The sequence below is a fragment of the Methylophaga lonarensis MPL genome (assembly GCF_000349205.1).
GTDB classification, from domain to species: domain Bacteria; phylum Pseudomonadota; class Gammaproteobacteria; order Nitrosococcales; family Methylophagaceae; genus Methylophaga; species Methylophaga lonarensis.
This window is the reverse complement of the sequence record NZ_APHR01000040.1, coordinates 1-57,671: the sequence shown is the minus strand read 5'-3', so window position 1 is coordinate 57,671 and position 57,671 is coordinate 1. Positions and strand designations below refer to the sequence as shown.

The 57,671-nt window shown below is 49.4% G+C and carries 59 protein-coding genes and 1 pseudogene (1 of these 60 running past the window's edge); 34 read left to right on the top strand and 26 right to left on the bottom strand.

Annotated features, from left to right (window positions below; all coding sequences use genetic code 11):
- From oadA to MPL1_RS08110, 7 genes are all read left to right on the top strand, one after another.
- Positions 1-728, top strand: partial view of a sodium-extruding oxaloacetate decarboxylase subunit alpha gene (oadA, locus tag MPL1_RS08140; RefSeq protein WP_009726650.1) — the 3' end only. 1,063 nt of this gene lie to the left of the window's left edge; the window shows 728 of its 1,791 coding nt (coding positions 1,064-1,791); the start codon falls outside the window, past its left edge; its stop codon occupies positions 726-728.
- Positions 729-738: 10 nt separating this feature from the next.
- Positions 739-1,869, top strand: a complete 1,131-nt coding sequence (locus tag MPL1_RS08135) for a sodium ion-translocating decarboxylase subunit beta (RefSeq protein ID WP_009726649.1) — start codon at positions 739-741, stop codon at positions 1,867-1,869.
- A 57-nt stretch (positions 1,870-1,926) separates the two neighbouring features.
- Entirely contained in the window at positions 1,927-2,142 is a 216-nt protein-coding gene (locus tag MPL1_RS08130; protein WP_009726648.1) for an RNA-binding S4 domain-containing protein, read from the top strand.
- 71 nt (positions 2,143-2,213) lie between these two features.
- A complete protein-coding gene (locus MPL1_RS08125; protein WP_009726647.1) occupies positions 2,214-2,579 on the top strand; it encodes a metalloregulator ArsR/SmtB family transcription factor in 366 nt (121 codons plus the stop codon).
- Positions 2,576-3,058: an arsenate reductase ArsC gene (locus tag MPL1_RS08120; RefSeq protein ID WP_009726646.1), complete on the top strand. Its 483-nt coding sequence runs from the start codon at positions 2,576-2,578 to the stop codon at positions 3,056-3,058. Before MPL1_RS08125 ends, MPL1_RS08120 begins: the two co-directional genes overlap by 4 nt.
- Before the next feature lie 2 nt (positions 3,059-3,060).
- Entirely contained in the window at positions 3,061-4,092 is a 1,032-nt protein-coding gene (gene arsB, locus MPL1_RS08115; protein ID WP_009726645.1) for an ACR3 family arsenite efflux transporter, read from the top strand.
- Positions 4,093-4,100: 8 nt separating this feature from the next.
- Positions 4,101-5,105, top strand: coding sequence for an ArsJ-associated glyceraldehyde-3-phosphate dehydrogenase (locus tag MPL1_RS08110; RefSeq protein WP_009726644.1), 1,005 nt, complete (start codon positions 4,101-4,103; stop codon positions 5,103-5,105).
- 1 nt (position 5,106) lies between these two features.
- Here the strand turns inward: MPL1_RS08110 and alkB are convergent, their stop codons facing one another.
- Positions 5,107-5,745, bottom strand: coding sequence for a DNA oxidative demethylase AlkB (alkB, locus tag MPL1_RS08105; RefSeq protein WP_040577012.1), 639 nt, complete (start codon positions 5,743-5,745; stop codon positions 5,107-5,109).
- Between the two features lie 152 nt (positions 5,746-5,897).
- Here alkB and MPL1_RS08100 point away from each other — a divergent pair, with 152 nt between their 5' ends.
- Together MPL1_RS08100 and MPL1_RS08095 are read left to right on the top strand one after the other, a co-directional pair.
- Complete coding sequence (locus MPL1_RS08100; protein ID WP_009726642.1) at positions 5,898-6,311, top strand: hypothetical protein; 414 nt, start codon at positions 5,898-5,900, stop codon at positions 6,309-6,311.
- Positions 6,312-6,520: 209 nt separating this feature from the next.
- Positions 6,521-7,624, top strand: a complete 1,104-nt coding sequence (locus MPL1_RS08095; RefSeq protein ID WP_009726641.1) for an alkene reductase — start codon at positions 6,521-6,523, stop codon at positions 7,622-7,624.
- A gap of 44 nt (positions 7,625-7,668) precedes the next feature.
- Here MPL1_RS08095 and MPL1_RS08090 read toward each other — a convergent pair whose 3' ends face one another.
- Entirely contained in the window at positions 7,669-8,070 is a 402-nt protein-coding gene (locus MPL1_RS08090; RefSeq protein WP_009726640.1) for a DUF6694 family lipoprotein, read from the bottom strand.
- Positions 8,071-8,260: 190 nt separating this feature from the next.
- Here MPL1_RS08090 and MPL1_RS14315 point away from each other — a divergent pair, with 190 nt between their 5' ends.
- Together MPL1_RS14315 and MPL1_RS14310 are read left to right on the top strand one after the other, a co-directional pair.
- Entirely contained in the window at positions 8,261-8,656 is a 396-nt protein-coding gene (locus MPL1_RS14315) for a porin (RefSeq protein ID WP_161604016.1), read from the top strand.
- Positions 8,657-8,679: 23 nt separating this feature from the next.
- Entirely contained in the window at positions 8,680-9,459 is a 780-nt protein-coding gene (locus MPL1_RS14310) for an OprO/OprP family phosphate-selective porin (protein ID WP_040577010.1), read from the top strand.
- Positions 9,460-9,462: 3 nt separating this feature from the next.
- On the opposite strand, the gene MPL1_RS08075 is transcribed toward MPL1_RS14310, so the two are convergent.
- Complete coding sequence (locus tag MPL1_RS08075) at positions 9,463-9,990, bottom strand: glutathione peroxidase (protein WP_235045556.1); 528 nt, start codon at positions 9,988-9,990, stop codon at positions 9,463-9,465.
- Between the two features lie 156 nt (positions 9,991-10,146).
- Between MPL1_RS08075 and MPL1_RS13860 the strand changes: the two genes are divergently transcribed.
- From MPL1_RS13860 to MPL1_RS08065, 3 genes are read left to right on the top strand one after another with little or no spacing between them, the layout of a single operon-like run.
- A complete protein-coding gene (locus MPL1_RS13860; protein ID WP_200858796.1) occupies positions 10,147-10,725 on the top strand; it encodes a hypothetical protein in 579 nt (192 codons plus the stop codon).
- 8 nt (positions 10,726-10,733) lie between these two features.
- Complete coding sequence (locus tag MPL1_RS08070; RefSeq protein ID WP_235045557.1) at positions 10,734-11,732, top strand: sensor histidine kinase; 999 nt, start codon at positions 10,734-10,736, stop codon at positions 11,730-11,732.
- Complete coding sequence (locus MPL1_RS08065; protein ID WP_009726638.1) at positions 11,729-12,403, top strand: response regulator transcription factor; 675 nt, start codon at positions 11,729-11,731, stop codon at positions 12,401-12,403. Before MPL1_RS08070 ends, MPL1_RS08065 begins: the two co-directional genes overlap by 4 nt.
- Positions 12,404-12,455: 52 nt before the next feature.
- On the opposite strand, the gene MPL1_RS08060 is transcribed toward MPL1_RS08065, so the two are convergent.
- Positions 12,456-12,914, bottom strand: coding sequence for an SgcJ/EcaC family oxidoreductase (locus tag MPL1_RS08060; protein WP_009726637.1), 459 nt, complete (start codon positions 12,912-12,914; stop codon positions 12,456-12,458).
- Between the two features lie 149 nt (positions 12,915-13,063).
- Here MPL1_RS08060 and MPL1_RS08055 point away from each other — a divergent pair, with 149 nt between their 5' ends.
- Entirely contained in the window at positions 13,064-14,380 is a 1,317-nt protein-coding gene (locus MPL1_RS08055; RefSeq protein WP_009726636.1) for an OprO/OprP family phosphate-selective porin, read from the top strand.
- Between the two features lie 101 nt (positions 14,381-14,481).
- Here the strand turns inward: MPL1_RS08055 and MPL1_RS08050 are convergent, their stop codons facing one another.
- From MPL1_RS08050 to MPL1_RS08040, 3 genes are read right to left on the bottom strand one after another with little or no spacing between them, the layout of a single operon-like run.
- Positions 14,482-15,330 carry a pirin family protein gene (locus MPL1_RS08050; RefSeq protein ID WP_009726635.1) on the bottom strand — a complete coding sequence of 283 codons (849 nt, stop codon included), beginning with the start codon at positions 15,328-15,330 and terminating at the stop codon, positions 14,482-14,484.
- A gap of 4 nt (positions 15,331-15,334) precedes the next feature.
- Positions 15,335-15,922 carry an FMN-dependent NADH-azoreductase gene (locus MPL1_RS08045; RefSeq protein WP_009726634.1) on the bottom strand — a complete coding sequence of 196 codons (588 nt, stop codon included), beginning with the start codon at positions 15,920-15,922 and terminating at the stop codon, positions 15,335-15,337.
- 10 nt (positions 15,923-15,932) lie between these two features.
- Positions 15,933-16,322, bottom strand: a complete 390-nt coding sequence (locus tag MPL1_RS08040; RefSeq protein WP_009726633.1) for a DoxX family protein — start codon at positions 16,320-16,322, stop codon at positions 15,933-15,935.
- Between the two features lie 109 nt (positions 16,323-16,431).
- On the opposite strand from MPL1_RS08040, the gene MPL1_RS08035 reads away from it, so the two are divergent.
- The 3 genes from MPL1_RS08035 (at position 16,432) to MPL1_RS08030 (ending at position 18,082) form a co-directional block, all read left to right on the top strand.
- Complete coding sequence (locus tag MPL1_RS08035; protein ID WP_009726632.1) at positions 16,432-17,340, top strand: LysR family transcriptional regulator; 909 nt, start codon at positions 16,432-16,434, stop codon at positions 17,338-17,340.
- 84 nt (positions 17,341-17,424) lie between these two features.
- Positions 17,425-17,679, top strand: coding sequence for a pyridoxamine 5'-phosphate oxidase family protein (locus tag MPL1_RS14305; RefSeq protein ID WP_268743762.1), 255 nt, complete (start codon positions 17,425-17,427; stop codon positions 17,677-17,679).
- Positions 17,648-18,082 carry a pyridoxamine 5'-phosphate oxidase family protein gene (locus tag MPL1_RS08030; protein ID WP_268743761.1) on the top strand — a complete coding sequence of 145 codons (435 nt, stop codon included), beginning with the start codon at positions 17,648-17,650 and terminating at the stop codon, positions 18,080-18,082. Before MPL1_RS14305 ends, MPL1_RS08030 begins: the two co-directional genes overlap by 32 nt.
- Before the next feature lie 40 nt (positions 18,083-18,122).
- Here MPL1_RS08030 and recJ read toward each other — a convergent pair whose 3' ends face one another.
- Genes recJ through MPL1_RS08000 form a run of 6 tightly spaced genes read right to left on the bottom strand, consistent with a single transcriptional unit; the run spans position 18,123 to position 24,169 of the window.
- A complete protein-coding gene (gene recJ / locus MPL1_RS08025; protein ID WP_040577018.1) occupies positions 18,123-19,892 on the bottom strand; it encodes a single-stranded-DNA-specific exonuclease RecJ in 1,770 nt (589 codons plus the stop codon).
- Positions 19,883-20,824 carry a Regulatory protein, RpfE type gene (locus MPL1_RS08020; protein ID WP_009726630.1) on the bottom strand — a complete coding sequence of 314 codons (942 nt, stop codon included), beginning with the start codon at positions 20,822-20,824 and terminating at the stop codon, positions 19,883-19,885. Before MPL1_RS08020 ends, recJ begins: the two co-directional genes overlap by 10 nt.
- Positions 20,817-21,521: a DnaA regulatory inactivator Hda gene (gene hda / locus MPL1_RS08015; RefSeq protein ID WP_009726629.1), complete on the bottom strand. Its 705-nt coding sequence runs from the start codon at positions 21,519-21,521 to the stop codon at positions 20,817-20,819. The genes MPL1_RS08020 and hda overlap by 8 nt, the downstream gene beginning before the upstream one ends.
- A gap of 7 nt (positions 21,522-21,528) precedes the next feature.
- Positions 21,529-22,599 carry an AI-2E family transporter gene (locus MPL1_RS08010; protein ID WP_009726628.1) on the bottom strand — a complete coding sequence of 357 codons (1,071 nt, stop codon included), beginning with the start codon at positions 22,597-22,599 and terminating at the stop codon, positions 21,529-21,531.
- Complete coding sequence (locus MPL1_RS08005) at positions 22,575-23,129, bottom strand: CDP-alcohol phosphatidyltransferase family protein (RefSeq protein ID WP_009726627.1); 555 nt, start codon at positions 23,127-23,129, stop codon at positions 22,575-22,577. The genes MPL1_RS08010 and MPL1_RS08005 overlap by 25 nt, the downstream gene beginning before the upstream one ends.
- On the bottom strand, positions 23,126-24,169 hold the full coding sequence (locus MPL1_RS08000; protein WP_009726626.1) for a DUF2066 domain-containing protein: 1,044 nt from the start codon (positions 24,167-24,169) through the stop codon (positions 23,126-23,128). The genes MPL1_RS08005 and MPL1_RS08000 overlap by 4 nt, the downstream gene beginning before the upstream one ends.
- Positions 24,170-24,231: 62 nt before the next feature.
- On the opposite strand from MPL1_RS08000, the gene purM reads away from it, so the two are divergent.
- From purM to MPL1_RS07970, 6 genes are all read left to right on the top strand, one after another.
- A complete protein-coding gene (gene purM / locus MPL1_RS07995) occupies positions 24,232-25,287 on the top strand; it encodes a phosphoribosylformylglycinamidine cyclo-ligase (RefSeq protein ID WP_009726625.1) in 1,056 nt (351 codons plus the stop codon).
- A complete protein-coding gene (gene purN, locus MPL1_RS07990; protein ID WP_009726624.1) occupies positions 25,287-25,892 on the top strand; it encodes a phosphoribosylglycinamide formyltransferase in 606 nt (201 codons plus the stop codon). The genes purM and purN overlap by 1 nt, the downstream gene beginning before the upstream one ends.
- Positions 25,893-25,980: 88 nt before the next feature.
- Positions 25,981-26,658: a DUF3108 domain-containing protein gene (locus tag MPL1_RS07985; RefSeq protein WP_009726623.1), complete on the top strand. Its 678-nt coding sequence runs from the start codon at positions 25,981-25,983 to the stop codon at positions 26,656-26,658.
- A complete protein-coding gene (locus tag MPL1_RS07980) occupies positions 26,655-27,260 on the top strand; it encodes an NUDIX domain-containing protein (RefSeq protein WP_009726622.1) in 606 nt (201 codons plus the stop codon). The genes MPL1_RS07985 and MPL1_RS07980 overlap by 4 nt, the downstream gene beginning before the upstream one ends.
- 25 nt (positions 27,261-27,285) lie before the next feature.
- Positions 27,286-27,852, top strand: a complete 567-nt coding sequence (locus tag MPL1_RS07975; RefSeq protein WP_009726621.1) for a glycine cleavage system protein R — start codon at positions 27,286-27,288, stop codon at positions 27,850-27,852.
- 25 nt (positions 27,853-27,877) lie between these two features.
- Positions 27,878-29,251 (top strand): PFL family protein, encoded by a 1,374-nt coding sequence (locus MPL1_RS07970; RefSeq protein ID WP_009726620.1) that lies wholly within the window; start codon positions 27,878-27,880, stop codon positions 29,249-29,251.
- 667 nt (positions 29,252-29,918) lie between these two features.
- Here MPL1_RS07970 and MPL1_RS07965 read toward each other — a convergent pair.
- From MPL1_RS07965 to MPL1_RS07940, 6 genes are all read right to left on the bottom strand, one after another.
- Positions 29,919-31,022, bottom strand: coding sequence for an SLC13 family permease (locus MPL1_RS07965; RefSeq protein ID WP_009726619.1), 1,104 nt, complete (start codon positions 31,020-31,022; stop codon positions 29,919-29,921).
- A gap of 650 nt (positions 31,023-31,672) precedes the next feature.
- Positions 31,673-32,092, bottom strand: a complete 420-nt coding sequence (locus MPL1_RS07960; RefSeq protein ID WP_009726618.1) for a PGPGW domain-containing protein — start codon at positions 32,090-32,092, stop codon at positions 31,673-31,675.
- Between the two features lie 159 nt (positions 32,093-32,251).
- Positions 32,252-32,653, bottom strand: a complete 402-nt coding sequence (mscL, locus tag MPL1_RS07955; protein WP_009726617.1) for a large-conductance mechanosensitive channel protein MscL — start codon at positions 32,651-32,653, stop codon at positions 32,252-32,254.
- A 102-nt stretch (positions 32,654-32,755) separates the two neighbouring features.
- Positions 32,756-33,745 carry a GGDEF domain-containing protein gene (locus tag MPL1_RS07950; RefSeq protein WP_009726616.1) on the bottom strand — a complete coding sequence of 330 codons (990 nt, stop codon included), beginning with the start codon at positions 33,743-33,745 and terminating at the stop codon, positions 32,756-32,758.
- Between the two features lie 123 nt (positions 33,746-33,868).
- A complete protein-coding gene (locus MPL1_RS07945) occupies positions 33,869-36,382 on the bottom strand; it encodes a putative bifunctional diguanylate cyclase/phosphodiesterase (protein WP_009726615.1) in 2,514 nt (837 codons plus the stop codon).
- Positions 36,379-36,915 carry a methanogen output domain 1-containing protein gene (locus MPL1_RS07940; RefSeq protein ID WP_009726614.1) on the bottom strand — a complete coding sequence of 179 codons (537 nt, stop codon included), beginning with the start codon at positions 36,913-36,915 and terminating at the stop codon, positions 36,379-36,381. The genes MPL1_RS07945 and MPL1_RS07940 overlap by 4 nt, the downstream gene beginning before the upstream one ends.
- Positions 36,916-37,258: 343 nt before the next feature.
- Here MPL1_RS07940 and MPL1_RS07930 point away from each other — a divergent pair, with 343 nt between their 5' ends.
- A complete protein-coding gene (locus tag MPL1_RS07930; protein WP_040577016.1) occupies positions 37,259-38,620 on the top strand; it encodes an MBL fold metallo-hydrolase RNA specificity domain-containing protein in 1,362 nt (453 codons plus the stop codon).
- A 48-nt stretch (positions 38,621-38,668) separates the two neighbouring features.
- Here the strand turns inward: MPL1_RS07930 and MPL1_RS07925 are convergent, their stop codons facing one another.
- Positions 38,669-39,166, bottom strand: a complete 498-nt coding sequence (locus tag MPL1_RS07925; protein WP_009726611.1) for a P-loop NTPase family protein — start codon at positions 39,164-39,166, stop codon at positions 38,669-38,671.
- 235 nt (positions 39,167-39,401) lie between these two features.
- Complete coding sequence (locus MPL1_RS07920) at positions 39,402-42,215, bottom strand: TrlF family AAA-like ATPase (RefSeq protein WP_009726610.1); 2,814 nt, start codon at positions 42,213-42,215, stop codon at positions 39,402-39,404.
- A gap of 347 nt (positions 42,216-42,562) precedes the next feature.
- On the opposite strand from MPL1_RS07920, the gene MPL1_RS07915 reads away from it, so the two are divergent.
- On the top strand, positions 42,563-43,885 hold the full coding sequence (locus tag MPL1_RS07915) for an MFS transporter (RefSeq protein WP_009726609.1): 1,323 nt from the start codon (positions 42,563-42,565) through the stop codon (positions 43,883-43,885).
- Position 43,886: 1 nt separating this feature from the next.
- On the opposite strand, the gene MPL1_RS07910 is transcribed toward MPL1_RS07915, so the two are convergent.
- The 4 genes from MPL1_RS07910 to icd form a co-directional block, all read right to left on the bottom strand.
- Positions 43,887-45,182, bottom strand: coding sequence for an erythromycin esterase family protein (locus tag MPL1_RS07910; RefSeq protein WP_009726608.1), 1,296 nt, complete (start codon positions 45,180-45,182; stop codon positions 43,887-43,889).
- Between the two features lie 119 nt (positions 45,183-45,301).
- On the bottom strand, positions 45,302-46,204 hold the full coding sequence (locus MPL1_RS07905; protein WP_040577014.1) for a D-hexose-6-phosphate mutarotase: 903 nt from the start codon (positions 46,202-46,204) through the stop codon (positions 45,302-45,304).
- Between the two features lie 65 nt (positions 46,205-46,269).
- A complete protein-coding gene (locus MPL1_RS07900; RefSeq protein ID WP_009726606.1) occupies positions 46,270-46,752 on the bottom strand; it encodes an FKBP-type peptidyl-prolyl cis-trans isomerase in 483 nt (160 codons plus the stop codon).
- 50 nt (positions 46,753-46,802) lie between these two features.
- Complete coding sequence (gene icd, locus MPL1_RS07895) at positions 46,803-48,014, bottom strand: NADP-dependent isocitrate dehydrogenase (RefSeq protein WP_009726605.1); 1,212 nt, start codon at positions 48,012-48,014, stop codon at positions 46,803-46,805.
- 57 nt (positions 48,015-48,071) lie between these two features.
- On the opposite strand from icd, the gene MPL1_RS07890 reads away from it, so the two are divergent.
- From MPL1_RS07890 to hflD, 4 genes and pseudogenes are all read left to right on the top strand, one after another.
- Positions 48,072-48,773 (top strand): pseudouridine synthase, encoded by a 702-nt coding sequence (locus MPL1_RS07890; RefSeq protein ID WP_009726604.1) that lies wholly within the window; start codon positions 48,072-48,074, stop codon positions 48,771-48,773.
- A complete protein-coding gene (locus MPL1_RS07885) occupies positions 48,694-49,071 on the top strand; it encodes an NUDIX hydrolase (RefSeq protein WP_152417621.1) in 378 nt (125 codons plus the stop codon). The genes MPL1_RS07890 and MPL1_RS07885 overlap by 80 nt, the downstream gene beginning before the upstream one ends.
- 2 nt (positions 49,072-49,073) lie before the next feature.
- Positions 49,074-50,178, top strand: a pseudogene (gene mnmA, locus MPL1_RS07880) (tRNA 2-thiouridine(34) synthase MnmA).
- On the top strand, positions 50,175-50,798 hold the full coding sequence (hflD, locus tag MPL1_RS07875) for a high frequency lysogenization protein HflD (protein WP_009726602.1): 624 nt from the start codon (positions 50,175-50,177) through the stop codon (positions 50,796-50,798). Before mnmA ends, hflD begins: the two are co-directional and overlap by 4 nt.
- 958 nt (positions 50,799-51,756) lie before the next feature.
- Here hflD and acnB read toward each other — a convergent pair.
- Positions 51,757-54,291 carry a bifunctional aconitate hydratase 2/2-methylisocitrate dehydratase gene (gene acnB, locus MPL1_RS07870; protein WP_009726601.1) on the bottom strand — a complete coding sequence of 845 codons (2,535 nt, stop codon included), beginning with the start codon at positions 54,289-54,291 and terminating at the stop codon, positions 51,757-51,759.
- A gap of 131 nt (positions 54,292-54,422) precedes the next feature.
- Between acnB and purB the strand changes: the two genes are divergently transcribed.
- From purB to MPL1_RS07850, 4 genes are all read left to right on the top strand, one after another.
- Positions 54,423-55,790 carry an adenylosuccinate lyase gene (gene purB / locus MPL1_RS07865; RefSeq protein WP_009726600.1) on the top strand — a complete coding sequence of 456 codons (1,368 nt, stop codon included), beginning with the start codon at positions 54,423-54,425 and terminating at the stop codon, positions 55,788-55,790.
- 1 nt (position 55,791) lies between these two features.
- Positions 55,792-56,292, top strand: coding sequence for a DUF7931 domain-containing protein (locus MPL1_RS07860; RefSeq protein ID WP_009726599.1), 501 nt, complete (start codon positions 55,792-55,794; stop codon positions 56,290-56,292).
- A gap of 11 nt (positions 56,293-56,303) precedes the next feature.
- Positions 56,304-57,083: a hypothetical protein gene (locus MPL1_RS07855; protein ID WP_235045555.1), complete on the top strand. Its 780-nt coding sequence runs from the start codon at positions 56,304-56,306 to the stop codon at positions 57,081-57,083.
- A 21-nt stretch (positions 57,084-57,104) separates the two neighbouring features.
- The coding region (locus MPL1_RS07850) for a nitroreductase family protein (RefSeq protein WP_009726597.1) at positions 57,105-57,671 on the top strand (567 nt) is incomplete at its 3' end.

The following is a 57,671-nucleotide window of genomic DNA, read 5'->3' as shown; positions in this document are numbered from 1 at the left end:
ATGTCCTCACCGGCGAACGTTACAAATCAATTACTGAAGAAACAGCAGGCGTATTGCGCGGTGAATATGGCGCAGCTCCCGCACCTTACAATCAGGAGCTTCAAGCACGAGTGCTGGCCGATGGTCAGCAAGTCATTGATTGCAGACCGGCGGATCTGATCGAACCAGAAATGGAAAAACTGACCAGCGAACTGGTTCAGCTGGCTGATCAAGAAAACATCAAGCTTGAGCAAGGCGACAGACAAATCGATGATGTGCTGACTTATGCCCTGTTTAGTCAGACAGCCGTAAAATTCCTGAAAAATCGTGACAATCCCGATGCTTTTGAGCCTGTTCCCACTCAGGAAACAGCCGCGCAGAGCGGAGCATCAAGCAGCTCAGCTCAGTCATCAGGCCCTGAGACATACACCGTCAATGTCAACGGTCAGTCTTATGTCGTTGAAGTCAATGCAGGTGGCGATATCAGCCAGGTAGCGACCACAACGCAAGCACCAGCAGCAACACCTGCTGCCAGTGGAGAACCCATCAGCGCTCCACTGTCTGGAAATATCTGGAAAGTCTTAGTGAGTGAAGGACAGGAAGTTCAGGAAGGTGACGTACTGCTAATTCTTGAAGCGATGAAAATGGAAACTCAAATCGTCGCATCAAAAGGCGGCACTGTAAGTTCAATCATGGTCAAACCGGGCGACAGTGTTAAAGTCGGCCAAACCCTGTTGTCTGTCGGCTGAGGATCTCTGAATGGAAAAGTTTTTGCAGTTATGGGAAAACACCGGCCTGTATCAGATCGAACTCGGTCAGGCGGTGATGATTGCGATTGGCATGCTGTTGCTTTATCTGGCAATCAAGAAAAACTTTGAACCCCTGCTGTTAGTACCGATTGGTTTTGGTGCGGTACTGGCAAATATTCCGGCTGCCGGCATTGCCGAGCCGGGTGGTCTGCTTCACATGATGTATACCATCGGTATCGAAAGCGGTGCCTTTCCATTACTGATTTTCATGGGCGTCGGCGCAATGACCGACTTTGGTCCGCTATTGGCAAATCCAAAAACCCTGTTTCTCGGTGCGGCCGCTCAATTCGGTATCTTTGCAACACTCGGTGGCGCAGTTCTGCTCTCCTACTTCGGCATTTTTGATTTCAGCCTGGGTGATGCCGCAGCAATCGGTATTATCGGCAGTGCCGACGGCCCAACCGCGATTTACGTGGCCAGTAAATTGTCTCCAGACTTACTGGGTGCCATCGCCGTAGCGGCTTATGCCTACATGGCGCTGGTACCGCTGATTCAGCCGCCGATCATGCGTGCACTGACTACAGAAGCTGAACGCAAGATTCGCATGCATCAGCAACGTCATGTCTCGCAGCGCGAAAAGATTCTGTTCCCGCTGTTACTGTTGATACTGGTCGCGTTTCTGCTGCCAGATGCGGCTCCCCTGCTGGGAATGTTCTGTTTTGGTAATCTGATGAAAGAATGTGCGGTTGTTGATCGTTTAAGCAATACCACACAGAACTCACTTATTAATACCGTGACCATCTTCCTGGGACTCGCCGTGGGCTCAAGATTACATGCCGAGTCGTTCCTGAACCCAACCACACTGGGAATTTTGTCACTTGGTATCGTCGCTTTTGCCATTGGTACTGCTGCCGGTGTCATCATGGCGAAAATCCTCAACAAAATCATCAAGGAACCTATCAACCCGCTAATCGGCTCTGCCGGTGTTTCTGCTGTACCTATGGCGGCAAGGGTTTCCAACAAACTTGGTCTGGAAGCTGATAAACACAACTTCCTGCTGATGCATGCCATGGGCCCCAATGTCGCCGGTGTTATTGGCTCTGCGGTGGCCGCAGGTATCCTGATCAACTTTGTCAGCTGATATTCACTCCAAAAGGCAGCGTTCTCCGCTGCCTTTTGACTTCCACATGAACAGGCCATGATCAACACGACACACGTCCAGCTCAAACAGTCTCCTACCGAACTATTCAAAATACTCAAATTTGAGGGCATCGCCTCGTCGGGAGCCGAAGCCAAGCAGATGATTGCCGACGGCATGGTCAGCGTTAATGGCGAAACCGAGCTACGCAAGCGACGCCAGATCGTTGCTGGCGACATGATTCAGATAGACCAGCAGCAACTGCTTATCAGCTAACATATTCGTATTTTCATATATTCGGGAAATCGAATATAATATACCAGTCCCTTGGTTCTGAGTGATTGCGCATGTCTGAAAATATCCTTGATCCGCTCACCCTGTTCAAAGCGCTTGCTGATGATACTCGCCTGCATTGCTTGCTACTGATTGCTGCCGAAGATGAGTTATGTGTCTGTGAACTTATCGAGGCATTGCAGCAGGCTCAACCGAAAATATCACGCCATCTTGGTCAGTTGAGACGGCTTGGTTTACTGCTCGATAGACGGCAGGGCCAGTGGGTGTACTATCGACTAAACCCTGAAATGCCGGAATGGGCGCAATCAGTTATCAGCAGCACGCTGACCCATGCGCCCGCATCATACTCAGAAGCAATCCAACGCTTACAGGAGATGGGCGAACGCCCTGCTCGCTCAGTTAACTGCTGTTCTGAATGAAGCTTGAGCCAGTGAGATTACTTTTTCTCTGCACACATAATGCCTGCCGTAGCCAATTGGCTGAAGCCCTGACCCGACATCTGGCAGGCCCTGAAATTGAAGTCGCCAGTGCCGGCAGCCAGCCCAGCCGGGAACTGCATCCGCTGACCTTGAAGATCCTTTCTGAACGGCAGATCGATCACAGTAATTTGTACAGCAAAAGCTGGGATCAATTATCTGACTTTGATCCTGATATCGTCATCACTGTCTGTGATCAGGCTGCAGGCGAGAGCTGCCCTGTCTGGTTCGGCAAAGCGATCAAGGCACATTGGGGGCTGCCTGATCCCAGTCGTATTGATGATGCCGAACAGCAGAACAAGATTGTCAGCCATGTCATGAAGACACTGGACAACCGTATCAGCCGCTTGCTTGCATCAAATATCACCACGCTGGATAAACAAGCACTGTCTGAATTATTGCATCAACTGGAAAAGTGCTGACTATGGGGAGTTTTGAACGTTTTCTCAGTCTCTGGGTCGGCTTAAGCATTGTGCTCGGCGTCATACTGGGCAATATCGCACCCTCGATCTTTCAACTGATTGCTGACTGGGAACTGGCCCATGTCAATCTGCTGGTCGCTGTCCTTATCTGGCTGATGATTTATCCAATGATGGTGCAGGTGGATTTTACCGCTATCAAACAAGTCGGCCGTGCGCCGCAGGGCCTGTATCTGACATTGGTGATCAACTGGTTGGTTAAGCCTTTTACCATGGCCGCCATTGGCTGGCTGTTTTTCAAAGTACTTTTTGCGCCCTGGGTTGACCCGCAGTCCGCCGATCAATATATCGCCGGCATGATTCTGCTTGGCGTGGCGCCTTGCACGGCAATGGTGTTTGTCTGGAGCCAACTGGTCAAAGGCAATGCCAATTACACTCTGGTTCAGGTATCCGTCAATGATGTGATCATGATCTTTGCCTTTGCGCCAATTGCAGCATTGTTGCTGGGCGTCACGGATCTGACAGTGCCCTGGGAAACACTGGTTTTGTCAGTAGCACTATATGTTTTATTGCCGTTACTGGCAGGCATCTACACCCGTAAATTAATGCTGGATCGTGGCGGCGAGGCCAGATTGTCTGGCTTTCTCGCCAGAATAAAACCATGGTCAATCACCGGGCTGCTGGCGACCGTAGTACTGCTGTTTGGCTTTCAGGCTCAGACCATTCTCAATCAACCGCTGGTGATTGTGCTGATTGCCATCCCACTACTGATTCAAACCTACGGCATATTTGCACTGGGCTATTTTGCCGCCTTGAAAATGAAACTGGAGCATGAAATAGCGGCACCAGCCTGCATGATCGGCACATCAAACTTTTTTGAGATGGCCGTTGCTGTGGCTATTTCACTGTTTGGTCTGCACTCAGGCGCAGCATTGGCAACAGTAGTCGGCGTTTTGGTTGAAGTCCCGGTCATGCTGTCACTGGTTTACTTTGCCAATCGAACTCGGCACTGGTTTTCCGGGAATTATCAGAAATAGGAGTTTTTATGTCGATCAAGGTGGGGATTAACGGCTTTGGCCGAATTGGACGACTGTGTTTACGTGCCGCCTGGGCTAGGCCGGATATTGAATTTGTGCAGATCAATGATCCTGCAGGCGACACCGAGGCCCTGGCACATTTGCTTAATTTTGACTCGGTGCATGGTCGATGGCAATTTGAAGCAATCGCCAACCACAACACTCTCATCGTCGATGGTCAACAGATTGCTGTCAGCCATCATCGCTCCATTGCCGAAACAGACTGGTCTCAATGTGATGTCGTCATTGAAGCTTCGGGCAAAATGCGCGATACAGCATTACTGGAACAGTATCTGAAACAGGGCGTGAAACGGGTTGTTGTCACTGCACCCGTCAAACAATCTGGCGTGCTGAATATTGTGATGGGTGTTAATGATCATCTGTTTAATCCCGCCGTTCATCAGATAGTCACAGCAGCGTCTTGCACGACGAACTGCCTGGCACCAGTGGTCAAGGTCATACACGAAAACCTTGGCATCAAACATGGCAGTATGACCACCATCCATAATCTAACCAATACCCAATCCATTCTCGACACGCCGCACAAGGATCTGCGGCGGGCACGAATGTCGGGCAACAATCTAATCCCCACCACCACCGGCAGTGCCACCGCAATTACCGAAATCTTTCCTGAATTGAAGGGACGACTCAATGGTCATGCCGTGCGAGTACCACTGGCCAATGCCTCACTGACCGACTGCGTGTTCGAGGTTGAAAAAGCCACAGATGCTGACACAGTCAATCAACTGCTCAAACAGGCCGCTGAGCAGGAGCTGAAAGGCATTCTGGGTTATGAGAGCCGGCCATTGGTTTCCTGCGATTTTCGCGGTGATCCTCGCTCCAGCATTATTGATGGCCTATCAACCATGGTCATTAATCAGACCCAGGTGAAAATCTATGCATGGTATGACAATGAATGGGGCTACAGCATGCGAACTGTCGAGCTGGCACGAAAAGTCGGACTGGCCGCCTAAGCTACAAGGCCCGGCGAAAAGTCAGATTAACTCTATATGGACCAGTCAGCGGATCATCTCCGGGATAGATTTTGCTGATGCCATGAAAATACTTGCGTAACGGCCCACCCCAGACCAAAACATCACCATGTTCCAGGAGAATGGACTGTGTCGAAGAATTACGTCGCTCGCCACCAAACAAAAAGTTGGCTGACAAGCCCAACGACACTGAGACAATCGGCTGTGCAAAATCCCGCTCATCCCGATCCTGGTGCAACCCCATTTTACTGGCGATTCGATAACGGTTAATCAGACAAATATCCGGGGAGAACCCCTCAAACCCGGCTCTTGACGCAGCCTCACAGGCAAATTCATACAGAGTTACAGGCATCAATGGCCATGGTTGATCTGTCAGCGGATCTCGATTGACATAGCGATAGCCCTGCCGGTCACTGACCCAGCCCACCGTTCCACAATTAGTGATTTCAGCAGACATCCACTGTCCTCCGGGCGTCTGCATTTTCCTGAATGGCGATTGTCTGCTGATTGTCATCACCGACTGCCAGAACTGGGATGCCTGCGCGGTCGCCATGCCTTTTATCAAGGTCAATGACGGTTGTAACTCAATCATTTCATCATCAAACAAGTCCATGATTGACATTCTGAGTGATGAAGATGGATATTGAAAGCTGAATCAGGCTTCACTCTGTCTTCACGCCTGGTGCTTGATTCTGAACGCTAGCAAAGCGTGAACTTTGCTGGAAGATATTGATAACTGACTGCGATGATGCAGATTGTACCCAGGAATGCCCCATGAAAACCCAACTGATGGCTTTGTTGCTGATGTTTCCACTACTCGCTCAGGCGGGCGCCGTATCGCAACTGGGTACGGGCGATCCGCTTCGACTGGTTTATGTCGAAATGCAGTATCTGTATCAAACCGGCATGCAAATCAAACAGCAATACAATTTCGACGATCCCATGCAACAGATGCAATGCCAACGCCAACATGGTTATATCCTGGCACGCGCCAGCTCATTGGTAGGCACCGCAGGTCAAGTCCCTGAACCGCATCGTGATCGGGTGATTGATGCCGGTTGGTATGCCTATGCCTGTGTTCGTTGTAGTGGTGATATTTCGCATTGTGAAAAACTGCCTGAAGAGATGGCCTTCATACGGGAACTGCTCACTCAACCATCAAGCTCTGAACAAGCAGACAGCGAGTAGCTTAAGCTCAGGTTGAGTCGGCCTGCCCGACTCGGTCCGCCTTTCCTGATGTTTCTGATAACTCACAAATTATTCTCAATACAAGAACAAACTGTTCTACAAATAAGCCTTTATAAAAGTTTCTGCAACGATAAACTCATTCAGCAATCGTTTCTGCATTCGAGGGCTTGTTCATCTTATTAGCCCCCAGTTCCGCCACAGGAGTCCCAATGAATCACAGTAATGCCCAACCAACAAACCTGTTATCCCCCATTCAGATCGGCGATCTGACCTTGAAAAACAGAGTAGTCATGGCCCCTTTAACACGCAATCGTGCCGGTGAGGGTCTGGTGCCGACAGAAATGAACGTGACTTACTACCGCCAACGAGCCAGTGCAGGACTTATCATCAGTGAAGGAGCACAAATTGCGGATGATGCATTGGGTTACCCGCTGACACCCGGCATTCACAGCCAGGCTCAAATCGACGGATGGAAAAAAGTCACAGATGCTGTTCATGCCGAACAAGGATTGATTTTTGTTCAACTCTGGCACTGTGGACGCGTCTCTCACTCATCAATGCTGCCAAACGGACAATTGCCCTACGCGCCCTCGGCCATCAAGCCTGCAGGCGAAGTCTTTACCTATGAAGGCCTGAAACCTTACGAGACTCCTCACGAACTGAGTGTTGATGAAATTCAACACATTATCGAACAGTATCGTCATGCTGCTCGCTGTGCCAAAGAAGCCGGTTTTGATGGGGTTGAAATTCATGGTGCCAATGGTTATCTGCTGGATCAGTTTTTACGCGACGGCACCAATAAGCGTGAAGATCAGTATGGCGGCAGTGTCGAAAATCGCGCTCGATTGTTGATGGAAGTGACTGAGGCTGTCTGCGAGATATGGGATTCAAAACGTGTTGGTATTCGTCTGTCGCCGCTGCAACCTTTCAACGACCTCTATGATTCCAACCCGGAAGCGACTTTCAGCTATGTTGTCGACCAGTTAAACCGATTCAAGCTGGCATATTTACACATCACTGAGATGGGTGCTGAAACACTAGGAGCTGCCGGTCCCTATTTTGACATCAGTCAGTTACGTCAACTGTGGAATGGTGTCTATATGACCAATAGCAACTACGATTATTTTTCTGGCAATGAAGCGCTGAGCTCCGGCAAAGCCGATCTGATCTCCTTCGGCAAGTTGTTCATCGCAAACCCGGATCTACCGGAGCGATTTGCCAACGATGCGCCATTGAACGAACCTGACCCGAACAGTTTTTACGGCGGCGATGAGAGAGGATATATCGACTATCCCTTCCTCAAACAAGCTTGATACACATAAAAAAACCGGCTTAGCCGGTTTTTTATGTGTCAGGTTTATTGTCCGTATTGATGAATCAACTGGTAGGCGGTTTTACCATCCATCGCCAGTTTCATTTCAGCATCAACTGCCGACATCAGCCAGTTCGTGCACTCCATCTGTTCATTGACATCAGCCATTTCACCATTGGCGCATTGTTGATGGCGAACAGGATCTTCTTCTGCCAGCCGCTCCTCAACCACAGCCATGGTATTCATCATCAGCATGTTCAGTGATTGTGCCAATTGATGCAGCTCCTGTTCGGAAAGGCTGGCACGAATCTGCTTCAAACTCTCCTGAATGCTGTCTTGATCCGTCATATCGATCACAGGAATTCGATTTTCAACTTCAGCGGTCTCGCTGCTACAGCCAATCAGTGCCACCACAGCCAGCACCAGTATATGTTTTGATAGTTTCATGAATAATCTTTGAAAAAATAGCGGAAAAATTCTCAACAGCCAGTGCTACTGATCCATTGCAGTCTAATCAATATGATTTGCTCAAGATAGCGTTTCGGCAATGTCAGGATAAATTCACTAACAACCTCGGGAAGCCAGCCTTTATCCTATGGCACTGGCTGAGCTGTCAGCCATTGGAAAGGAGTCTGGATTGTCGTTTATTACCCGTACTTTTATCTGCCTTTTACTGCTGTCTGCCAATCCGCTGCTGGCCGAAGAGTCAGCCAAAACAGCAAAATGTCAGCTACCGCTGTGTTACCAATCAGCAGATTCACAATTTGCCTGGCAGCTTGGAACACGATTACAGCTGGATGCTGGCTGGTTTGATAATGATCGTCATAGCGACTTTTCCGATGGCACTAATGTGCGCCGTGCCCGGCTGAATGCCAAAGTCGACTTTGGCGAATACTGGATGATGGATCTCACCTATGATTTTGCCCGTGACGGCCGTTCTGCGATTCGGGATGCCATATTGCGATATCGAAACGACAATGGCTATCGCTTCACTCTTGGTCATTTCAAAGAACCATTTGGCCTGGAACGCTGACCAGCGTCAGGGATTTAGCCTTTATGGAACGTTCGCTGAGCAGTCTGCTATCGCCAACACGAGCTTTTGGTGTAGAACTGCATCATCACAGTCGGCACCATACCCGTGCTATCGGTATCTTTCGAACAGGCACCGAAACTGGCTTTGCAGATAGCCGCTATGGCATCACAGCCCGCACGACTTTCGCCCCGCACAGCGATGATGGTGATATTCAACATTTTGGACTCGCCGTTGCCTATCGAAACAATGCCAGTAGTGGTGAAATGCGACTTCGCCAGCGCCCGGAAACCCGTATCAGTGACACTCGCCTGATTGATACCGGTAATTTTTTTGCCCGTGATTACTGGTTATTCGGACTGGAAAAAGCCATTGCCATTGACAGCCTGGCAGTTCAGGCAGAAGTCAATTATTTGCTGGTGCCGGATGCCAGACTCGATCAGCAGCCCGGTAAACACACGCTGGGTTTTTATGGTTGGCATGTTGATCTGTCATGGATTCTGACGGGTGAACCGCAACCATATAATCACGAAAAAGGTACATTCGGTCGCCTGAAACCAGCACGTAATGTTCAACACGGCGGTCCCGGGGCCTGGCGAATAGGGTTACGACTGAGCAGTCTGGATCTGTCAAACCGGCATGTCAGCGGCGGTCATCAATACAATGCAACACTGGGATTGAGCTGGATCCTCAATCCCAATATCAGCGTGCTGACAGAATACGTCAAAGTACTGCGAATCAGAGACAATGATCAGCGCGGCGCCAATCCGGCCCTGGTTCAGGCACGCTTGCAACTGGTCTACTAGGAACTACTGCAGCAAGGCCTCAATCGCTGAAGTCAGCTTTTTATCAGACGGTTTGACCCGACTGGAGAAATGCTCTACAACCTGCCCCTGCCCATCGAGCAGGTATTTATTGAAGTTCCAACCCGGCTCCTTGCTCTGGGCATTAATGGCCTGAAACACCGGGTTGGCTCGCGAGCCTTTGACAAAGCTTGGCGAAATCATGGTGAAGGTCACGCCAAAATTTTCCTGACAGACTCTGGCCACTTCGGCTTCATCGGCTGCTTCCTGATTAAAATCATTGCTGGCAAAACCAATCACATACAAACCTGCATCCTTATATTGCTGATGCAGTGCCTCCAGGCCTTCAAACTGTTTGGTAAAACCACAATGACTGGCAGTATTCACCACCAACAGTGGCTTGCCCGCTGCCACCTCGCAGAGATTCACCGTGTCATTGCTGTGTAATCTGGGCAAATCGAAGTTCAGAAAGTCCGGACACTCGCTTGCGGCACTGGCCGATACAGAAAAACTCAATAGCGCTAAACTCATCATCGTGGGTTTCATAACATACCTCGCTGGTTGGGGGCTTGATTGCTTATTCACTAATGACAATTGAAACTGCCAAAGGTTGAGCCAAAAACAGCCCGGGATTTTTAGCTTCGTTTGCTTTTCTATAAACTGTCATCACTCGCTTAATAGGAGAAGCCTTTGTTCAGGCATAAACTCTATCTGGCATTTTTTCTGCTGCTGCTGATTACCTTGCTTCAAACCGGTCTTGCCGTTTGGGTTTCAGGAGTGGCAAGTTATCACGTTGAACGCAGTCGAATCGCCAACCAGATGCTCAGCGAATTCATCTCGCTCGGCGCCGATAAACAACGATTAAAAGTCTGGGTCGCACAGGCACTGCTGGTCAAGGAGTCGCCAATCTATCAGCGAGACAATTACCTTCGGCAAATGAATAACCAGCTGGTAAATCTCAATGCGCTGATATTGCATGACCAAAGACTGGCTGAATCTGCCGAGGATTATGCCGCCATCAGCCAACAGATGAAGACGCTGTCAATCCTCGAAACCAATGTTCAGGCTCTGCAACGCAGCCTGGAAGAAAAAGACGCTCAACCTCTCTCTGACCCTGATTTATGGCGACTGCTGATTGAAATATTCGACAATCTGGAAGGACTGGATCTCAAGCATGTCATAGCTGAGGCCATCGATTTGCAACGTCAGCGTTCTGCAAAAGCCGAGACTGCCGCTGCCGAAGCACTGAGCCGGTACGTAGCCTGGTGATTGGCGTGATGATTTTTGGCAGTATCACGGCTATTTTGCTGGCACTGCTGTTATCTCGCTCTTTGTATCGACCACTTGAGCAACTACTCAAAGGCACCTCGGCACTGGCGGATGGCGACCTCAGCTATCGACTCCCCGAACAGGGTCATTCAGAGTTCACCATGCTGTCGCGCAGCTTTAACCAGATGGCCGCCAGCTTGCAAAACTCGCTCAAGAAGGAAGAAGAACACTCAAGACAGATCGAACAAAAAGTCACTGAGCGCACACGCCAGCTGCAACACGCGATTGAACAACTACAATCTGCCGAACAGCAGCAAAAGCGTTTTCTGGCTGACGTCAGTCATGAACTGCGCACGCCGGCCACGGCCATTCGTGGTGAGGCAGAAATCAGCCTGCGAGGACAGGACAAATCGCCGGAAATCTACAAAGAGAGCTTGCTGCGCATTGCAGACACGGCCAATCAACTTTCTGACAGGATTGATGATCTGCTGATGTTGATTCGCGGTGATCAGGAAATGCAATTACGCCTGCGTTCGGTGACCGTTGAGCAACTTGCTCAATCACTTTCAAAACAGGCAGCGGCAGCACTGATGCAACATGGCATTACCCTGCACAGTTTTGAATATATCCCTGATGAAAAGCTCCATAACGCACTGCTGATCGATCTCGACAAGATTCAACAAGCCGTGATTATCGTACTGGACAATGCTGCCAGATACTCGCCAGCCAAAACGCCTGTTGCACTGACAATTCAAGTCGACAGCGTTGTGGAAATCATTATTGCAGATAGCGGTATTGGTATTTCAGACGATGATCAACAGCATATTTTTGACCGCTATTTCAGAGCAGATGGCGCTCGTAAACTTAGACCCGATGGGCTTGGGATCGGCTTGTGCCTGTGCCGTTATATCATTGAGTCACATCATGGCCAGATAGCCGTGGAAAGCACACTCGGAGAAGGCACCCGAGTGAAAATCGAATTACCTCTCATGGATGAACACGAATGAATGTATTGATTGCAGAAGATGATCAGAAAGTCGCTGACTTTCTCTATCGTGGGCTCAAGGCCGAAGGCTATTTTGTCTCGGTAGTCAGTGATGGCGACCATGTACTGTCAGAAACCATAGCCCGGCAGCCCCGCGTGTTGATTCTGGATCGCATGTTGCCAAACAAGGATGGTGTGACGATATGTCAGTTAATTCGCGCTCAAAAACTGCCCGTAAAAATCCTGATGTTGTCAGCACTGTCTGATGTTAATCAACGCATCGAAGGCCTGCGTAATGGTGCCGACGATTATCTGGGCAAGCCATTTGCGTTTGAAGAATTACTGGCGCGCATTGAAGTGCTGGCCAATCGCCACTTGAATGCCACTGAATCGAGACTGCTGCAATTTGCTCATCTGGAACTGGATCTGGACACTATGCAGGCAAAGTGCAAGGGATCACTGCTTAATCTGACAGCCACTGAACTGCGCTTATTGGAATTACTGATGTCTGCACCGCGCAAGGTATTCAGTCGTGAACGGATTCTGACCAACGTCTGGGAAGCAAATGCCGACCCACTGACCAATGTCGTAGATGTCTATATCAGAAGATTACGCCGCAAGATTGATGAGCCCTTTCAAACTCAGTACATAAGAACCATTCGCGGCATGGGTTATTGCCTGAGTGATGAATAAAAAAGGCCGGCAAAATTGCCAGCCTTTTCGATTTATTCAGTGATTGCCGAACTTATTCAGGCATTGCTGATGAATGGTGATGGCGAATCAGCCATTGGCCATCGACATAGTCGTAGATATAGCTGTAGCGAGCCTGGACCTGTTCACCATCATCGAAGGTAAAGGTATAAATACCCACGTCTGATGCTGAATTGCAGCTGCGTGTAATCACTCGTTGGTCAATCACACCTTGCGGCTTTTTCTCAAGGAAATCAACAAAATAAGCTTCGATTGTTTCCGTGCTGGTGCGCATTTCATTGGAAACGGTTGGCAACAACACTGCATTGTCCAGATAGTTGGCGGCCACCTTTGCAGGCTCACCGGTTGCCAGCGAGGCATTCCAGCGTTCAAACAACTGAGCCACTTCATCTTCCGTTGGCATCACACATGACTGCGCCACATCTGCGCTTACATGCAGTGGCAAAAATGCCATCATCACTGCCAGAGGTGCCCATACCAATTTCGTCTTCATCGTAAAACTCCATGCTTTGTTGAGGAGTTGCCTATGTTATAGCGTCAAGATGAACAGAAATTTGTCACAACATTAACATCTGATGAACAGGCAATTGCTTTCCTATACTGACCCTGCAGCATACATATCAGCAGTATCAAGGAGCGCATATGAACAGATTCATCTCGTCCAGCCTGGCTATCGGCAGCTTGTTAATAACAAGTCCCGTCATGGCTGAAACTCAGCAGCTCAGTCGTTTGATTGAATTACTTCACCATAACGGCAACCTTTCAACGCAAGACTATCAACAACTGATGGCGGCTGTCAGCCCAGCTGAACCCACAAAAGCTCCAGATACGGTCACACTAGATGCCAACGGTTTAATAGTCGAAAGTCATGATCAGGCATTTGCCGTCAAAATTGGCGGTCGATTACATACCGATTACGGCGTGATCAAGCAAGCATCAAGCAGTCGTGAAACAGATGCCCGAATCCGTAACGCCAGGCTGGGCATGCAAGGACATGTTCATAATGACTGGCAATACAAACTGGAATTTGATTTTGCCGGCAATCAGACCAATGCAACCGATCTGTTTATTGGCTATAGCGGATTTGATGCAGTCAATATCACGCTGGGCCGCCACAAGATGCCCAGCGGACTGGAAGCATTGACCGGTATTGGCAATATAGGTCTGATGGAACGCAGCTTGCCCAGTAATCTGTTCAGCGCTGGCAGGCAAAACGGACTCAGCCTGACTGGCGGCGGACAATCCTGGTCATGGGCAACCGCCGGTTGGCTGGGCGAATCCCGAGCGAATTATCAGGACAGTCGCTATGGTATCGGTTCTCGCCTGAGCTATGCTCCCTATAGTCGCGATCAGCAGCATTTGCATCTGGGTATTTCATCCTACTACCAGAATTATCGTAATACGCATTCAGATGCGGGACGGCAATACCGGGATCTGACCTTCTCCAGCCGACCTGAAATCAGCATTGCCAGTGCAGATCTTTTCCAAAGCAGACTGGAGTCAGTGCGAAGCAGCCAAACCTATGGACTGGAAGCGGCCTATATTCGCGGTCCATGGTCCATGCAATCGGAATGGTTTCAACAGCAGATCAACAGTGCAGGACAGCATCGCCAGCAACAGGGCTGGACGATTGCCGGTAATTACATGCTGACTGGAGAAAGCCGCGGTTATCAGGCATCCACAGGTCGTATTGGTGGAATTCGACCGGCACAAGCACTCAACGAAGGTGGCTATGGTGCCTTTGAGCTGGTGGTGCGTTATTCAGACGCCCATCTTCAAGGGCAACACAATGGCATACGTTCAGATAATAAAGCCGAGTTATGGACCGTGGGCTTGAACTGGTACGCCACTCAATCGGTGCGTTTTATGGCTAATTACAACCATGTTGATCTAAACCAGACGGCACAAACCAAACAACAAGCCAAAGCCTTGCAGATTCGCGGACAGCTGGTGTTTTAAACTCTGAGCCTTGCACCATTACAGGCAGAACATTGATGCAAACTTATCAGGCTCTAAAAAACTCAAGCCCCGAATATGAAGCCATAGTCGGGGCTTGAGAGTTATTGCACTAATTGACCACTGCGATAGTCGGCGAAGGCCTGCTCGACTTCTGCACGGGTATTCATCACAAATGGTCCGCCTTTAGCCACCGGCTCGTTCAGCGGCTTGCCAGAAACAAGGATAAAGCTGCTGTCCTGCTCTGCGGTCAGTCGCAACGCATCACCGTCTGACAATACCGCCAACTCGCCGGCCTGAATCGAACGCGCTGTATCAGCCACATTCAGTTTGCCTTTGCTCAGATAAATAAAGGCATTGTGGCCTTCCTTGACCTGTTCGTTAAGCTGACTGCCAGCAGGTGCATCCACCACCAGGTACAGTGGATCAACAAAAGGATTATCAATCACACCTGTATTGCCCTGACGTGTTTCACCGGCGACAACCCGAATGGTCAGACCGTCATCATGCTGTTCCACCGTAATGGCCTCAGCCGATATTTCCTGATAGCGAGGTGCTGACATTTTTTCGGATGCTGGCAGGTTGACCCACAACTGATATCCAGCCAACAAGCCCTCTTCCTGCTCCGGCATTTCCGAGTGAATAATGCCGCTTGCTGCCGTCATCCACTGAACACCACCTGCTTCAATGACACCGGCGTTGCCAGCGCTGTCCTGATGACGCATTTTGCCTGCCAGCATATAGGTGACTGTTTCAAAACCACGGTGTGGATGCGGTGGAAAGCCACCAATATAATCCTGTGGCTTATCGCTACCAAAGGCATCAAGCATCAGAAACGGATCCAACATATCCAGCTCTGCACCACCAATAATGCGTTTCAGTTGCACGCCCGCACCATCAGCGGTGGCATCGCCGCGAACAATTCTTGTCACTGTGCGAAGTTTTTCTGTCATTTGATTATCCTCCCGTGATCGCGTTCAGATGCGATCTGACGGCATCACTGTTGTGAATATCAAGGCCGTTGCCATCTACAACGGTCACATCATCAATACCAATAAATGCCAAAAACTGTTTCAAATAATGGCTGGCAAATTCCATCTCACTACCGATAGGAACGCCACCTGACGCCATTACCAGCCAGGCTTTTTTCACATTAGCAAGCCCCACCGGACCCTCTGCGGTGTATTTAAAGGTCAGGCCAACCCGACCCACCTGATCAATCCAAGACTTGAGTGTTGCCGGAATGCCAAAGTTATACACAGGCACTGCCAACACCAAGGTTTCAGCCTGATTCAATTCGTCTACCAGATGATCAGAGCCTGCCAGTATCTGTTTTTGTGCCTCAGAACGCTGCTCAGGCGCAGTAAAATTGGCACCGATCCAGGCTTCGTCAATAAACGGAATACCGGCAGCCACATCACGGTAAATCACTTGCCCACCCTGCGCATGCTGCAACGAGTTTACAAGCTGCTCAGACAGCGTACGCGTTACAGAATCAGTGTATCGACTGCTGGCTGTCACCCACAAAATATTGCTGTTATTCATCTTAAACTCCTTATCCGTGTTTGCGTGCATCAATCGACCAGGCACCGGCACCGTGACGTACCAGCAGCAATAACCCACCTGCTATCGCCAGGTTTTTCATGAACAGGATTTGCTGCATCTGATCAGCGAAGTTGGTATGGAAGAACAGTGCCGACAACAGCGTAAAACCGGCCAGCAAAAACGCTACTATTCGGGTCTGCCAGCCGATAATAATCGCTATCGCGCCCACAACCTCAGTGATGATCACCAGTGGTAATAAACCTGACCAGACACCCATGGCTTGCATATAACCCGCCGTGGCCTCATAGCCGCCAATCTTGCCAAAGCCAGCCACCAGAAACAGAATGCTCAACAAGATTCGTGCTGCCAGATCCAGGCTGTTATTCAAATATTGATTCATCTCAAAGTCCTGTTTAGTTGATTGAGTGTGCTCTATTTTATAGTTGCCAAAAATATATTAAACAGGGATATTAAGAAATTATTGTTGCAATATCAGGAACAATTAAACGGTGAATCCTATTGATCAAATGCAAACCTTTGTCCGTGTCGTTGAAGCTGGCAGTATCAGCAAGGCTGCCGAACAACTGGACACCGCAAAATCAGCGGTCAGTCGCAAACTGAGCGAACTGGAACAACGCCTGAATGTAACGCTGCTGAAACGAACCACCCGAAGACAGACGCTCACCGAAGCCGGTGAACGTTACTATCAGCAATGTCTGAGATTATTGGATGACATCGCGGAGATCGAAGCTCAAATTTCAGATGCTGAGGCAGCTTTGTCCGGCAGAATACGCATCTCAGCTCCACTGACTTTCGGCCTGCAACATCTCAGTCCGGTACTGCACGCTTTTCGGCAACAGTACCCAGGCATTCAACTGGATATTGATTTTAATGATCGCCGTGTCGATCTGATTGAAGATGGTTTTGATCTGGCGGTCCGCATCGGCCGATTACCCGACTCCAGCTTGATTGCTCGCAGGTTAAGCACCACACGGGTATTGCTGTGTGGAAGTCCCGATTATTTTGCCCAGCATGGATTACCGAGAATACCGACAGATCTCCTGAACGGTCATCAACGCCTGCAATATAGAACCGCCGCAGAGCAATGGCATTTCAAAGATCACAATGAAGAGACGCAGCATATCGATCTGCCGGTACTGATGGTGGCCAATAACGGTAATTTTCTTTGTGATGCCGCGATCTGTGGTCAAGGTTTGATCATGATGCCGGACTTTATCTGTTATCAGGCCATTCGCGATGGTCGGCTGATAAGCATTTTGGAAGACTTCATGCCCGACCGAGAGCTTGGCATCTATGCCGTTTATCCGGGTACACGGCACCTCTCGGAGAGGGTCCGAGTCATGATTGAGTTTCTCAGCGAATATTTTTCAGGAGAAAGTCCCTGGTCACTGAGTTGACAAGACCCAGCAGGCTTGTCACTTTTAGCGTTGTTTTAAGGCCCGTTAATTTGGTATCGACCAGCTCAGTTCAAAGGAGAACACATGAAAAACTTGTACGGCGAACAACATCAGGCATTGCAGAAAGAATTCGATACCGAGCAGCTGGCTGAGCGAGTCAAAGATGCCATCGTCACCGATTTTGTTACAGAAGAACATCGTGCTTTTATCGAGCAACAAGACATGTTCTTTTTATCCACGGTGGATCATCAGGGCTACCCAACCTGCTCGTACAAGGGCGGCGATAAAGGCTTTGTCAAAATTATCGATGAAAAAACGCTGGACTTTTCCCAGTCTTGATGGCAATGGCATGTATCTCTCAATGGGCAACATCCAGGCGCATGCCAAGGTTGGCATGTTGTTTATTGATTTTGAAACACCCCACAGAATCAGGGTTCACGGCACCGCAGAGTTGAGTCGTGATCCGGCTGATTTGGCACTGTTTCACGAAGCAGAACTGGTAGTCAAAGTCACCATTGATGAAATGTTTCAGAATTGTCCGAGATATATTCACCGTTACCAGCGTGTCAGCCAGTCTAACTACGTGCCCAAAGTCAGCCAGCAAACGCCACTGCCGGTCTGGAAACGTATTGATGCCATGCAGGATGTCATCAGTGAAGCCGAACGTCAGCGTGTTGTTGAGTTGGGTGGCGTGATTACCCTTGAAGAGTACATGGCGCTGTTAATGGAGGGTAAGGCTTAGGCTTATAACCGCCCATCATGGATGCAAAGCCTCAACTGACTCAGCGAATCGCTGCCGCCTCCTGCGCGGGCAACAGATGATCCACCAGTAACTGTAACTGCGACTGTTGTCGGAAAGTATTCACATCCAGTCGATAGACCAACAAGACACGGCGCTCGTCCTGTAACCAGTCTGGCGCCGTTTGTCTGAATGCCATCGCAGTGATCTGACGACCATCTTCTAGAGCAATCAATAACTTGAGATGCGACTGATCCTGGCCGACATGGTTAAAACTGATAATTTCAAACACACCGTGAAACTGAGGCGCTTGAAATGCCTGCCCCCACGGCGCCGCAACTGGTAATTGGCGCGCCAGCTGCAGATCCATTTCAGTGGCCGGCAACTCGCCATCTGACAACAGCGTTTGCTGATACACCGCTGCATCAGCAAGTTGTTGAAGAGACAGATACATTTGTTCCGTGAAAACCGGCAAGTTTTCACGAGGCAAAGACAAACCTGCCGCCATGGCATGACCACCAAAGCGTGCAATCAAACCGGGATTACGGGCATCAATATGAGCCAGCAAATCACGAATATGAATCCCCGGAATCGACCTTGCAGACCCCTTTAATTCACCTGAGTCATCATCAGCAAACACTATCACTGGCCGATGCTTGAGCTCTTTGACTCTTGAAGCCAACAGACCTATCACACCCTGATGCCACGCTGGGTCATACAGACAGTAGCCTGGCGGCTGTTCACTATCTTCCAGCCACTGTTCCATCTGCATCAGCATATCCATGGCATCAGCCTGCATGATCTGCTCGACCTGCTTGCGCTCCTGATTGATTTCATCCAACAGCCGAGCCTGCTGCAGCGCGGAATCCATATCGTCGTTCAGCAGTAGCTCAATGCCAATGCGCATATCCTCCATGCGACCGGCCGCATTCAACCGCGGTGCAATGGCAAAGCCAATATCGGCGGTGTTGAGCTCACGCTGTTCTCGTCCGGCAACCGTCATCAGGGCACGAACTCCGGCAATGGTTCTGCCCTGGCGAAGCCGATCCAGGCCACTGCTGACCAGAGTACGATTCAATGTGTCCATTGGCACCAGATCGGCCACCGTGCCCACTGCCACCAAATCAAGAAATTCAGCCATATTGGGTTCCGCTATGGCGTTTTTTTCAAACCAGTTTTTTTGTCGAAGATGTTGTCGCAAACCCAGCAGCAGATAAAAGCAAACGCCAACCCCCGCCAACGACTGTCCTGGAAAATGCTCACCCTGTTGATTGGGATTGATGATCGCATCCGCCTCGGGCAAGGTTTCTCCGGGCAAATGATGATCAGTAATCAACACTTTCATGCCACGTGCTTTGGCAGCTGCCACGCCGCTTAAACTGGCAATACCGTTATCAACGGTTAACAGACAATCAGGTTGATGCTGCGCATCGATATCTTCCAACAATGCAGGTGTCAGACCATAACCATGCTTGAAACGATTGGGCACGATGTAGTCGATTTGTTTGAGTCCAAAAGCCCGCAAGCCGCGAACGGCCAGTGCACAGCTGGTAGCCCCGTCACTATCAAAATCGGCCACCACCATCACATGCCATTGCTCATCAAGAGCCTGCTCCAGCAATGCAACGGCAGTCGCCATTCCTGAGAGTTGATCAGGCCTTGGCAAGTCATGCAATGACCAGCGCAGATCGCTGGCGCTTCTGATGCCTCTGGCCGCCAATACCCGTCGCAAACAATCAGACCAGTCAGCGGGCAGTTGTTGCCAGCCTTCACTGTCACGGATCGCGATTTGCTGCCCGCTGATTATCGCCATATCTGCCACCATTGACGTGCTGCAAAACGGTAACAGCCAAAATGCGGAATCAGCCAGATGAGCTCGCTGATTTGGCGTGCTCTGAGCTGTCGTCTCATCTCTGACAATTGCATGTTCAACTGCGCTATAGCCTTTGTCGCATCCTGATCCAGCTCATCGGCCAGCCAGAGATATTTACCTGCTGGCATGGATGGCCATTGCTGGAGTGACCCCAAGCCTGTTTGATGTTGTACCCCTGCCTGCATTGCCAACTGCTCCAGCAAAGGCTGATCGCCATAGACACAACGCCAGGGTGATGGTTGAAAATCAGTCCGACCAAGCCCCCAGAACCAGAGACTGTTGACTGGCAGTTGTCCGGCGGCTTCCCGCTGCTGGTTCACTGGATGCTCAAACAATGTCATTTGCACACTGTTCCATAGCGATAACCACTGTGCTTTGTCCTGACCATTGAGCATGGTCATCGGATCCACCGCTCGCCCTTCCATATCTGGCAAAGCCTGACATTCGAGTTGTGGCAGCTCAGGCAAGCTCAAAGTCCAGTGCATCGCTGATTCAATGCTAAGCACAGCATTGTGGTCAGCAAACAGGCTTTGCAAACTGTCTACCAGCGTCTCGGCTTCAGACAGACTCAAGTTAACCGGTTGGGCGAATAATCTGAGACGGGTTTGATCGGGATGTAGATAGCAGGGATCTGCACAGATTGCAGCCTGTTGTGGCTGACGCAGCGCAGCCATGGGCAAATCCGCACTGTTGTTATCGAGCTGCACAAACTGTCTGAACAACAGTCTTTCCAGCGAATCGTCATGATGAGTGAAAGTTGCCGATTCAAGCCACTTGAGATTGACCGGATCCAATCCGGCTTTTGCTATGGGTGAGTCGAGGATCTGCGCCGCAGAGGGTTGAATCAGCGTCATAGATGGCTTATCAGCCATCAGCAAGCACCTGTTTTACAAAAGGAACTGTCAAGCGACGCTGTTCCTGCAAAGAGGCTTTGTCGAGCTTTTTCAGTAAGTCAATCAACACTGGCATGTCACGACCATGATGCCGCAGCAGATAATTGGCAACTTCATCGGACATGGTCAGGCCACGACTCTGCGCCTGTCGCATCAAGGCGTGTTGTTTTGATTGATCACTGAGCGCAGGCAGTTGGTAAATCAAGGCTGTCGCCAGGCGTGATCGCAGATCTGGCAAGCTAAGTTCAATATGGGCAGGATTTGCCAAGCCCGCTACCAACAACTTGCCACCCGCAAGTTGCAGGCGATTAAAACAGTGAAAAATAGCTTCTTGCCAATCGGCATCGCCAGCGATTGCATCGAGATCGTCAAGACAAATCAGATCGGTTTGTTCGAGCGACTGCAAAATTTCGGGCTGACATTGACGACGCAAATCTTCAAGTGACAGATAGATGGCTTGATGGCCTGCCAACTGAAATTGTTCTGCAATCGCCAATAACAAGTGCGTTTTACCTGTGCCCTGCTCGCCCCACAGATACAGGAAATTAACGGCGTCAGTTTGACAAAAAGTCTCTACCGCACGCGCCTGTTCATCGCTGACAAAAAAATAATTGTCGAGATTGTAAATATCACGAGGCGACAGTTTCAGCGTCAACTGTGTGGCAGATAAAGTCATGCGGATCTCAATTATAGATATGGCTGCTGGTGTAACGACGATACAAGCGACGTGCCAGCACCATGACCACTGCAGCACACGGTAATGCCAGCAAAACGCCCACAAAACCGAATAACTGACCACCGGCAAGCACTGCAAAAATCACCGCAACCGGATGCAGACCAATTCGACCACCGACAAATCGAGGGGTCAGGATCATCGCTTCCAAGGCCTGAGCCACGCCAAACACGACAAACACCATCAATACCGGCAACCATTCCTGAAACTGGAAAAAGGCAGCAAGACCGGCCAACAAAATACCCACGACTAACCCCAAATAGGGCACAAAACTGACCACGCCAGCAATCACGCCGAGCAGTAAAGCCAGTTCCAATCCAATAAGCGCCAGCCCGATACAGTAGATGATAGCCAAGGCCAGCATCACCATCAGCTGACCTCTCAAAAAGCTTGACAACACCGTGTCGCACTCCTGAGACAAGCCAATCACTCGAGCCTGATAACGAGGCGGAATCACTGCCTTGATACGTTCAAGAATCAATGCCCAATCGCGAAGCAGATAGAAAGTCAGCACTGGCACCAGCAGCAAGTTGATCAACCATTGAAAAATCAACATGCCTGAGCGGCTCACATAACCAAAAATCCCAGTAGCGACGCTGCCCAATTCCGACCAGTAACTGCCGAGTGTTTCCCTGATACTCGCTGCATCCAGCAAATTATCAGAAAAACCGGCCATGGCGAGCCAAGGTTCAAGCATTTGCTGTACATGTCCCAGATACTCAGGGAAGCGAAGCAGAAACTCACTCAGTTGCGCGCCGAGTAAAGGCATCAACACAAACAAGGTCAAGCTAGCTACTAACAAAAACATTGCAAACACAATGGTCACCGCAACGGTGCGGCTTAATTTGTGTTTTTCCAGCCGCTTGACCAGTGGATCGCCGAGGTAAGCAAGTAATGCTGAAATAAAGAAAGGTGTAAGCACGGCTGAAAGCTGATAAATAAGCCAGCCACCGCCAACAATCGCCAGGGCGATCAGCAGCTTGTCCATATCTGAAATCAGCTTTGTTTCAGCTGACGCCATGCTTTTAATCCCCAGACGATGATGTATTCCGAGCCACTGTTAATGACACTGGCAAGCACCAGCCAGATACCGGCAGTCACCAGAATTTCCAGACCAGGAAACCATTGTTGTTGAATAATGACCAGCAACACCAGTGCGATTTGCAGAAAGGTGTTGATTTTGCTGCTCCACAACGGCATCAGTTCAAAACGGCCAATCAGGTAGTGATATGCCAAACCACCGGTCACAATAATCACGTCTCTGGCAATCACTGCCAGTAATAACCACCACGGAATGAAACCCAGTATGGTCAACGAGGTAAAACTGGCCATCAACAGTAGTTTGTCTGCCAGGGGATCGAGTATCGAACCCAGCCGGCTCTGCCATTGAAACTGTTTTGCCAGAAAACCATCCAGACCGTCGGAGACACCTGCCACCGCAAATAACAGCAGTGCCAGGGCAAATTGCTCATCCAGTAAAGCCATCACCACTGGTATCACCAGTAGTATGCGCATCACAGAAATGAGGTTGGGAATATCTTTACGTGTCAAGGCAGCAACCGGTAACGCTGTTGCTCATCTTGCTGACCGTCACTGCGCAGCACTTGACCAAAAGCCAGTGTTTGACGAAGCGCAGATGGCTCACCACGAATCGACAAGGCCAGACGCAGCTCGTTGTCAGCAAGGTTGATGACACTGACACTACTGACTGCAGGCAAACGATTCAGGTAACCAAGCACACGGCTGTAGTCAGAGAAGTCACGAACTTCAGTGACGGTAATTTCTATTTCCTGTTGTGGGCCTGAGCTAACCACCTGCCCCATTTTGCGTGCAAGCTGATCGGTCAGTTCGCCAAGCCCCATTTTGATAGCGGCCATCTGCCGACCTTCCGATTGCCAGCGCAAAGTTTCGTCGTTGATCAGAGCCTGCCAGCTCACCTGCGCATCTTCATCACGAATTTGCACTCTGGCAACCGCAATGACCGAGGTTCCATAGCGTTCAGAGGCATTGCGAACCGCATCATTATCACCGGTCCAGATATCATTAAAAGTGAGTTGCGTTTGATCCTGCAGATCCATTACCGGAAAGAATATCGGCATGGCGCGTTCCTGGCCGGCTTGTTTCAGATGTCGAATAACATCGTGAGCGTCGCTCATTTCGCTAACGAGTTGTCGTTGCTCTCCATCATCAATGGCAACCCAGATAAGCACTTCCGGACGTTGCAGCCCCCATTGCGGTAAGCCAGTTCGATTGATGGCATTGCTCAGACTGGTTTCATCAAACGTCAGTGTCAGCGCGAGTTGATCCGGCTGGGTCCAGTCATCATCGACATTGATTCGAGCGTAGTGATATTGCTGGACGAAGCGATCAGCATCTTCCATCAGTGCTGACAAATCAGCCTGTTGCAGTGCTTCGCTGTCACCGACGATTTTCAGCAGGACTTTCCGCAGTAGTTCAGGGGTTAGCGCCTTGCGGTCCGCTTCTGATTGCGACTCCACAGCGGCTGTTGCCTGATAAAGATTAGAAACCGCCGATGCATGGCTCAAGGCCATCCATGGGAGCAAAATAAGCGCCAAAATTAATCTATGCATTGTGGTATTCTAGCACGCTGTTTTTACCATGTGACGCCCAAATATTTTCAGGAATTCACTCCATGAGCAACTTCGAGGACAAGTCCCCCTCATCTCTTAGCTATCGCGACGCTGGTGTCGACATCGAAGCTGGTAATGCACTGGTTGATCGCATCAAACCGTTTGCCGCAAAAACCCGCCGTCCCGGAGTCATGGCCGGTCTTGGTGGTTTTGGCAGTCTGTTTGAGCTGCCGCTTGACCGCTATAAGAACCCGGTTCTGGTTTCTGGCACGGATGGTGTCGGCACCAAACTTCGTTTAGCCATTGAGTCTGGCATTCATGACACCATCGGCATTGATTTGGTTGCCATGTGCGTTAACGATATTGCTGTTCTCGGTGCTGAGCCACTGTTTTTCCTTGACTACTACGCCACTGGCAAACTTGATGTTGATGTGGCCACATCCGTTGTCAGCGGTATAGCTGAAGGTTGCCTGCAGTCAGGGGCAGCACTGGTCGGTGGTGAAACCGCAGAAATGCCAAGCATGTATCAAGAAGGTGATTTTGATCTGGCTGGTTTTTGTGTCGGTATCGTCGACAAGGAACGTGTCATTGATGGCAGCAAGGTTAAAGCCGGTGATGTTCTGATCGGTCTGGAATCTTCTGGACCCCACTCAAATGGCTACTCACTGATTCGCAAAATCCTCGAACGCTCACAAGCCAAACTGACGGACAAGTTTGCCAACAGCACACTGGGTGAACACCTCCTTGCCCCGACCAGAATTTACGTTAAGTCATTACTTCAACTCAATGAAAAAATTGAAATTAATTCAATTTCACACATTACCGGTGGCGGTCTGATTGAAAATATTCCCAGAGTCTTGCCTGACTATGTCAACGCAGTGATCGATGCCAGTAGCTGGCAGCGCCCAGCGGTATTTGATTGGCTGCAGGCCCAGGGTAATGTTGAAGATTTTGAAATGTATCGCACCTTTAATAACGGTATTGGCATGGTGGTCTGTGTTGATGCCGCACTGGCCGATGAAGCGATTCAGATCCTCACCGCAATGGGCGAAAAAGCACACCGCATTGGCGATATTCAATCTTCGGATCAACAAAAACCTGAAGTGATCATCAATTAATGAGCGAACAATCAAGCAACGCCGCGCGGCTGGTCATTCTGATCTCAGGCCGAGGCAGTAACATGCTGTCCATCATTCAGGCGATTCAGGAAAAGCATCTGGACGCACAAATTGCCGCAGTTATCAGTAATCGACCAGATGCTGCAGGCATTGTCAGCGCTCAACAGGCTGGCATTGATACACAACTGCTGGACCACAAAAGCTTCGAATCACGCGAAGCTTTTGATGCCAGTCTGATACAAGTCATTGATCGTTATCAGCCAGACTATGTAGTACTGGCCGGCTTTATGCGGATTCTCACCGCTGAGTTTGTCGCGCACTACGCAGGCAAGCTAATCAATATTCATCCTTCTCTGCTGCCCAAGTTCAAAGGTTTGCACACCCATCAGCGGGCACTTGAAGCAGGCGAAAGTGAACACGGTGCCAGCGTGCATTTTGTCACCGCAGAACTGGATGATGGGCCGGTCATTCTGCAAGCCAAAGTGCCGGTCATGGCTGATGATTCTGCCGAAACACTGGCAGCCCGAGTACTTGAGCAGGAACATATGCTCTACCCCGCTGCTCTAAAAAAGCTAATAGACGAGGCAAAAGCGAACACACCTTGAACCGTTTGATACTGACATTGCTTTTCACCTGCATGCCTTTGATTGCCAAGCAGCGGAGCCTATTGCCGATTATTCTGCCAGCTACAGCGTGCAGTACAACTCACTCACTGTTGGCGAACTCAATCAGACGCTGAGCACGCTTGAAAACGGTGATCGCCTGCTCAGATCAGAGACTAGACCACGCGGTCTGGTTTCACTATTCCGCTCTGATAATGTCGAAGAGCAAAGTCGCTGGCGTGATTATCAAGGCACGATCCAACCGCTGGAATATCGCTACGAACGCACCGGACGTCGTCCTAAATTCCTGCATATGCTTTTCGACTGGCAGGACTATCAGCTGGATATGGATGACAAAAAACATCCGTGGAGCCTGACGCTGAAACCCGGCACTCTGGATCGATTGATCTATCAACTTGCCGTGATGCGTGATTTGAGCAATGGTGAACAAGAATTGCAGTACCACATTGCTGACGGTGGCAAGCTTAAGCATCACGAAATACTGATACTGGAAACCGAAACCGTCTCAACCTCGCTTGGTACGATTGAAGCGGTCAAACTGGTACGGGATCGTGATGATGACAGTGATCGTCAAACCATTCTCTGGTGTGCACCCTCGCTGGGGTATCTGACGGTCAAATTGCAGCATATCGAAAAAGACGGTGCCACTTTCACCGCTTCGCTGCGTGAACTGACCGGACGCGATACCAGTGTATTCACCCCAGAACAGCGGCCGGTCAACAATCCGGGGTTTCGCACCACACCATGACGCAGAAAAAACAATTCAAAATCATCAAACAGACGCCGGAATATCAGGGGTTTTTCAGCCTGAAAACGGTGACGGTGTCGCACACGCTTTACCAAGGTGGCTGGAGCGAACCTCTTAGCCGGGAATTATTCGAGCGTGGTAACTGCGTGGCTGTGTTGCTTTACGATCCATTGCGCGATGAAGTTGTCATTATTGAACAGTTCCGGGTCGGCGCCCTGCAACTCAATGACGAACGTGCCTGGCTGCTGGAAATCGTTGCTGGTGCTATTGAACCCGGTGAGACCGCTGCCGATGTTGCCATGCGTGAGGCTGTAGAAGAAGCTGGCTGTGAAATTGTCGAGCTTATTAAAGTCATGGATTTCTTCACCTCACCCGGCGGTACATCCGAACTGTTGACCCTGTTCTGCGGCCGGGTCGATACCTCACAAGTGGGCGGCGTGCATGGACTGGATGAAGAAGACGAAGACATTGCTGTCACGGCCCTGCCTTACTCAGAAGTCTGTCAACTGCTCAATGATGGAAAAATCCTTTCAGCCATCCCGATTATCGCCATTCAGTGGCTGATGTTAAACCGCGACATGCTGCGCAAGCAGTGGACTTGATGCAGACCTTTACTCAGGGAAACACATGAACAAAGTACTGATTTCCGTTCTGGGCAACGACCAGCCCGGCATTCTCGCCACCGTTGCGACGGTTATCAACCAGCGCCAGGGAAATATTGAAAACCTCAGCCAAACGCTGCTTCACACCGTATTCGGTGCCTTGCTTTTGGTGGATATTCCAAAACAGGAAACCCCGGAAAGCCTGCAACAGGCACTTCAAGAGGCCAGCGCCAGTATGGGACTCAACATCACTGTTCACCCCTGGCACGAACAAATCGCTGACTGGCATCAAAATAAGCCAGAAACACAGCCCTACATCATTTCCGCTATCGGCCCGGATCGTCAGGGTCTGGTTGCCGAAGTCGCCAGTCAGTTATTCAAGCACGGCGTTAATATCAGCAATCTGCAGGCGATTTTCAAAGGTGGCAAAAACCCGATGGAAAACGTCATGGTGTTTGAAATTGATGTGCCCCGTGCCACCAATATGGATGAACTACGCGAAGCCTTGGCCGAAATAGCCAAGCGCCTTGATTTGGAAATCAGCGTACAACATCGAAAAATCTTTGAATCTGTCAGCACGATCCTGACCTGAAACCCTCACTGAGCGGAACATCGACATGCTTAACGTAAAAGACATTATTTCCACCCTGCAAATGGTTCGTGAGGAAAATCTGGATCTGCGCACCGTCACCGTCGGTATCAATCTGACCGACTGCGTCAGTGATGACATCAATACATTTAAGCGCAAAATCTACGACAAAATCACCCGCACTGCCGGACAACTGGTAACCACCTGCAACCGTATCGAACGTCGCTATGGCATTGAAGTCGCCAACAAGCGTATTTCGGTCAGCCCGATTGGCGTGGTGGCCGCACCGTTTAATGCCGAGCAAATGGTCGAAATCGCCCTGACGCTCGACAAAGCGGCCAATGAACTGGGCATCGACTTTATCGGTGGCTTCAGTGCGCTGGTTGAAAAAGGCATGAGTAATGGTGATCGGGCACTGATTGATGCCATTCCACAAGCACTAACTGAAAGTCAGCGTGTTTGTTCCTCAGTCAATGTCGCCAGTACTCGTGCCGGATTAAACATGGATGCCATCATCCGAATGGGACAAGTCATCAAACAGGCAGCCGATCTCACCGCTGATGCGGATGGACTCGCGGCAGCCAAACTGGTGGTGTTTGCCAATATTCCTCAGGATGTGCCATTTATGGCCGGTGCCTATCTCGGTATTGGTGAAGCAGACGCAGTTGTCAGTGTCGGTGTCAGTGGTCCCGGCGTTGTCAAAGCAGCTCTGGAGCGTGCAATTGCCGAAGAAGAACACATGGATCTCAGTCGTGCTGCAGATGTGATTAAACAAACCGCTGCACGCCTGACGCGTGCCGGTGAACTGGTCGGCCGTGAAGTGGCCAATATTCTGCAACTGCCTTTTGGCATTGTTGATCTGTCGCTGGCGCCAACACCGAATCGTAACGACAGTGTCGGTGAAATTTTTGAAGCTATTGGTTTGCCTGCCATTGGTTCACCCGGAAGTACGGCTTTTTTAGCCATGCTCAATGACGCCGTGAAAAAAGGCGGCGCCTTTGCCAGTTCACATGTTGGTGGCCTGAGTGGTGCCTTTATTCCGGTCTGTGAAGATTTAACGATTGCCGAATCCGCCGCCAACGGCACCTTGTCTCTGCAAAAACTCGAAGCCATGACCGCCGTCTGCTCAGTTGGACTGGATATGGTCGCCCTGCCCGGTGATACCTCGGCAGAAATGCTGTCAGCGATCATTGCTGATGAAATGGCGATTGGTGTGATTAACAAAAAAACCACTGCTGCGCGTTTGATTCCTGCTCCGGGCAAAAAAGCCGGTGATCATGTGGTATTCGGTGGCTTGCTGGGCGAAGGTCCAGTCATGGCCGTCAATATGGGCAATCAGGAAAACCGCTTTGTCCGCCTGGGTGGTCGTATTCCCGCCCCAATCCAAAGCCTGGTCAATTAATTTAATAACCACAGAGACACAGAGAGCACAGAGATTTATTGCCCAGGGTAGGTTGGGTTGAGCTTGCGAAACCCAACAATCCTCGGCCGCTATAATCCGCAGATTTCGCAGATGAGCGCAGATTATTAATCGGTAATTCACAATCTCATCCTCCGTCATTCCCGCGCAGGCGGGAATCCAGAGGCCTTCGAAGCAATAACCACAGAGACACAGAGAAACACAGAGTTTTATTGCCATAGGCAGGTTGGGTTGAGCCTGCGAAACCCAACAATCCACAGCTCAATAATCCGCAGATTTCGCAGATGAGCGCAGATTATTAATCGCTAATTCACAATCTCATCCTCCGTCATTCCCGTGCAGGCGGGAATCCAGAGGCCTTCGAAGCAATATCCACAGAGACACAGAGAACGACAGAGTTTTATTGCCAAAGGCAGGTTGGGCTGAGCCTGCGAAACCCAACAATCCACAGCTCAATAATCCACAGATTTCGCAGATGAGCGCAGATTATTAATCGCTAATTCACAATCTCATCCTCCGTCATTCCCGCGCAGGCGGGAATCCAGAGGCCTTCGAAGCAATAACCACAGAAACGCAGAGAAACACAGAGTTTTATTGCCATAGGCAGGTTGGGTTGAGCCTGCGAAACCCAACAAAACCCGCCCAAACCTCAAACCCCGCCAAAAAACAACGCAATCAACCACCCAGCCAGCAACATCGGCACTGACCAATAATGGAATTCACGCCATAAACCCGGCTGTCGGGCCAATCGCAAAGCAATCAAATTGGCCAAAGAGCCAATCGCCAAACCAAAGCCGCCGACGGTCACACCCCAAGCCAGAGCGCGCCATTCATCAGTAAAAGCCGCCAGAAATATCGCTGCGGGCACATTGGACATGGCCTGTGATGTCAGAACAGCTGCACTCAATGTTTGCCCTGGCAACTGCAACAACTGATCCGCCAGTTCACGCACCACTGGCAGGCCTGCCAATAGATTCATATTGACAAACATCAGGGCAAAAACGGCTAACAACAACCAATCGACGCCCCACAACAAATGCCGCCGGTAAATCACAAAAAGTAAGATGAGCATCACCACCCCTGCCATCGCCTGCCCCATATCTGCCAATAGCAGAAATGGCAGATACAGCATCAAGGATAGGTAAAACAATTTGCGATCCCGAACGCTATCCACAGCAATAGCAGACATGGAGATTTGCTGACGCGGAAAAGCCAGTGGCACAGCAGCTATCAGCAAGCCGATCAGTGCCAGCGTCAACGGCGCCATCATCATGGTGAATTCCAGAAATCCCATGCCGGATGTCTGCCAAAGAAAAAGATTTTGCGGATTGCCGATTGGACTGAGTGCCGAACCGGCATTCACCGCAAGCGCCTCAAAAATGACCAGCCGTCCAACCGGAATCTCAGCAACACGACGTAAAGCCAGTGTTAACGGCACGACGATAAATAAAGCCACATCATTGGTAATCACGGCAGACAGCAACGCAGCAAAAACAATCAAACAGACGGCAAGACCACGTTCGCCATGCATCCGTTGCAGCAACCAATGACCCGCAATCGTCAGATAACCGCTGACTTCAAGGCCACGACTCAAAATCATCAGCCCTGCCAGTGCGCCAACAGTTCTCCAGTCGACCAGTTCATGCAAAGCCCAAGTTGGCTCTGGAGTCAGCCACCACAATGGCACCAGCGTGACCAACAGCACCATAAACAGCACATCTTCAGTCACTCGGTTTAGCACATGGCGAAACATTTAAATGCGCACCTCTCAACCCATCGCGATCACAAGGCAATAATCCGCAGATTGCGCAGATGATCGCAGATTATGAATCGGTAATCACAGTCACATCCCCGTACCACTTTCGTCATTCTCGCGCATGCGGGAATCCAAAGGCCTTCGAAGCAATTACCACAGAGACACAGAGCGCACAGAGTTTTAATGCCCAGGGTAGGTTGGGTTGAAGCATGAAACCCAACATTTCAGAACCCAACAATCCGCAGATTTCGCAGATTTCGCAGATTAATGGTCGGTAATTCAGAGTTATTTCATCATCGACCATTTCCCCGCTGTCATCTAGAGTGAGGACTCCTGTCATCCCGAGCTTGTCGAGGGATCTCAAAACATCCGTTCAGCCAGCCATGCTTCGTGTTGGAAGTGGTTTCGAGATGCCTCCACTGCGGTCGGCACGACATTCTGTATGTTTGTGTCATCTCGCACACAACCTTCATGTCATCCCGAGCTTGCCGAGGGATCTCAAAACATCTGTTCAGCCTGCCATGCTTCGTGTTGGAAGTGGTTTCAAGATGCCTCCACTGTGTTCGGCATGACACTGCCCTGGACCTTTCCCGGTAACTGAAGATAAATCTACAAATCTGCAATTGGCAATCCTGCCTACCGGTGATCTACTGATCAAACCTTAACGGCGGTTTTCCTGCGCGGTTTCTTAACCAATCGACGGCCTGCCTGACTGAAGACATCATGAAAATCTTTCGTTCCAAACGATACTTGCCGGGGAAATTCAACAAAAACAGAGCGATCAAGATCGTTAACAACCCCTGCCCTGGCAATACCAGCATCACCAGTCCCATGATTAAAAACACCATGCCGAGCAGGTTTTTCATCACAAGCAGAATCCAGCGAATCAGCGGATGCTGCTCTGCCCAAGGTATTTGATGTCTCTCCTTATCAGAAAAGTAATCCACCGGTATGCGAACGACCAGCCATGGAATCAATATCAGTGAGCCTACAAAGCCCAATACACTGGCAATACCCAACGACCACATCACCGTCGGGCTAGTCAAAATCTCAATTAAATAATCCATCGAAAAAGCTTAAATGATCAGGGGAATGTCAGGTTTCGCTGATTTAGAGTCTATAAGGGACTTAAAGTTACATCATAACCTGTGTGGACTTGCAGCTCGAACTCAAAAAAAACGATCTGACCGTGAGCTGTTCATTCACGGTCAGATCGGTGGGAAGGGTTACTTGCTTTTCAGAATATCGCGAATTTCTGACAATAAAACTTCTTCTTTCGACGGTGCGGGAGGCGCAGCCGGGGCTGCCTCCTGCTTGGCTTTCATGGAATTCATTACTTTCACTGCCACAAAAATTGCCATCGCGATAATGACAAAATCCACTACTGTTTGAATAAATGCGCCATAAGAAATCGTCACTGCCGGCGTTTCGCCAATGGCTTCCTGTAGCACTATGGCCAGATCTTTAAAATCAACGCCGCCCAGCAACAGTCCCAACGGCGGCATAATCACGTCCGATACAAATGATGAGACGATTCTGCCAAAAGAGGCACCGATGATAATACCCACTGCCATATCCACAACATTGCCCCTGAGGGCAAAATCTTTAAACTCTTGCGCCATGCCCATAACCGCTCTCCTGTAAGGTCATTAAAAGCAGTTTTGTTATAGCAATATTCAATCAAAAACGCAGTGTATTTTTTTATCTCGATGATTGTAAGTTTGGCGATATCAATCTGCACTGTCACTATCGCTGACAACAACCGTATTTCGGCCAGACTCCTTGGCGTCATAGAGCATTCTATCGACCACTTGCAACAGGCTGGTTTTATCCTGATCTGCACGTAACTCGGTAACGCCGATACTGCATGTCAAAGAAAGGTAACTGCCATCGTCCTGCACAAAGCGATGCTGTTCCACATCGCGTCTAATCCGCTCTGCCAATTGTCTGGCACTCTGCGCATCTGTCTCCGGTAATACCAGCAAATATTCTTCTCCACCAAACCTTCCCAGCACATCCGTGGCCCTCGCGGCTTTGATCAAAAGATTGCTCATCTCAATCAGCACTGCGTCACCGGTCAAATGGCCAAACTTGTCATTCACATCCTTGAAATGGTCCAAATCAACCATCAGAACACTTAATTTTTGGTGATAGCGACTGGCGCGGTCGATTTCCATTTTCAAGCGTTCCATCAGCCCACCGCGGTTCAATATCCCGGTGAGCGCATCGGTTCGCGCCTGATGTTCCAACTCTCTGGTACGCTCTAAAACGCGCTGTTCGAGTAACTGATTGGCAGCCAGCAGCTCATTTTGAGCTTTAAGCAAAGCTTCATTCTTGCTACGAAAATCCGCATTACTCGGTATCGCCAAGGCAGCAGGTACCAGCCGCCAGACCATGACTGCGGTCAAGATAGAGATGAGTCCCGTTGCGAGCTTGGAAATGCCTTCGATGTAATAGTAGCCATGCCAGATATTGATTAAAGAGAGTAAGTGAGTCACGCCACAAAGAAAGATAAAGGCAGCAAACATGATAAATATCCAGTTAAACGCCAGATCCGCTCTTTTGTTCACCAGATAAACCAATGCAGTTGGAATCACAAAGTAGGCAATCACCGTCAGCGCATCGCCAGTCACATGCAGAAACAGCAGATCGGGCAGCCATAATAAACAGTGACCGTGGGGCATAAAGCTGCCATCCAGTAACTTATCCCAAATGCCCATAGCCAACTCCCGAGATGTTCTCTGTTAATGAATATCTACCATCGGTGCTGACAAATGACCAGTTTTAAATCTTGGATTAGGGGGTGAAACGTAAAAGAGTGATGATTGTGAACTTGAGAGGGACTAACTCGGATCGAGTGTCGCTTCCAACCGATTCTCGTTAAGAATGCGCTGCTCCATTTCTTCTGCAGAAAGTGGATAACTGATGAAGTAACCCTGACCGTAATCGCAACCTGCGTCTTTGAGCAGTTGCATTTGCTCCTCGGTTTCGATGCCTTCAGCAATGACTTCAATGTTGAGCGTGTGAGCCATGGTGATAATGGCCTGACACAAGACCAACTCATCAGAACCCTCTGAAAGATTCTTGACAAAAGAACGGTCAATTTTAAGCAGATCGATGTCAAACTTTTTCAGATAAGACAGCGATGAATAGCCGGTACCGAAGTCATCCAAAGCCACCTTGACACCAAGCTCACGGAAGCCTTTTAGTCGAGCAATCGCCTTGTCATTTGGCTCTAGCAGCATGCCTTCGGTGATTTCAACGCAAAGCATATTGCCTTCATATTCCTGACTCTTGATGACCTCGATAAAGTCTCGATAGCGCGTATCGTTGTTACTCAATTGCTTGGGCGAAATATTCACCCCAATCTGAAAGGATTTGTGAGACAAATATCGCCATTTGGCTGCCATGCGCAGGGCTTCTTCAAACACCCATTCGCCAATCGGCAAGATCAGTCCGCTTTCCTCTGCGGTGGGAATAAAACTGGCAGGGCTCATTTGCCCCTTGGCAGGATGCTGCCAACGAAGCAAGGCCTCAGCCTTGATTAATGCCCCGGTTTTTAACGAAACAATCGGCTGATAGACCAGATAAAATTCTTCGCCGACCAGTGCATGTTGCATGTCGCGAATTAACTCCATCCGCTTATCGTTGATGACTTGCATTTCCGGGCAAAAATGCCGGTAACAATTGCGTCCGGCAGATTTTGCTGCGTACATTGCCAAATCAGCATTGCGCAGCAAGTGATATATCGAACGCGCATCACGTGGGAAGACAGTAATGCCAAGAGAGGCACTCACATAGTGAGTATTCAGCTCAATTTGTATCGGTTTGCTGAGATAACTTAAAACATTTTGGGCTGCTTGCTCTATCTGAGCCAAATCCGAATCCAGACTGAGCACAATCACAAATTCATCACCGCCAAACCGAGCAATGCACTCACTATCTGGCACAGCTTCAACCAGACGGTCTGCCACGGTGCAGAGTAATTTATCGCCAAAGGCATGGCCTTCAGTGTCATTGACGCCTTTGAAATCATCCAAATCCAGCAACATGATGGCTAGTCGATTACCGCTGGATCGTGCGGTGCTGAGAAGTGCCTTTAAGTTATCTTCGAGTAGTTTTCTGTTAGGCAGTTTGGTCAAAAAGTCGTAGTTAGCCTGATTCCATATCAGCGCTTCAGCGGCTTTTCGATCACTGATGTCACGGACGATGCCCATCACCGCTTTTTCTGATTGGAATGTGACCGATGAAGCAATTAACTCAACCCATATTTCCCCAACGATGTCTGCCCGTCGCATTTTGAGTTCGTATCGGCTTGGAATCGTCTTGTCACCGCCAATCCGTTTCACATATCGCTCATTCCATATCGGCAGAAACTCGGCGCTGATCACCTGTTCAAATGGACTGTCAATGAATTCATAAAACTCCATGCCGATGATGTTAGTCATGGCCTGGTTGGCAAAGACAAAGCGGTGGTTTTGCGCGACAAACACACCATCCGCCATCGAATTGAGTAATGCCTGCAGGTTGGCTTCTGTCTGTTCGAGCATGCTGTAGGTGTTTCGCACATGCGTCACATCACTGACGATGCCGGTAATCAGTTCTGGTTTGCCATCGGCGTCAGTCTCAACTATGGTGCCTCGAGACAACAACCAGCGATATTCACCATCTGCTGACAAGGCACGGTATTCACAGCTAAAGCGTCGTGTATGGTCGAGAATATGCTGCTCAAGTGCTTCGGCAAGCTTTTGCCGATCTTCTGGGTGGATGCACATCATCCACTGCGTTAGCGAGATCCATTCAGCCAGTTCGTCAATGCCATACTGAAGCAAAAAATGTGGGCTGAGTCGGACAGTACGGTCTTCAACTGAATAATGCCAGATAGCATCATTTTCAGTTTCAAGTGCGGATTTTAGTTTGCCTAGCTCGGCACTCTTCTGTTGCTCATACTGTTCAAGTCGGTGATAGAGCTTGCGGTGTTGACGAAGCTGGTCAGTGAGCAACCGAAAGCGCTCTGAGTAAGGATTGTCGTCAAGAAACTTGATCACATAGAGCGTTTCTTCTGCACTGTCATTATTTTTGATACTGGAGCCACTGGTCAGAAAACTTTTCAAAGGTTCAATAAAGAGATCACGAGGCAGCGGCTGCATAGTCGCAGTCCGCAGCGATCCGAGTACAGAACTAACCTGGCTTGCATCAGTTAACAACTCGGAAAAATGTGTAATCGGTTGTTGAAAATTTGCCTCAAACAATCGCTGAGCCGAGCGATTTTGACTCAAGATTTCGCCGCGGCTGTTGAGCAACAACATGCCCGCATTTACTGTATTTGCGATGGTCTGAAAATCAGCTGACTTCATTTAATACTTCTAAAATATTCAATACCGTTTTGTTTTTCTGAGGCTTCTGTATCTTCGAGAAACACCCTGACTTTGCAGCCTGCATCACCGCGAGCAATGGTTTTTTCCAGAACCACTTTCGCGTAGTGCGTGTTTTCTGCGCAGATAGTGCCAAACACGTTTGATGTCATCATGCACAATGACTCTCTGCCAACAACCTTGTCACCAAAAGGGCAACTGGTGGATGTCAGCAAAATTTCCGCGCCCTCATCATGTTCTACAGCAAAGTTACCTTGAATACGCTGCTTGAGATCGACCAATACCGCAGCCAGTTGGTCACGTGGGATTTGCTCTACATTTAGCGCTTCTCGGTATAGCTGATTAATTTCATCCCCAATGCCCTGTCCCACGACACTGATAAAGCCCTCCGCCTCAGCTAGGCCAATGATATTTTCAAGGGTGCCTGACAGGTGACGAACCAGACAACGCATAAAAAAATCACGCTCAAGGGGCAAGTCCAGGTTTTCGGGCGATACATTTGTTGTGTCATACATAATGTTGTCCTCCCGAAGAATCGTATATCAGACTTGGTCAGACAAAAAAACCACAAAGATCATGGTGACATAGCTGTATCGCTTGACATCTGTGACAGCATGAGGTCGTTCAGGATTTTGCTAAAAACCAAAATTGGTGGAGGGTTTGGTCATAAAGCCGATAATTTTTCGATCATGTCTGACCGTATTGATCCGATTTCATGTAGCAAAATCGGCTAGAACATGTCGCGTCAATTCCAGCACCAGCCAGTAGAGTGAAGGCTTAATTTTACTGCCAGGCATTCTTGTCAGGTCTTTTTTGCTAAGCTGAAACCATGACTCACAACAGATGGATGACAGCTTTATGAAACTCAGCTTTCTCGGTGGAACCAGTACGGTGACCGGTTCGCGTTACCTGCTTTCTGATGATAAACATAGATTACTGGTCGACTGTGGCATGTATCAGGGCGTAAAAACACTGAGAAAACGCAACTGGGCGAAGTTTCCAGTCGCTCCTTCGACGATTAATGCGGTGGTGCTCACCCATGCGCATATCGACCATTCTGGCTACCTGCCCGCCTTGGTGAAAAACGGCTTTAAAGGCAAAATCTACTGCACCAGGGCCACCTATGAGCTATGTCAGGTACTGCTACCGGATGCCGGATTTTTGCAGGAAGAAGATGCCAGATACGCCCAGCGCAAGAAATTTTCAAAACACGAAATGCCAGAGCCGCTGTTTACCGAAAAAGATGCCAGACAAGCGTTAAAACACTTCGAACCGTTCCACTACCATGAGACGTTTGAACCGGTAAAAGGCTTTGAAGTCAGCTTCACCCCGGCAGGACATATTCTTGGCTCGTCGTGCGTGCATGTGCATCATAAAAATTCAGACCGCACCGTGGTTTTCACCGGCGACGTGGGCCGACAGAACGACATCATCATGCGACCACCAGAGCCGATTGAGCGTGCTGACGTACTGGTATGCGAATCGACCTATGGCGACCGTCTGCATGGAGATTCAGACCCGGAAGATGAACTCGCAGCCATCATCAGTAAAACCGCCGGACGCGGTGGCATCACCCTGATGCCCGCCTTTGCCGTTGGTCGCGCGCAAATGCTGCTTTATGTGGTGCACAAACTCATGGAGGAAGGCAGGATCCCCAATCTGCCGGTCTACCTGAACAGCCCGATGGCTATCAAAGCCACCGAGATTTTCATCAAACATCACAAAGAACATAAACTCAATCACAGCCAATGCCAGCTTATTGATGACAATACCCAGTTCGTCCACTCCGTCGAGGAATCCATAGAACTGGATGCCATGCGTTACCCATGCGTGATTGTGTCTGCCAGCGGAATGGCCTCCGGCGGTCGGGTGTTACATCACCTAAAAACCCTGTTGCCCAACCCGCGCAACAGTATCGTATTTGCGGGTTTTCAGGCGCCCGGCACCCGTGGAGACGCCATGGTTCAAGGGGCCAACTCGGTCAAAATTCACGGCCAGCACTGGCCGGTAAAAGCCGAAATCCACAATCTTGACTCCATGTCAGCCCACGGCGACTACAACGAAATACTCACCTGGCTGGAACAAGGCAAGCTCAAACCGCAAAAAGTCTATGTCACGCATGGCGAAGCCGTCGCCAGCGACACCATGCGCAAACACATTCATGAAAAATTTGGCTGGGACGCCGAAGTGCCTGAATTGTTTGAGGAAGTCGACATCTGAGACTGCGTCAGCGCCCAGATATTGTTGGGCTTCGTACCTCAGAGCAACCTACCATATTGAAATCAGGCTTTGATAACACTCGGGATCTGTGAGTTCAATTTTTTGACCGGCAAAGCTATCGAACAATGCCCGATGCCGAGCGAGTCCGTATTCATCACTGCGGGTTTCATACAAGCGCACCCAATTGATCAGGTTTTCCAGATGGTCAGCCTGCTCGGCGGGTGTTGCAAACTTGTCCGGCTCCCAAGGTCTGGCACGGCAATGTCTGACGCAGGCTTCAACACCGGGATTAAGAAATATCAAAGTCTCACAATGCGATACAAGCGGCTCAAGAATATCCGCATAGCAGCCTTCAATAATCCAGTGGCTATGACGTTCCATAAATTGCTGCACATCAGCAATACTGTCCATCAAAGGTCGCCGTTCGATACTGCCATCAAACGCCACATCATCCAGTGACAAACAAACAGCGGACTGCTCTGACAGCAGTTGTTTTGCCAAGCTGCTCTTTCCAGCACCGGCATTGCCCAGCAGCATTACTTTCATTGAGCAAATCCTAGATATCATCGTCGGTTAGCGTTTGATGGGCCAAACAGACGGTTATTTAAACAGTTTCAGTGTCGGGCTTCGTACCACAGCCCAAGCTATCTTGCTTCATCTGTTTGAATGAGTTCGGGCTATTGGAATTGGTGATGGGTTAGTTGGAAAGCCAAGAATTTTTTCGATGGTGTCTGACCCTATTGGTCTAAACATCAACATCTTCTTTGGCCCTAATATCTCATCAGAATCCGTACTTTTCTTTTCTAAGTTTGAAGGCTCTTTCCCCACCTTCCATAATAGATGTAATTTCGTTTCGAATTTCTTGCTTGTCTATCGACCCTTCGTATTTAATATAACCCTTTGTTTGCTCACTCGTTTCGTTGTAGTCACAACATATGACTAATTCCGAATCTCCATTTACTACAAGATTCGCATTGTGACTACTTATAATAATTTGCCTATTCTTTTTTGAGCCCCACAAGTTTTTGATTATTTTTTCAATAGCTCTGTTATCAATATCATCTTCTGGCTGATCAATAATTAAAGGAAACCCATCTTGGTTAAGAAGTACATTCAGCAATGCGGTAGCCTGCTGTCCTGCAGATGCCTCCTCAAATGGTATTTCATCACCCATTTCATTGTGGGTTTGATAGAAAAACTTGGGAAGGAAATCAAGCTTAATAGCAACAAGTCTTAAAAGCCCCTCACTGGTTAACGCTTCTGATATCTTTCTTCTATTTGCAGGGCTGAAACCTACACTATCCAGAACTGGAGTATGAGGCAACTCGTCTTTAACTTCAGGCGCCGAGTTAAATTCGCTCAGTGCTTTCAGTTCATATATTGCTTCATTCCATTTTATTAATGGCGGGGTCGAACTGGAAACAAACTCAGCCAATTTCTCTGTTTTAGACTTATTGATGTTTAAGCTACACGCAGAGAAGACTGAGTTAATTTCCTCGCACATTTTTTCAACATCAATTGTTTTTGTAAAATCTGCCTTAATTAGACCATTCGACAGCTGTGTAAAAACCTTCGTTGACTCCTTAAGCTTATCGGTTTTTAATATCTGTAAATGCATGTAATTATTGTATAAATTATCAAATCCCTCGTCTGTCATATCCACTTCTGACAATAGAGATCGCTTCTGTCTAATCACTAATTCAAGCTTGTCTATCTTTTGCTCTAACTCTTTAATAGCTGTCAAGATTGATTGGCTAGATGTTGATTTATCCTTTGCTTTCTTATACTCCAATTCAAATGAATTTCTTACCGTAAGCCAATTTTGATGTAGCTCCTCATGCCTTAGAGTTGCGTCGGAATGCAGCTGCTCAAGCTCTTGAGCTTTTGCTAGTGCCTCTTTATAGAATTTGTTTCGTGATTCGTTATGACTATTCAGAATCCCGTCATTTTCAAATACCACAGAGCTATCGCTTTCCTTGCCGATGTATTTTTCTAGAAGCTCTTTGAAGGGTCGAATACTTTCCTTAATCGTAGAATACTCAAGAGAAGTTTCATCAAAATGATTCTTCTCGTTCACATAAAACTTTGCCCTGTCTAATATTTTCTTATCTTCGTCCGAAAGACCTTTCAATCCACTTCGAAGTTTCTCTATCTGGGATTTGAAGGACCCAATCTCAATCTCATTCTTCTTCAGGTCTGTGTAGAGCTCTTTGCTTTTTGCTAGCTTTTGGTAAGCGGATTTGACTTGATTCAACGCCTCGCCAACCTTTAAATCAATATCCTCGATTTCTTTTGAGATGGGCTGTTCAATAAATCGCTTTAACTCGTCCGATCGAACGGAAATGCTACTTAGCTGTTTCTGACTATAGGCTTGAATGGGTAATAGTTCCTGAATCTGACTTGGCCTGACAGACTCAAACTCACCTTCTCCAACTTTCAGTAGTACGTCCTCAGACTTTGGGTTTCTTTTAACTATGTGTCGAGTCCCATTAACCAGGAAGAAAACCCTAACTTCACCATCCACATCTTTGAGGGTTTTGTCTATTAGTGTGTTTCGTCGCTTTAATATATCGGATTGGACTCCATCTTTTCCAAAATCTTCGGTTTGGTCACATAAAGCCCATCTTAAGTATTCTAATATCGTGGACTTTCCTGTTCCTCTTCCTCCAATTATAGAATTAAGTTGCGGATTTAAGTCTAAGTCAAACTTTGATAGAAAAGAGGAGTTAGTGACATTAATCTTTTCAATAAAAATGTTTGGTAGATCAGGCTCAACTAGGCTTATCCTTGACTCTTTCGCGAGACATGCCTGGCGCAAGGCCTCTGCCGTAGGCTCACGCCACTTTATCCATGTAGCCGTGTCGAGCTCGGCAAGGGTTTTATCCGCCCTATAGTCAGTTGTTTGTATAACGGCAATAGATTTAAACCCCCAAGCTTCAACCTCTCCGTTAAGTATCTTGATGTAGCCCGCGCCACCACCTTCGAACTTTCCGTCGACATAGCCTCCAACGCAAGGCATCTTGGTATAGGCTTCGTGAAACCCTTCCCTCATCAAAGTTTTGTGGCCGCCTTCCTTTACGTGCGGTAAAAAAATGTATCGCCCTTTAACACCATCTGTTCCATCTAGCTTTTTATATATGTCGCTTATACTGTTTATCGTATCACTGGAGATTGCAACTGTTTGGGTGGTCTTCGAATCGCTCTTGGGGGCCTGCGCTAATGAAAGCGAACCAAGAACAGTAGGAAACAAAGTTTCTGGAAAATCGGCATCGAGTATTAATAGCCCCTGCATCGGCGGCTGATGGAATGTCAGCTCTATTCCTGGGAAAACCACTAGCTGTTGGTGATTGGGAATTGGATTTCCATCTTCGTCCAATTCTGCCTTTGCTGCGGCTTTGATATATTCAAAAAAGACCATGTCATGATGGTCAGTTATAGCTACTGCATTTACTCCAGCCGCTCGGCATTCTTTAACGAAATCTTTTGAGTATGCCTCACGCTCTTCTTCCGTAACACAATTCTTACCTTTCCAATTTCTATCTCTGGGCGAATGAATTTGTAAATCACACTTTTTATAATGATTACCCTTATCCATTTTACCTCCTCTAATCCATCACTATATTTTGGGGTTAGAATCAAGGGGTCAGCCAACTTAGAATCAAGGGGTCAGCCAACTTGATCTCCACCAGAAGCGCCGTGACATGTTTGATGAATTTCATTGAACAGTCCTTGGTTGTTGTCGAAATGAAAAATCAAAGGCTCAGACTGAATTGATTGACGCTTAGTCGTCCCTGCATTCCCTTGGTTTTTCAGCAACCTTAAATGCAATTGGCTGATGAGACAAGGTTATCGTCGGACAGGTAGACGCTGGGCTGCCCGGCTCCGCCCAAGTTAACGTACTTTGATGCTATAGTCGGCATTTTTCTGATATCCAAGATAACCATGAGCCAGGCACGCGCTGACAAGAAGGAAATCTTTGGCTGGGCAATGTTCGACTTTGCCAATCAGGCCTATACCTTGCTGATTATCACCGTGGTATTTGGTGATTTGTTTACCCGAGTGATTGTCGGTGATGCCGAGACTGGCTATCGGCTGGGTAATTTATTGTGGAGTTTGTCGCTGGCAGCCGGTTATCTGCTGGTGGTATTGACCGCACCGTTTTTTGGCGCGGTGATGGATTTGACGGCGCGGCGCAAACTGTTTTTGTTTGCCAGTTATTTGGTGACGGTGGTGGCCACAGCGCTGCTGTATTTTGTTGCACCCGGCTACATTTTGCTGGGCATGTTGCTGATTGTGGTCTCCAACTATGCTTATTCAATCGGCGAATCATTTATTGCCAGCTTTTTGCCTGACTTGGGGCCACCGGAAGATCTCGGCAAAATATCCGGTTTTGGTTGGGCTTTGGGCTATGTTGGTGGTTTGGTCGCTACCGGTCTGGCCTTGCTGTTTCTCGGTGAAGTCAGTCAGGAAAACTTTGACAATGTCCGCTGGGTTGGGCCGTTTGCTGCCGGCTTCTTTTTGCTGGCTGCCATTCCGACGTTTATCTGGCTGAAAGAGCGTGGCACTGCCAGCCATCACCGTAACAGCAGCATTTGGCAACAAGGCCGACAACGACTGGAAGGCAGCCTGAAGCATCTGCGAGGTTATCAGGATTTAAGCACCTTTCTGGTATCGGCTTTGCTGGCCATGTCGGGCATTTACATCATTATCGCCTTTACCTTTATCTACGGCGCGCAGGTGGTGCAGTGGGATGAAAAAATGCGGGTGCTGACCTTTATCACGGTGCAGGTCACGGCGACGCTGGGCGCGGTATTCTTTGGCTGGGCAGAGGATCGTCAGGGCAGTCAATTTACCTATCAATTTACCCTGCTGTTCTGGATTGCTGCGGTATTACTGATCTGGCAGACACCGAATATTACATTGTGGATCAATGCATTGGGCTATGAGGCTGAACGTCAGGATATATTTCTGGTGGTGGCTGTGGCGGCGGGCTTATGTCTGGGTGCCACGCAATCGGCCAGTCGTGCCATTGTTGGCAAGCTGACACCACTGCCCCGCGCTGCTGAGTTTTTTGGCTTTTGGGGGCTGTCACACAAACTGGCCGCCATTATTGGGCTGGTCGGCGTTGGTTTGATGCAGGCATTAGTCGGTTTGCAAAACGCCATTTTGCTGTGCGCGGTGTTTTTTGCACTGGCCTTTGCGGTTTGTCTGAAAGTTAACTTGAGCCGTGGTCAGGAAAAAGCGCGTAATTATTCCGCTGATTAAATCATTCCAGAAAGGTCAGCGGTCGCGTATCCCGAAAAAATACAAAGCCATCATAACGAGCTGGCAGCACCGTCATATCGTAGTTTCTTGATTCATCACTCGGATCATAGGTGACACCAATACCGCGATGAGGCATTGGATTTTGCAGATTGGCAGCCAGCTTTTCATCAAAGCGCACCCATAGTTGCGGCAGCTCGAAATTATTCAGCATGGCTTCCCAGCTATCTGTGCGAGGCATTGGAATATTCATTACCTGCATCTCAGCTTCCCAGCTCAGAGCTGCCAGCACTTCACCCTGATAGGTGCCCATTCCCAGCGCATAACTGGCATCTTTACCAAGCTGTTCGCGAGCCAGTTGACCGATATTGATAAGACCATGTCGCGCCATTTCGGTCGCTCGGGCATCGCCAATATGGGTGTTATGCGCCCAAACAATGCCTCGACTGTTTTCGCCATAAAAGTCCATTAAGCGCTGTGTCGTGACATAAAAGTGATTGGCACGGCGATTCCAGGATAAAGCGCCTCCCTCAAGTTCACCGCGATAATGCCATTCGGCATGTTTGACGACCAGCGCCGCTTGTTCAGCACGAAAATCTTGCCAGTTGTCTGGATCAAAGCCCTCTCGCTGCTGAATCATGTTCAGCACCTGATCAATTTCATCGCCACAATGCTGGCGACTTTGCCAGACAGACTCGAGATAGTCATTGATAGAATCGTGTTGATACTTGCACTGGTACAAGGCGGCGACTTCAACCGCTTCGCGCGGTGAAAATGCCTCAAAATAAGCCACAACATCCTGCGCCGCCAGCTCATCGGCATACACATCAATGCCATAAATACCAACTCTTTCGGCAGCAGGTAAATCACGATTGTAGTCACGTAACCAGCGAATTAATGCCTGTGTCTCGGCATTACGCCACATCCATTGGGGCCAACGCTGTAAATGATTCATTGCCGCTTCGAGTGTTTGCGGGCCATCGGCATCATGTTTGACATAAAGATTGAGCTGAACGATGGATGCCCAGTCACCTTCTACCGCGACAAAGTCAAAGCCGTGATCTTCAATAAGTGACTGGGTAATTGCCGCCCGCTTTTCGTAAAACTCGGCGGTGCCGTGCGTCGACTCACCTAGCAATACCAGTCGTTTGTCTGCCATATCGCTGAGGATGGGCTGAAAATCTTCAATCGTCTCAAAGCCACTGATCTGCTGACTCAATGCACCGCCGAAAGCCGTCACCGACATCAGCGAGATCAATGCAAACATCAGATGACTGATAGGTTTTGATAACTTGATCATGGTCGCTCCTGTTAAGTGGATCGCCTGAGTTACCTTGTAAGCCTACGTGACTGCCGGTGTGATGTTAAGTGCTGAGCGGTTGAACCATTTGATGCAAAAGGTAGCTGGTGTGCCTGAAATCAATCGCGCGACATCAACCAGTATTCAGCCATCAATGTGTGGCTTTGGCCCGGTGCAAGGCGAATGCTATCGCCTGCCGCATTGGCGGTTTCGACACAGACAAAGGTTTTATAGGCATCGTCGGCCATATCAGCAAGCTGACTGGCTTTGTGCCAGGGATTCCAGACAACGGTGGTTTCCGAGCCATGACTTTCAACGACAATGCGCCGATTCAGCGCGGCATCTTCAATGAACAGTTGTTCTGGAGAATGCAGATAAACCCGATCCGTTTCATTTTTAAACCAGACATGATCATGCTGTAGTTTTTCATGAAAGCTGTCGGTCTTATCAAGATAATGATAATTATCCAGCCCTCGCAGCCAAACTTGCTCAATGTCGCCAACCTGGAAATAGGTATGCAAAGCCTGAGAAATCACGAAGGTTTCTTGATCACAGTTTTCAGTGGTCAAGGAAATTTTCAGCGTTTTGCCAATTTGGATCTCAATGCTCAGTTTGAAAGCCGAGTGCCAGTACTGCTGGAAATCCTCGCTGTTTGGCAATGACATCGAGATGGTGATCTGATCCTCATCATCCAGCTTCACAGCGTTGACTTGCCACACCCGATTGCGAGCAAAACCATGCGCAGGACGGCCTCTTCCGGTTGGATCATCACCAAACCATGGCCAGCACAGCGGTACACCACCTCGAATCGCTTTGCCGTTGCCATATTGTGACTGCGGACTGAGAAACAACATGTCCTGTTCGGCATCATGAGGTTGATAACCCAGTATCTGGGCACCGTAGGTACTGATTGCGGCTTTGGCGTGACGAGTGGTGGCTTCGATCATGATGCAGGCTTCAGGGCCTTCGACAAAACGTAATTTGCCATCGATAGCAAACTGGGCGTTGAGTTGCTGTATCAATTTCGCCGCCTCAAACGAAAAGACGGGCGATGCGCCCGTCTCGTGCGAATGTGACTGTTGAGCCATTAATGGTGTACACCGCCTTCACCGTGAACATGTCCGTGTTCGAGTTCTTCTGCTGTGGCTTCACGTACTTCACGAATATCAACATCGAAATTCAATTCAACACCTGCCAGAGGATGGTTGCCATCAACGGTGATTGTTGTTTCAGACACTTCAACCACGGTCACCAATACTGGACCTTGATCAGTTTCTGACTGGAACTGCATGCCAACTTCGACTTTTTCAACGCCGCTGAACAGTTCTGCAGGCACTTCCTGCTTCAGTGCTTCGTGGCGTTCGCCATAGGCATTTTCAGGCGCAATTTTAGCAGTGACCTTATCACCGGCCGCTTTACCGATCAGCGCGTCTTCCAGGCCGGGAATAATATTGCCGGCACCGTGCAGGTAAGCCAGAGGACCCGCGCCTTCGCTGCTGTCGATTACAGTGCCTTCATTGTTGGTGAGTGTGTAGTCAATGACGACTACTGTATTGTCTGCAACTTTCATTAAAGCTCCTTACATGTTTTGGATAACAGCTGCAGCATAATCACTACAACTCAGGCATCGACGCCAACTGCATCAGCCAGATCGCAGGTCACTTTTGACGCTGAAATCGCGCCGGAGACGCCTGCAACGACCAAATCGGCCGCTTCGAACCAGCCAAGATGCCGTAACAGCATTTCAGCAGAGAGGATCAATGATGACGGATTTGCCATGTTTTTTCCAGCCAACGCCGGCGCAGTACCGTGAGTGGCTTCGAACATCGCAACAGCATCTGACAGGTTAGCGCCGGGTGAAATACCGATACCACCGACCTGCGCAGCCAGTGCGTCGGAAATGTAGTCACCGTTCAGATTTAATGTCGCCACCACATCGTAATGTGTTGGATGCAAAAGAATTTCTTGCAGGAAAGCATCAGCAATCGAGTCTTTGATAATGATTTGTTTGCCGGTATTTGGATTGTTGAACGCTTTCCATGGGCCACCATCCAGCGGCTGGGCACCGAATTCAGCTTCAGCCAGATCATAGCCCCACTGTTTGAAAGCGCCCTCGGTGAACTTCATGATGTTGCCTTTGTGCACCAGCGTCACTGAGTCACGGTCATTGTCAATGGCGTATTGAATAGCTTTACGCACCAGACGCTCAGTACCTTCTTTGGAAACTGGTTTGATACCGATGCCTGAGCTCTCAGGAAAACGGATTTTGCTGACGCCCATTTCGTTTTGCAGAAAGCTGATGACTTTTTTGGCTTCAGCGCTGTCAGCTGACCACTCGATACCTGCATAGATGTCTTCGGAGTTTTCACGGAAAATCACCATGTCGATATCTTCAGGACGTTTCACCGGGCTCGGAGTACCTGGATAGTAACGAACCGGGCGCTGACAAACATACAAATCCAGGGTCTGACGCAGTGCAACATTCAACGAGCGAATGCCGCCACCGACTGGCGTCATCAATGGACCTTTGATTGAAACAGAAAACTCGCGCAGCGCATCGATGGTTTCTTCTGGCAGATAAGTGTCCGCACCATAAAGCTGCGTTGCCTTTTCACCGGCATAAACTTCCATCCAGGCGATTTTGCGTTCGTTGTTGTAAGCCTTGGCAACTGCAGCATCAATCACTGAAATCATCGCAGGTGTGATATCCACCCCGATGCCATCACCTTCGATAAAGGGCACGATTGGTTGTGCGGGGACATTCAGTGAATAATCGGCATTCACACCGATTGCCGCCCCTTGATTAGGGACTTTGATATGCTGATACGCCATCTGAGGCTCCTGTGATAAAAACGAGCATTTTACATTAACTGTGCCACTGAGATAACCATGCCGCGATTGCTTCTGCTGAATAAACCCTTTGATGTGCTGACGCAATTCACCGATGAACAGGGTCGCAGCACACTCAAGGACTATGTTGATCTGGTAGGTGTTTACCCGGCAGGTCGGCTCGATAGGGACAGTGAAGGACTGGTGTTGCTGACCGACGATGGTCAGCTACAACATCATATCAGCGATCCTCGGCACAAATTAACAAAAACCTATTGGGTACAGGTAGAAAACATCCCAGACGAAGCAGCGCTGGAAAAACTGCGCAAAGGCATTGAACTCAAGGATGGTAAAACCCGACCGGCACAGGCTCGCTTGATAGACGAGCCGGCCAACCTGTGGCCACGTACTCCCCCGGTCAGGTTCAGACAAGCCATTCCGACTCAGTGGCTGGAACTCAAAATCAGCGAAGGCAAAAATCGTCAGGTCAGACGCATGACAGCGGCGGTAGGCTTTCCAACCCTGAGATTAATTCGCTATGCCATAGGTCCGTGGACAATTGATGAACTTGCTCCGGGACAATGGCGCGCAGTTGCTGAAGATGACGTGTTAAAATGGTCGGATGATTTGGACTCCCAGAAGCACCGTCGCGGTGGTTATCGAAAAAAACCAGAAGTTTCTGATGGTCGAAGAGTTGATCAGGGGCGAAATGACGCTCAACCAGCCCGCCGGTCACCTCGAAGACAACGAAAGCCTGATTGAAGCGGCTATCCGTGAAACATTGGAAGAAACCGCCTGGCAGGTAGAAATTGAAGCTTTAACCGGCATTTATCGCTGGCGCCACCCAGCTTCGGGCGATACCTATTTACGGTTTTGTTTTAAAGGCAAACCGATACAGCAGCTGGATAGGTCTTTGGATGAAGATATTCATCAAGCTGTCTGGCTCAGTGCCGAAGAAATTCGGCAGCGTAGTGACCAACATCGCAGCCCGCTGGTTAATCAGTGTATCGATGATTATCTGGCTGGCCAGCACTATTCTCTTGATTTATTACATAACTGAAGATGTCGCCAAAACCTAAAGTAGTGGTCGGCTTGTCCGGCGGTGTGGATTCCTCTGTGGCCAGTTTGCTGCTCAAGCAGCAAGGCTATGAAGTCGAAGGCCTGTTTATGAAAAACTGGGTACGACTTTGCCGATGAGAGCGAGTGCACCATCGAGGATGATCGCAAAGATGCCCAATCGGTAGCCGCAAAAGTTGGCATTCCGTTTCACGAAGCCAACTTTGCCATGGAGTATTGGGACTTTGTATTCAAGCACTTTCTGGATGAATACAAAGCCGGTCGCACACCAAATCCTGACATTCTCTGTAACCGCGAAATCAAATTCAAAGCGTTTCTGGATCACGCCATGGAGTTAGGCGGCTATTTAATCGCCACCGGTCATTACGCCCGAGTGCGTGAAGTCAATGGCCAGTTCCAGTTGCTCAAAGGCCTTGATAATAAAAAAGACCAAAGCTACTTTCTCTACACGCTGGGCCAGGCACAACTGTCTCGCACCTTATTTCCGCTCGGTGAATTGCCCAAGACTGAAGTCAGAACCATTGCCGAACAGGCCGGTTTTGTCACGGCTGACAAAAAGGACAGCACCGGCATCTGCTTTATTGGCGAGCGTCGTTTCCGTGAGTTTCTAGGTCGCTACATTCCTGCGCAACCAGGAGAAATGTGTACTCCCGAAGGTAAAGTTATCGGCGAACACTCAGGTTTGATGTACTACACGCTGGGACAACGCCAGGGCTTGGGCATTGGTGGCCGTAAAGACAGTACCGGCGAACCCTGGTTTGTCGCTGGTAAAGATATGGAAAACCGTATTTTGTATGTCGTTCAGGGTGAACATGACTGGCTCTACAGTCACATGCTGTGGGCTGAGCAACTTTCGTGGGTAGCCGGAGCAGCCCCCGAATTACCCTGTCGCGCCGCAGCTAAAACCCGATATCGCCAGCCAGATCAGTCTTGTGTGATCGACCGTGATGAGGATGGCCGTATTCGCGTGACTTTTGATGAACGACAAAGAGCTGTGACACCAGGGCAATCCGTGGTGTTTTATCAGGATGATGTCTGTCTGGGCGGCGGCATCATTACAGAAACCGACGCACCGGGGATGCATCCATGAGTCAGTTTGAAGATCGGATTATTGCGCTTGCGGCCATGGCACAAGCGGTGACGCTGGTTCAGCAGGTGGCTGAAACAGGAAATGTTAATAATGATGAGTTGGAAACCCTGCTGAGTAGCCTTGTTAATGAGAATGCTCAAACGACAGCAGATCTCTACGGCGGACTCGATAAACTCCAGACCGGCTTCAAGCAACTGATACGGCATCTTGGTAAAGACAAACAGCAGCAGGACATGATGCTGCTTCGTTACATGATTGGCTTACTGCACCTTGAACGTAAACTGGCCAAGCATCCAGAAATGTTGCAAATGATCGGTCGTGAGATAGATCAGGTGCCACAACAAATCAGCTATTTCGGTGCCGTTTCTCATCCACAGGTAATTTCCAGATTTGCTGACATCTATCAACGTTCTATCAGCCAATTAACGCCACGAATACTGGTACAAGGCAAGGATGGTTTTCTTCAGCAGACCGAAAATGCGGATAAGGTTCGCGCGCTGCTGTTAAGTGGTATCCGCGCTGCCCTGCTCTGGTATCAAAAAGGCGGCCGGCGCTGGCATTTTATTTTTGGCGGCAGCAAGATGCTCAATACCGCACAGCTTATGCTGGAGCATCGTTAAGCGGCAATCACAATAAGTCGTCATTCCGGAAAACGCAAAGCCACATAACCCCGTCATTCCGGAAAACGTGCAGCCTTTGTCCGGAATCTCCGCACAGCCTCTGAGATTCCCGCATGCGCGGGAATGACGGAAGTTGATCGTCATTCCGGAAAACGCACAGCCACATAACCTCGTTATTCCGGAAAACGTGCAGCGTTTGTCCGGAGTCTCCGCACGGCCTCTGAGATTCCCGCATGCGCGGGAATGACGAAGGTCGGGCGCGGGAGTGACAATAAGTCGTCATTCCGGAAAACGCTCAGCGTTTGTCCGGAATCTCCGCACGGCCTCTGACAGATTCCCGCATGCGCGGGAATGACGGGTCTGGGACGTGGGAATGATGGGACTTGGGTGAGGGAATGACGGACGTTGATCGTCATTCCGGAAAACGCACAGCCACATAACCTCGTTATTCCGGAAAACGTGCAGCGTTTGTCCGGAGTCTCCGCACGGCCTCTGAGATTCCCGCATGCGCGGGAATGACGAAGGTCGGGCGCGGGAATGACGAAAGCTGGGCGCGGGAGTGACAATAAGTCGTCATTCCGGAAAACGCTCAGCGTTTGTCCGGAATCTCCGCACGGCCTCTGAGATTCCCGCATGCGCGGGAATGACGAAGGTCGGGCGCGGGAATGACGGGGCAACAGTATGTCATGCCGACCGCAGTAGAGGCATCTCGAAACCACCGCCAACAAGAAGCATCACTCGCTGAACACGTGTTTTGAGATCCCTCGACAAGCTCGGGATGACAGGAAGGTTATGCTCGGGATGTCAGGGATTTAGGCTCGCGAGGACAGCAGGGTTATGCTCCCAATTAAACAAATGTCATGTTTAGGATGCCAGGTTGTGTAGTAAGTATCCTGAATCTGAGGCACAAAAAAGGCCGCGGTGAAAATCAGCGCGGCCTTTTGCTTTTCCAGGAGGATTAACTGGCTTTTTGCCGGTATTCATCCATCTCATTGAAGTTGAGGTAGCGATAGATTTCTCCCGCCATCGGTTCAATGCCCGCGACCTTTTCCATGTATTCAGCAACTGTCGGAATACGTCCCATGCTGGCAACAACGGCCGCCAGTTCGGCTGATGATAAATAGACATCGGCACCATTACCCAAACGGTTCGGGAAGTTTCGTGTCGAGGTGGACACCACCGTAGCATTGTCAGCAACTCGTGCCTGATTACCCATACACAGGGAACAACCCGGTGTTTCGGTACGTGCTCCAACACGACCAAAGGTGCTGTAAATGCCCTCTTCGGTCAATTGGTGTTGGTCCATGCGGGTCGGAGGTGCAATCCACAGTTTGGTTGGCAGATTGCCCATATTTTCCAGCACTTTACCCGCCGCACGGTAATGTCCAATATTGGTCATGCACGAGCCGATAAACACTTCGTCAATATGAGCTCCGGCAACCGCTGACAGAGGTTTGATATCGTCAGGATCATTTGGACATGCCAGCAGTGGTTCTTTGATTTCATTCAGATCGATCTCGATCACTGCGGCGTACTCGGCGTCAGCATCCGGTTCAAGCAATTGCGGATCTTCGAGCCAGGCTTTCATTGCATCAATACGTCGCTGTAGTGTCCGTGCATCTTGATAACCCTCGGCAATCATCCATTCCATCAGGGAAATATTGGAGTTGAGGAATTCAATGATCGGCTCTTTGCTGAGGCGAACTGTACAACCGTTGGCACTGCGCTCAGCCGAAGCATCAGAAAGTTCAAATGCCTGCTCCACTTTCAAATCGGGCAGACCTTCAATTTCCAGCACCCGGCCGTTAAAGATATTTTTCTTACCTTTCTTCTCAACGGTCAGCAAACCTTGCTGAATGGCGACATAAGGAATGGCATTCACCAGATCACGCAAGGTGATGCCGGGCTGCATTTCGCCTTTAAAACGGACCAGCACTGATTCAGGCATATCCAGTGGCATCACACCTAACGCCGCACCAAAAGCCACCAGACCCGAGCCCGCAGGGAAACTGATACCAATCGGGAAACGGGTGTGAGAATCGCCGCCGGTACCTACGGTATCAGGCAGGATCATCCGGTTCAGCCAGGAGTGAATAACACCATCACCCGGTCGCAGTGAAACACCGCCACGTGTGCTGATGAACTCTGGCAATTCGTGCTGCAACTTGATGTCGACCGGCTTCGGGTAGGCCGCAGTGTGGCAGAACGACTGCATCACCAAATCGGCCGAAAAGCCCAGGCAAGCCAGCTCTTTGAGTTCATCACGGGTCATTGCACCGGTTGTATCTTGTGAACCGACCGTGGTGACTTTGGGTTCACAGTAACTGCCAGGACGGACGCCCTGAACACCACAGGCACGACCGACCATTTTCTGAGCCAGCGTAAAGCCTTTGTCACTATGCACAGGTTCAACCGGTCGTTTGAATACGCTTGATGCAGGCATGCCCAGTGATTCACGCGCCTTGTCTGTCAAGCCACGGCCAATGATCAGCGGAATTCGTCCTCCAGCACGTACTTCGTCTGGCAGTGTGGTTGGCTTAAGGCTAAATTCTGAAATCACCTCACCCGCTTCATTCAGAATTTTGCCTTCATACGGCAGGATAGTGATGACATCACCACTCTCCATGTGCTGGACGTCACATTCAATCGGCAAAGCACCCGAGTCTTCGGCTGTGTTGAAAAAGATCGGTGCGATATTGTTGCCAAGGATGACTCCACCTTGACGCTTGTTAGGCACATAGGGAATGTCATGACCGAGGTGCCATAACACTGAGTTGATAGCTGATTTACGTGATGAACCCGTGCCAACCACATCACCGACATAGGCCAGCGGGTGACCTTTTTCTTTGAGTGTGTTGATAAGCTCCAATGCCTCCGGCATTTTCGACTGCAACATGGCTTTGGCATGCAGCGGAATATCCGGACGGCTCCAGGCTTCTGTTGCTGGAGACAGATCATCTGTGTTGGTTTCACCCGGAACTTTTAGAACCGTGACAGTCAGTTTTTCAGGCAATGCTGCTTTATCGAGGAACCATTCAGCTTCAGCCCATGACTGCAGGACGCGTTTTGCGTGTGGATTAGTGGCGGCTTTCTCAACCACATCGTGATAAGCATCGTAAACCATCAGCGTGCGTGACAATGCCGTTGCTGCAGCGTCAGCCGTGACAGCGTTATCAAGTGACTCAATCAAGGGCTGGATGTTGTAGCCGCCCATCATAGTGCCCAACAACTCGGTGGCGTAAACCGGATCGATCAACTGGCAATTCGCCTGGCCTTTAGCGACATCGGCAAGGAAGGCTGCTTTGACATAAGCAGCCTCATCAACACCGGGTGGAACACGATGAATAAGCAAATCCAGAAGCTGAGCATTATCCTCGGCATTTGCCGTTTTCAGCGAAGCAACGATCTCCGACACCTGTTTTGCATCCAGAGGTAGAGGTGGTAATCCTTGTTGCGCTCTTTCGTCAACGTGTTTTTGATAGTCTTTAAGCACGAATTTGGCTCCCGGGGGTTAGTTCAAGATACCGCTATATTTTAGCGCAAAACCAACAATCTCGCCGAATCAATATAGTGCTTTCTGCTATAATTCCTGCAATTTACAATCCGATATTCGATGGAGATTTCATGGAGCTGACTGCACTGACCGCTATTTCACCTGTGGATGGCCGGTATGCCGATAAAACCAAAGCCCTGCGCGAGCATTTCAGTGAGTATGGCCTGCTGCGAGCCAGAGTTGAAGTAGAGCTTCGCTGGCTGCATCTGCTCGGCAATAACGCTGCTATCAGTGAAGTCCCCAAACTCAGTGCAGAAGCCGAAAAATTTCTCGACAAGATGGTCAACGAGTTCTCTGTGGAAGACGCCCAGGCGATCAAAGACATCGAACGAACCACTAACCATGATGTTAAGGCAGTTGAGTATTTCATCAAAGACAAATTCAAAGCCAATGCTGAGCTGAACAAAGTCAGTGAGTTTGTCCACTTTGCCTGCACCTCGGAAGATATCAACAACACCGCCTACGGCATCATGTTGAAGAACGCACGCGAACAGGTCATCCTGCCGGAAATCGACACAATCATTGCAACCCTGCGCAATATGGCTCATCAACATGCGGCCACTCCAATGATGTCTCGCACACATGGACAACCAGCGTCTCCTACTACACTTGGTAAAGAAATCGCCAATGTGGTTCAACGTCTGGAATTACAACGCACGCACATCGCCGCAGTCCTGCTGTACGGCAAAATGAATGGTGCGGTTGGCAACTACAATGCCCATCTCTCCGCCTACCCTGATGTTGACTGGCAAATGATGGCACATGCCTTTGTCACAGAACTTGGGCTGCGCTGGAACAAATTCACCACACAGATTGAACCGCATGACTATATGGCTGAACTGTTCCAAGCGATGATTCGCTTCAACACAGTGCTTATCGACTTCTGCCGTGATGTCTGGAGCTATATCTCTATCGGCTATTTCAAACAAAAAACTGTCAAGGGTGAAATCGGCTCATCGACAATGCCGCACAAGGTTAATCCGATTGACTTTGAAAATGCCGAAGGCAATCTGGGCATTGCAAATGCCGTGTTTGATCATCTGGCTATGAAACTCCCGATTTCACGCTGGCAGCGCGATCTGACTGACTCAACGGTACTGCGCAACCTAGGCGTCGGTTTTGCTCACTCGCTGCTCGCTTACAGCTCTGCCTTGAAAGGTATCGGCAAACTGGAGGCCAACCCACAGGCCATGCTTGATGATCTGGATGCCAACTGGGAACTGCTGGCGGAACCGATTCAAACGGTTATGCGTCGTTACGGCATCGAAAACCCATACGAAAAGCTCAAGGAACTGACTCGCGGTCAACGTGTGAACAAACAGATCATGCAAGACTTTATTGACGGACTGGAATTACCAGAAGAAGCCAAACAGTCGCTCAAGGCCATGACACCTGCAACATACATCGGTAACGCAATACAACAGGTAGAAAACAGCTAGTATGAGCGAGAGTGGCCATCAGGATTCTGAAATCATCCAGTTTGATAGCAAACAGGATGCTGCCGAACTGGCTCTGGAACTCGCTCAGTTGGCAAAACGAGAAATCTGTTTTTTTGGCAGCAATATCGACCCGGTGCTGTTCGATTCGGTCGCCATGGCAATGGTGGTCAAGGATTTCCTGCGCAGCAGCGCCAAATGCCAGTTGAAGATGGTCGTTCACGACACACGTCAGAACATTGCTCAAAGCCACCGGCTACTGCCATTGTTTGAAAAAATGAGTAGCCGCTGCGACTTACGCCAAACAGATGAGCAACATCAGGATCAGCAAGATTTTTTCATGTTGGTGGATAACAAGGCATGGTTGCATTGTCATAGCCATGGTCGCTATGCGGGACGCGCTTCAATGAACGAACCAACGCATGGCAGACTACTCAGTCAACGGTTCGAGCAGTTGTTCAATCATGGCAGCCCGGACATGCATAGCAGGCGCTTGCACATATGATGCGATTTCTGATGATTTGCCTTTTACTGCTGAGTCCACTGGCTCAGGCAGATGTTCGCATTGACACCATCGAACTCAAACATCGCCCGGCATCAGAGGTGGCAGGAAAAATAGCCGCTGTGTTGCCAGATCACGCCAGTGTCGAAGCGCATGGCAACTTGCTGATTTTGCGTGCTGATCAAGTCACACTGCTGGATATGCGGGAGCTGGTTCAGCAACTTGATACTCCGCTTCAAAATCTCCGTATTACCCTGCTTCGCACTCATCAGCAACTTGGCGAACTTGCCGGTGGCACTGATCAAGCGCGTATTGAATATGATGAACAACTGAATGCACGTATTCGTTCCAACCGCTGGTCAACGCAACAAGCCCGCGATACTGATGAACGCTATCAGGTACGCACGCTCTCCGGTCAGCCAGTCAGCTTGATGATTGGTCAAGATGTTCCCTTGGAACAAGAAACGATTTATCTACACGGCAGCGGCGTGATCGGTATTGGACAAACTACTGAATTCATTGCGCTCGACAAAGGTTTTCAAGCGGTTGCCAACGTCCTTGGCAATGGGCAGGTACAAATTGACATTCACCCGGCATTTGCCGATTTACAGACTCGGAGCGGCGTGATTGATAGAAGCGCCATGCTGACTTCTGTCAGTGGCCCTCTGGGTGAATGGATAGCCATTGGTCACGTTGCTGAGCAAACTCAGCAAAACCAAAATGGACATAAGCGTTATCGCAGTCAACTCGAACAGCAGCAATGGCTGTACCTTCGTGTTGAACTGCAACCCTGAAATCAAGTCAACTGAGAGTTCATGAATACCAAAGAAGCCATTCAAACACGTCGTTCAGTCAAACATTACGACCCATCACACAAAATGACCGAAGCTGAAGTCCGAGAATTGATGGAGCATGCCATCCTCTCGCCAACAGCTTTTAATCTGCAACATTGGCGCTTTATCAGCATCGACAGCCCTGAGAAACGCCAAGCCGTTTTTGAAGCCAGCTGGGGACAGACTCAGGTGCGTGATGCATCACTTGTATTGGTTCTGTGTGCAGACCTGAATGCCTGGGAAAAAGATCCTGCACGGTACTGGCGTAACGCGCCGCAGCGTGTTCAGGACTTCATGCTGCCAGCCATTGAAAATTACTATACCAACCATCATCAAGCACAGCGTGATGAGTGCGTGCGTTCAGCCAGCATTGCCGCAACAACGATTATGTTGATGGCGAAAGAGATGGGATATGACAGCTGCCCGATGGATGGTTTCGACTTTGATCAGGTCGCCAAATTGATTGATCTACCACATGATCACATCATCGTGCTGATCACCATTGGTAAAAAGCTTGAAGATGCTAACCCACGTGCAGGACAACTGCCC

Coding starts and splice junctions, on each gene's coding strand:
- MPL1_RS08135 (WP_009726649.1), top strand. CDS start 739: ATGGAAAAGTTTTTGCAGTTATGGGAAAACACCGGCCTGTATCAGATC.
- MPL1_RS08130 (WP_009726648.1), top strand. CDS start 1,927: ATGATCAACACGACACACGTCCAGCTCAAACAGTCTCCTACCGAACTA.
- MPL1_RS08125 (WP_009726647.1), top strand. CDS start 2,214: ATGTCTGAAAATATCCTTGATCCGCTCACCCTGTTCAAAGCGCTTGCT.
- MPL1_RS08120 (WP_009726646.1), top strand. CDS start 2,576: ATGAAGCTTGAGCCAGTGAGATTACTTTTTCTCTGCACACATAATGCC.
- arsB (WP_009726645.1), top strand. CDS start 3,061: ATGGGGAGTTTTGAACGTTTTCTCAGTCTCTGGGTCGGCTTAAGCATT.
- MPL1_RS08110 (WP_009726644.1), top strand. CDS start 4,101: ATGTCGATCAAGGTGGGGATTAACGGCTTTGGCCGAATTGGACGACTG.
- alkB (WP_040577012.1), bottom strand. CDS start 5,745: ATGTCAATCATGGACTTGTTTGATGATGAAATGATTGAGTTACAACCG.
- MPL1_RS08100 (WP_009726642.1), top strand. CDS start 5,898: ATGAAAACCCAACTGATGGCTTTGTTGCTGATGTTTCCACTACTCGCT.
- MPL1_RS08095 (WP_009726641.1), top strand. CDS start 6,521: ATGAATCACAGTAATGCCCAACCAACAAACCTGTTATCCCCCATTCAG.
- MPL1_RS08090 (WP_009726640.1), bottom strand. CDS start 8,070: ATGAAACTATCAAAACATATACTGGTGCTGGCTGTGGTGGCACTGATT.
- MPL1_RS14310 (WP_040577010.1), top strand. CDS start 8,680: ATGGAACGTTCGCTGAGCAGTCTGCTATCGCCAACACGAGCTTTTGGT.
- MPL1_RS08075 (WP_235045556.1), bottom strand. CDS start 9,990: ATGATGAGTTTAGCGCTATTGAGTTTTTCTGTATCGGCCAGTGCCGCA.
- MPL1_RS08070 (WP_235045557.1), top strand. CDS start 10,734: ATGATTTTTGGCAGTATCACGGCTATTTTGCTGGCACTGCTGTTATCT.
- MPL1_RS08065 (WP_009726638.1), top strand. CDS start 11,729: ATGAATGTATTGATTGCAGAAGATGATCAGAAAGTCGCTGACTTTCTC.
- MPL1_RS08060 (WP_009726637.1), bottom strand. CDS start 12,914: ATGAAGACGAAATTGGTATGGGCACCTCTGGCAGTGATGATGGCATTT.
- MPL1_RS08055 (WP_009726636.1), top strand. CDS start 13,064: ATGAACAGATTCATCTCGTCCAGCCTGGCTATCGGCAGCTTGTTAATA.
- MPL1_RS08050 (WP_009726635.1), bottom strand. CDS start 15,330: ATGACAGAAAAACTTCGCACAGTGACAAGAATTGTTCGCGGCGATGCC.
- MPL1_RS08045 (WP_009726634.1), bottom strand. CDS start 15,922: ATGAATAACAGCAATATTTTGTGGGTGACAGCCAGCAGTCGATACACT.
- MPL1_RS08040 (WP_009726633.1), bottom strand. CDS start 16,322: ATGAATCAATATTTGAATAACAGCCTGGATCTGGCAGCACGAATCTTG.
- MPL1_RS14305 (WP_268743762.1), top strand. CDS start 17,425: ATGAAAAACTTGTACGGCGAACAACATCAGGCATTGCAGAAAGAATTC.
- MPL1_RS08030 (WP_268743761.1), top strand. CDS start 17,648: ATGAAAAAACGCTGGACTTTTCCCAGTCTTGATGGCAATGGCATGTAT.
- recJ (WP_040577018.1), bottom strand. CDS start 19,892: ATGGCGATAATCAGCGGGCAGCAAATCGCGATCCGTGACAGTGAAGGC.
- MPL1_RS08020 (WP_009726630.1), bottom strand. CDS start 20,824: ATGGCTGATAAGCCATCTATGACGCTGATTCAACCCTCTGCGGCGCAG.
- hda (WP_009726629.1), bottom strand. CDS start 21,521: ATGACTTTATCTGCCACACAGTTGACGCTGAAACTGTCGCCTCGTGAT.
- MPL1_RS08010 (WP_009726628.1), bottom strand. CDS start 22,599: ATGGCGTCAGCTGAAACAAAGCTGATTTCAGATATGGACAAGCTGCTG.
- MPL1_RS08000 (WP_009726626.1), bottom strand. CDS start 24,169: ATGCATAGATTAATTTTGGCGCTTATTTTGCTCCCATGGATGGCCTTG.
- purM (WP_009726625.1), top strand. CDS start 24,232: ATGAGCAACTTCGAGGACAAGTCCCCCTCATCTCTTAGCTATCGCGAC.
- purN (WP_009726624.1), top strand. CDS start 25,287: ATGAGCGAACAATCAAGCAACGCCGCGCGGCTGGTCATTCTGATCTCA.
- MPL1_RS07980 (WP_009726622.1), top strand. CDS start 26,655: ATGACGCAGAAAAAACAATTCAAAATCATCAAACAGACGCCGGAATAT.
- MPL1_RS07975 (WP_009726621.1), top strand. CDS start 27,286: ATGAACAAAGTACTGATTTCCGTTCTGGGCAACGACCAGCCCGGCATT.
- MPL1_RS07970 (WP_009726620.1), top strand. CDS start 27,878: ATGCTTAACGTAAAAGACATTATTTCCACCCTGCAAATGGTTCGTGAG.
- MPL1_RS07965 (WP_009726619.1), bottom strand. CDS start 31,022: ATGTTTCGCCATGTGCTAAACCGAGTGACTGAAGATGTGCTGTTTATG.
- MPL1_RS07960 (WP_009726618.1), bottom strand. CDS start 32,092: ATGGATTATTTAATTGAGATTTTGACTAGCCCGACGGTGATGTGGTCG.
- mscL (WP_009726617.1), bottom strand. CDS start 32,653: ATGGGCATGGCGCAAGAGTTTAAAGATTTTGCCCTCAGGGGCAATGTT.
- MPL1_RS07950 (WP_009726616.1), bottom strand. CDS start 33,745: ATGGGCATTTGGGATAAGTTACTGGATGGCAGCTTTATGCCCCACGGT.
- MPL1_RS07945 (WP_009726615.1), bottom strand. CDS start 36,382: ATGAAGTCAGCTGATTTTCAGACCATCGCAAATACAGTAAATGCGGGC.
- MPL1_RS07940 (WP_009726614.1), bottom strand. CDS start 36,915: ATGTATGACACAACAAATGTATCGCCCGAAAACCTGGACTTGCCCCTT.
- MPL1_RS07930 (WP_040577016.1), top strand. CDS start 37,259: ATGAAACTCAGCTTTCTCGGTGGAACCAGTACGGTGACCGGTTCGCGT.
- MPL1_RS07925 (WP_009726611.1), bottom strand. CDS start 39,166: ATGAAAGTAATGCTGCTGGGCAATGCCGGTGCTGGAAAGAGCAGCTTG.
- MPL1_RS07920 (WP_009726610.1), bottom strand. CDS start 42,215: ATGGATAAGGGTAATCATTATAAAAAGTGTGATTTACAAATTCATTCG.
- MPL1_RS07915 (WP_009726609.1), top strand. CDS start 42,563: ATGAGCCAGGCACGCGCTGACAAGAAGGAAATCTTTGGCTGGGCAATG.
- MPL1_RS07910 (WP_009726608.1), bottom strand. CDS start 45,182: ATGATCAAGTTATCAAAACCTATCAGTCATCTGATGTTTGCATTGATC.
- MPL1_RS07900 (WP_009726606.1), bottom strand. CDS start 46,752: ATGAAAGTTGCAGACAATACAGTAGTCGTCATTGACTACACACTCACC.
- icd (WP_009726605.1), bottom strand. CDS start 48,014: ATGGCGTATCAGCATATCAAAGTCCCTAATCAAGGGGCGGCAATCGGT.
- MPL1_RS07890 (WP_009726604.1), top strand. CDS start 48,072: ATGCCGCGATTGCTTCTGCTGAATAAACCCTTTGATGTGCTGACGCAA.
- MPL1_RS07885 (WP_152417621.1), top strand. CDS start 48,694: ATGGTCGAAGAGTTGATCAGGGGCGAAATGACGCTCAACCAGCCCGCC.
- hflD (WP_009726602.1), top strand. CDS start 50,175: ATGAGTCAGTTTGAAGATCGGATTATTGCGCTTGCGGCCATGGCACAA.
- purB (WP_009726600.1), top strand. CDS start 54,423: ATGGAGCTGACTGCACTGACCGCTATTTCACCTGTGGATGGCCGGTAT.
- MPL1_RS07860 (WP_009726599.1), top strand. CDS start 55,792: ATGAGCGAGAGTGGCCATCAGGATTCTGAAATCATCCAGTTTGATAGC.
- MPL1_RS07855 (WP_235045555.1), top strand. CDS start 56,304: ATGATTTGCCTTTTACTGCTGAGTCCACTGGCTCAGGCAGATGTTCGC.